This is a genomic window from Amycolatopsis sp. NPDC003676 (assembly GCF_053587275.1).
This window is the reverse complement of record NZ_JBSFNS010000066.1, coordinates 1-44,340: the sequence shown is the minus strand read 5'-3', so window position 1 is coordinate 44,340 and position 44,340 is coordinate 1. Positions and strand designations below refer to the sequence as shown.

At 68.4% G+C, this 44,340-nt stretch carries 45 protein-coding genes and 1 tRNA gene; 25 read left to right on the top strand and 21 right to left on the bottom strand.

All coding sequences use genetic code 11. The annotated features are described in order from the left end of the window. The 9 genes from ACWDNU_RS30090 to ACWDNU_RS30050 all read right to left on the bottom strand — a co-directional run. Positions 1–203, bottom strand: a 203-nt coding sequence (locus ACWDNU_RS30090) for a hypothetical protein (protein ID WP_449671380.1), incomplete at its 3' end; no start/stop codon positions are given. After that, positions 175–1,020, bottom strand: a complete 846-nt coding sequence (locus ACWDNU_RS30085; RefSeq protein WP_449671378.1) for a hypothetical protein — start codon at positions 1,018–1,020, stop codon at positions 175–177. The genes ACWDNU_RS30085 and ACWDNU_RS30090, both read right to left, overlap by 29 nt. Beyond that, a complete protein-coding gene (locus tag ACWDNU_RS30080) occupies positions 1,020–2,222 on the bottom strand; it encodes an RNA polymerase sigma factor (protein ID WP_449671377.1) in 1,203 nt (400 codons plus the stop codon). Before ACWDNU_RS30080 ends, ACWDNU_RS30085 begins: the two co-directional genes overlap by 1 nt. Beyond that, complete coding sequence (locus tag ACWDNU_RS30075; RefSeq protein WP_370940118.1) at positions 2,219–2,581, bottom strand: YciI family protein; 363 nt, start codon at positions 2,579–2,581, stop codon at positions 2,219–2,221. The genes ACWDNU_RS30080 and ACWDNU_RS30075 overlap by 4 nt, the downstream gene beginning before the upstream one ends. Before the next feature lie 138 nt (positions 2,582–2,719). Continuing rightward, entirely contained in the window at positions 2,720–3,541 is an 822-nt protein-coding gene (locus ACWDNU_RS30070) for a dioxygenase family protein (protein ID WP_449671376.1), read from the bottom strand. 50 nt (positions 3,542–3,591) lie between these two features. Then, a complete protein-coding gene (locus ACWDNU_RS30065) occupies positions 3,592–4,527 on the bottom strand; it encodes an AraC family transcriptional regulator (RefSeq protein WP_449671375.1) in 936 nt (311 codons plus the stop codon). Between the two features lie 74 nt (positions 4,528–4,601). Continuing rightward, the gene (locus ACWDNU_RS30060) at positions 4,602–5,138 is read right to left on the bottom strand and encodes a helix-turn-helix domain-containing protein (RefSeq protein ID WP_344268734.1); all 537 of its coding nucleotides are present in this window, start codon (positions 5,136–5,138) and stop codon (positions 4,602–4,604) included. 10 nt (positions 5,139–5,148) lie between these two features. Further along, positions 5,149–6,657, bottom strand: a complete 1,509-nt coding sequence (locus ACWDNU_RS30055; RefSeq protein WP_449671374.1) for a sodium:solute symporter family protein — start codon at positions 6,655–6,657, stop codon at positions 5,149–5,151. A 2-nt stretch (positions 6,658–6,659) separates the two neighbouring features. Further along, positions 6,660–6,878, bottom strand: coding sequence for a DUF3311 domain-containing protein (locus ACWDNU_RS30050; protein WP_449671373.1), 219 nt, complete (start codon positions 6,876–6,878; stop codon positions 6,660–6,662). A 149-nt stretch (positions 6,879–7,027) separates the two neighbouring features. Between ACWDNU_RS30050 and ACWDNU_RS30045 the strand changes: the two genes are divergently transcribed. Both ACWDNU_RS30045 and ACWDNU_RS30040 read left to right on the top strand, forming a co-directional pair. Beyond that, positions 7,028–8,299: an amidohydrolase family protein gene (locus tag ACWDNU_RS30045; RefSeq protein ID WP_449671372.1), complete on the top strand. Its 1,272-nt coding sequence runs from the start codon at positions 7,028–7,030 to the stop codon at positions 8,297–8,299. Positions 8,300–8,473: 174 nt separating this feature from the next. Continuing rightward, positions 8,474–9,616, top strand: coding sequence for a TetR/AcrR family transcriptional regulator (locus ACWDNU_RS30040; protein ID WP_449671371.1), 1,143 nt, complete (start codon positions 8,474–8,476; stop codon positions 9,614–9,616). Here ACWDNU_RS30040 and ACWDNU_RS30035 read toward each other — a convergent pair. Continuing rightward, on the bottom strand, positions 9,613–10,824 hold the full coding sequence (locus ACWDNU_RS30035) for an oxygenase MpaB family protein (RefSeq protein WP_449671370.1): 1,212 nt from the start codon (positions 10,822–10,824) through the stop codon (positions 9,613–9,615). The genes ACWDNU_RS30040 and ACWDNU_RS30035 overlap by 4 nt on opposite strands. Before the next feature lie 205 nt (positions 10,825–11,029). On the opposite strand from ACWDNU_RS30035, the gene ACWDNU_RS30030 reads away from it, so the two are divergent. From ACWDNU_RS30030 to ACWDNU_RS30015, 4 genes are read left to right on the top strand one after another with little or no spacing between them, the layout of a single operon-like run. Next, positions 11,030–11,356 (top strand): SAV_915 family protein, encoded by a 327-nt coding sequence (locus ACWDNU_RS30030; protein WP_449671369.1) that lies wholly within the window; start codon positions 11,030–11,032, stop codon positions 11,354–11,356. 22 nt (positions 11,357–11,378) lie between these two features. Next, positions 11,379–11,639 carry a hypothetical protein gene (locus ACWDNU_RS30025; protein WP_370940109.1) on the top strand — a complete coding sequence of 87 codons (261 nt, stop codon included), beginning with the start codon at positions 11,379–11,381 and terminating at the stop codon, positions 11,637–11,639. Continuing rightward, the gene (locus tag ACWDNU_RS30020; protein WP_449671368.1) at positions 11,639–12,739 is read left to right on the top strand and encodes a hypothetical protein; all 1,101 of its coding nucleotides are present in this window, start codon (positions 11,639–11,641) and stop codon (positions 12,737–12,739) included. The genes ACWDNU_RS30025 and ACWDNU_RS30020 overlap by 1 nt, the downstream gene beginning before the upstream one ends. Continuing rightward, entirely contained in the window at positions 12,717–13,553 is an 837-nt protein-coding gene (locus tag ACWDNU_RS30015) for a hypothetical protein (RefSeq protein WP_449671367.1), read from the top strand. The genes ACWDNU_RS30020 and ACWDNU_RS30015 overlap by 23 nt, the downstream gene beginning before the upstream one ends. A gap of 6 nt (positions 13,554–13,559) precedes the next feature. Here the strand turns inward: ACWDNU_RS30015 and ACWDNU_RS30010 are convergent, their stop codons facing one another. Then, entirely contained in the window at positions 13,560–14,000 is a 441-nt protein-coding gene (locus ACWDNU_RS30010) for an ArsI/CadI family heavy metal resistance metalloenzyme (RefSeq protein ID WP_449671366.1), read from the bottom strand. An 80-nt stretch (positions 14,001–14,080) separates the two neighbouring features. Here ACWDNU_RS30010 and ACWDNU_RS30005 point away from each other — a divergent pair, with 80 nt between their 5' ends. Genes ACWDNU_RS30005 through ACWDNU_RS29985 form a run of 5 tightly spaced genes read left to right on the top strand, consistent with a single transcriptional unit; the run spans position 14,081 to position 16,991 of the window. Further along, positions 14,081–14,443, top strand: coding sequence for an ArsR/SmtB family transcription factor (locus ACWDNU_RS30005; protein ID WP_449671365.1), 363 nt, complete (start codon positions 14,081–14,083; stop codon positions 14,441–14,443). Further along, entirely contained in the window at positions 14,440–15,510 is a 1,071-nt protein-coding gene (gene arsB / locus ACWDNU_RS30000; RefSeq protein WP_449671364.1) for an ACR3 family arsenite efflux transporter, read from the top strand. The genes ACWDNU_RS30005 and arsB overlap by 4 nt, the downstream gene beginning before the upstream one ends. After that, the gene (locus ACWDNU_RS29995) at positions 15,507–15,905 is read left to right on the top strand and encodes an arsenate reductase ArsC (RefSeq protein WP_449671363.1); all 399 of its coding nucleotides are present in this window, start codon (positions 15,507–15,509) and stop codon (positions 15,903–15,905) included. The genes arsB and ACWDNU_RS29995 overlap by 4 nt, the downstream gene beginning before the upstream one ends. A gap of 43 nt (positions 15,906–15,948) precedes the next feature. Further along, positions 15,949–16,281, top strand: coding sequence for an ArsR/SmtB family transcription factor (locus tag ACWDNU_RS29990; RefSeq protein WP_449671362.1), 333 nt, complete (start codon positions 15,949–15,951; stop codon positions 16,279–16,281). After that, positions 16,278–16,991, top strand: a complete 714-nt coding sequence (locus ACWDNU_RS29985; RefSeq protein WP_449671361.1) for a methyltransferase domain-containing protein — start codon at positions 16,278–16,280, stop codon at positions 16,989–16,991. The genes ACWDNU_RS29990 and ACWDNU_RS29985 overlap by 4 nt, the downstream gene beginning before the upstream one ends. A 5-nt stretch (positions 16,992–16,996) precedes the next feature. Here the strand turns inward: ACWDNU_RS29985 and ACWDNU_RS29980 are convergent, their stop codons facing one another. Next, a complete protein-coding gene (locus tag ACWDNU_RS29980; protein ID WP_449671360.1) occupies positions 16,997–17,887 on the bottom strand; it encodes a LysR family transcriptional regulator in 891 nt (296 codons plus the stop codon). A gap of 119 nt (positions 17,888–18,006) precedes the next feature. Between ACWDNU_RS29980 and ACWDNU_RS29975 the strand changes: the two genes are divergently transcribed. From ACWDNU_RS29975 to ACWDNU_RS29965, 3 genes are read left to right on the top strand one after another with little or no spacing between them, the layout of a single operon-like run. After that, on the top strand, positions 18,007–18,846 hold the full coding sequence (locus ACWDNU_RS29975; protein WP_449671359.1) for a polysaccharide deacetylase family protein: 840 nt from the start codon (positions 18,007–18,009) through the stop codon (positions 18,844–18,846). After that, complete coding sequence (locus ACWDNU_RS29970) at positions 18,843–19,802, top strand: NmrA/HSCARG family protein (RefSeq protein ID WP_449671358.1); 960 nt, start codon at positions 18,843–18,845, stop codon at positions 19,800–19,802. Before ACWDNU_RS29975 ends, ACWDNU_RS29970 begins: the two co-directional genes overlap by 4 nt. Then, on the top strand, positions 19,799–20,965 hold the full coding sequence (locus ACWDNU_RS29965; RefSeq protein ID WP_449671357.1) for a glycine C-acetyltransferase: 1,167 nt from the start codon (positions 19,799–19,801) through the stop codon (positions 20,963–20,965). Before ACWDNU_RS29970 ends, ACWDNU_RS29965 begins: the two co-directional genes overlap by 4 nt. Positions 20,966–21,027: 62 nt before the next feature. Here the strand turns inward: ACWDNU_RS29965 and ACWDNU_RS29960 are convergent, their stop codons facing one another. Beyond that, positions 21,028–22,860, bottom strand: coding sequence for a plasmid pRiA4b ORF-3 family protein (locus tag ACWDNU_RS29960; RefSeq protein WP_449671356.1), 1,833 nt, complete (start codon positions 22,858–22,860; stop codon positions 21,028–21,030). 157 nt (positions 22,861–23,017) lie between these two features. Beyond that, on the bottom strand, positions 23,018–24,442 hold the full coding sequence (gene glnA / locus ACWDNU_RS29955) for a type I glutamate--ammonia ligase (RefSeq protein WP_370940089.1): 1,425 nt from the start codon (positions 24,440–24,442) through the stop codon (positions 23,018–23,020). Positions 24,443–24,614: 172 nt separating this feature from the next. Here glnA and ACWDNU_RS29950 point away from each other — a divergent pair, with 172 nt between their 5' ends. Then, positions 24,615–25,103, top strand: a complete 489-nt coding sequence (locus ACWDNU_RS29950) for an RDD family protein (RefSeq protein ID WP_370940088.1) — start codon at positions 24,615–24,617, stop codon at positions 25,101–25,103. A gap of 69 nt (positions 25,104–25,172) precedes the next feature. Here ACWDNU_RS29950 and ACWDNU_RS29945 read toward each other — a convergent pair whose 3' ends face one another. After that, a complete protein-coding gene (locus tag ACWDNU_RS29945) occupies positions 25,173–25,901 on the bottom strand; it encodes a DUF4191 domain-containing protein (RefSeq protein WP_449671355.1) in 729 nt (242 codons plus the stop codon). A gap of 64 nt (positions 25,902–25,965) precedes the next feature. On the opposite strand from ACWDNU_RS29945, the gene ACWDNU_RS29940 reads away from it, so the two are divergent. The 5 genes from ACWDNU_RS29940 to ACWDNU_RS29920 all read left to right on the top strand — a co-directional run bounded on the left by ACWDNU_RS29940 (position 25,966) and on the right by ACWDNU_RS29920 (position 31,178). After that, a complete protein-coding gene (locus ACWDNU_RS29940; RefSeq protein WP_449671354.1) occupies positions 25,966–28,065 on the top strand; it encodes an ATP-dependent DNA helicase UvrD2 in 2,100 nt (699 codons plus the stop codon). 213 nt (positions 28,066–28,278) lie between these two features. Then, the gene (locus ACWDNU_RS29935; protein ID WP_354748397.1) at positions 28,279–28,557 is read left to right on the top strand and encodes a hypothetical protein; all 279 of its coding nucleotides are present in this window, start codon (positions 28,279–28,281) and stop codon (positions 28,555–28,557) included. Between the two features lie 152 nt (positions 28,558–28,709). Continuing rightward, positions 28,710–29,057 (top strand): WhiB family transcriptional regulator, encoded by a 348-nt coding sequence (locus ACWDNU_RS29930; RefSeq protein ID WP_067592977.1) that lies wholly within the window; start codon positions 28,710–28,712, stop codon positions 29,055–29,057. Between the two features lie 721 nt (positions 29,058–29,778). Further along, positions 29,779–30,999, top strand: coding sequence for a methyltransferase domain-containing protein (locus ACWDNU_RS29925; protein ID WP_449671353.1), 1,221 nt, complete (start codon positions 29,779–29,781; stop codon positions 30,997–30,999). Beyond that, complete coding sequence (locus ACWDNU_RS29920) at positions 30,996–31,178, top strand: hypothetical protein (protein WP_370940083.1); 183 nt, start codon at positions 30,996–30,998, stop codon at positions 31,176–31,178. Before ACWDNU_RS29925 ends, ACWDNU_RS29920 begins: the two co-directional genes overlap by 4 nt. Positions 31,179–31,437: 259 nt before the next feature. Here ACWDNU_RS29920 and ACWDNU_RS29915 read toward each other — a convergent pair whose 3' ends face one another. From ACWDNU_RS29915 to ACWDNU_RS29905, 3 genes are all read right to left on the bottom strand, one after another. After that, positions 31,438–32,220, bottom strand: coding sequence for a hypothetical protein (locus ACWDNU_RS29915; RefSeq protein ID WP_449671352.1), 783 nt, complete (start codon positions 32,218–32,220; stop codon positions 31,438–31,440). 246 nt (positions 32,221–32,466) lie between these two features. Then, the gene (locus tag ACWDNU_RS29910) at positions 32,467–33,768 is read right to left on the bottom strand and encodes an ABC1 kinase family protein (RefSeq protein WP_370940558.1); all 1,302 of its coding nucleotides are present in this window, start codon (positions 33,766–33,768) and stop codon (positions 32,467–32,469) included. A 103-nt stretch (positions 33,769–33,871) separates the two neighbouring features. Further along, positions 33,872–34,957 carry a ThiF family adenylyltransferase gene (locus ACWDNU_RS29905; protein WP_449671351.1) on the bottom strand — a complete coding sequence of 362 codons (1,086 nt, stop codon included), beginning with the start codon at positions 34,955–34,957 and terminating at the stop codon, positions 33,872–33,874. 216 nt (positions 34,958–35,173) lie between these two features. Here ACWDNU_RS29905 and ACWDNU_RS29900 point away from each other — a divergent pair, with 216 nt between their 5' ends. Next, positions 35,174–35,683, top strand: coding sequence for a M48 metallopeptidase family protein (locus ACWDNU_RS29900; RefSeq protein ID WP_370940557.1), 510 nt, complete (start codon positions 35,174–35,176; stop codon positions 35,681–35,683). Positions 35,684–36,282: 599 nt separating this feature from the next. Here the strand turns inward: ACWDNU_RS29900 and ACWDNU_RS29895 are convergent. Further along, positions 36,283–37,701 (bottom strand): zinc-dependent metalloprotease, encoded by a 1,419-nt coding sequence (locus ACWDNU_RS29895; protein ID WP_449671350.1) that lies wholly within the window; start codon positions 37,699–37,701, stop codon positions 36,283–36,285. Positions 37,702–37,892: 191 nt separating this feature from the next. Between ACWDNU_RS29895 and ACWDNU_RS29890 the strand changes: the two genes are divergently transcribed. After that, positions 37,893–38,912: a YlbL family protein gene (locus tag ACWDNU_RS29890; RefSeq protein ID WP_370940556.1), complete on the top strand. Its 1,020-nt coding sequence runs from the start codon at positions 37,893–37,895 to the stop codon at positions 38,910–38,912. 6 nt (positions 38,913–38,918) lie between these two features. Here ACWDNU_RS29890 and ACWDNU_RS29885 read toward each other — a convergent pair whose 3' ends face one another. Beyond that, positions 38,919–39,527 carry a TetR/AcrR family transcriptional regulator gene (locus tag ACWDNU_RS29885; protein ID WP_449671349.1) on the bottom strand — a complete coding sequence of 203 codons (609 nt, stop codon included), beginning with the start codon at positions 39,525–39,527 and terminating at the stop codon, positions 38,919–38,921. Positions 39,528–39,612: 85 nt separating this feature from the next. On the opposite strand from ACWDNU_RS29885, the gene ACWDNU_RS29880 reads away from it, so the two are divergent. Continuing rightward, positions 39,613–40,491 carry an oxygenase MpaB family protein gene (locus tag ACWDNU_RS29880; RefSeq protein ID WP_449671348.1) on the top strand — a complete coding sequence of 293 codons (879 nt, stop codon included), beginning with the start codon at positions 39,613–39,615 and terminating at the stop codon, positions 40,489–40,491. On the opposite strand, the gene ACWDNU_RS29875 is transcribed toward ACWDNU_RS29880, so the two are convergent. Then, positions 40,492–41,046, bottom strand: a complete 555-nt coding sequence (locus ACWDNU_RS29875) for a PPA1309 family protein (RefSeq protein WP_378303264.1) — start codon at positions 41,044–41,046, stop codon at positions 40,492–40,494. A 166-nt stretch (positions 41,047–41,212) separates the two neighbouring features. Between ACWDNU_RS29875 and ACWDNU_RS29870 the strand changes: the two genes are divergently transcribed. Together ACWDNU_RS29870 and ACWDNU_RS29865 are read left to right on the top strand one after the other, a co-directional pair. After that, positions 41,213–44,182, top strand: a complete 2,970-nt coding sequence (locus tag ACWDNU_RS29870) for a UPF0182 family protein (protein WP_449671379.1) — start codon at positions 41,213–41,215, stop codon at positions 44,180–44,182. Between the two features lie 67 nt (positions 44,183–44,249). Then, positions 44,250–44,323, top strand: a tRNA-Met gene (locus tag ACWDNU_RS29865). The last annotated feature ends 17 nt before the right edge of the window (positions 44,324–44,340 follow it).

The window sequence follows — 44,340 nt, the reverse complement described above, 5'->3', positions numbered from 1 at the left end:
TCGCCGAGCGAAGACTTGTACGCGATCTTCGCCGGGCGAGAGTCGGGCGCGACGCCCATATAAGCGTCAGCCGTGTACGGCGCGAGGTCCGCGATAGCGGGAAAACCGTGCTGCTGCGCCGGATCGTCGAGGAGTGCGCACTGCGCGGGGTGTCGGCGATCGTGCCGGTTCGCGTCAGGCGTCGAGTTTCTGGTGTCCCGCATCGTAACTGCGCAACGCAGCGCCGACGGCCGCGGCGACGGTGATCTCGTAGACCTCGTCCTCCTGGTATTTCGTGGCCAGCTCGGCGAAATCGCCATCGGTAAGCCGGTAGGACGCGTCACGGACCTTCGCCGCGAACGGCTGCAACGGCGCGGGCAAACCGTCTCCGGTCGCCGCTGCGCCGCGAAGCGCCTGATCGGTCACTGCAGGTGCGCTGAACACGGAATACCGCATGTTCTCCACCGGATCCTCGTGCGTCCCCGCCGGACCACCAGCGAGCAGGAAGCCCGGGAACCGGTACCCGAACCGGTGCAGCGCACGGGTTCCGCTCTCCAGCTGACCTTCGCGAAGCACGAAACCGAACGCGTTCGCGAGCCGGTTCACGACGTTCCACACCAGATTCACCCGCAAGGCCTCGCGAATCGCCCCCGGAGGAAGATCCGGCAGCACGATCTCGTCCGGCTTCAGCGTGACAGTCTCCAGAAACGCCCGAATGGTGCGCACTTCCGGGCGTGCCGCCTCAGGCCGCAAGGGATCGATCTCGCCGTGTCCGGCGATCCGGGTCAGCTCCTCGTGCGAGTCGACGCAGAACGGGCACTCGTGCAGCACCGCCGTTGACATCGCGAGAAACTCGCGTTCCCCGGCTGTCCAGTACGACGGGCCGCGCATCGCCGGAGCGGTGAGATCCAGCAACGGCCGGGTGAGAAAGCCGGGACGGTACAGCAGCATCTTCACGATGTCCGGCGGCTGCTTCGACGTGATCGACAGGAACATCTTGGCCCGCAGGCGATGCCCGTTGTCGAGAATGGACAGTCTCATCAGGACTCCAAGGTGGCTAAGCGGCCCGCGAGGAATCGCCGGTCGGCTGGGTTGGCGGCGAGTTCGTGCGCGCGCCGGTACGCGGCCGTCGCCTCGGTGGTACGGCCGAGACGACGGAGCAGATCGGCGCGCGCGGCGTGCAACAGGTGGTACTGGTCAAGGCCTTCGATACAGTCGATGAGCGCCAGCCCTTCCGACGGGCTCGTGGCCATGGCGACCGCGACGGCGTGGTTCAACGCGACCACCGGTGAAGGATTCGTTTCGGACAACCGGCGATACAGCCCAGCGATCGCCGCCCAGTCCGTGTCCGCCGCGGAACGAGCCTGAGCATGCTGGACGGCAATGGCGGCCTGCAGCTGATACGGCCCCACCATCTCGAAGCGCAGCGCGCGATCCAGCAGTCCGATCGCCTCGGCGATTTCCCCGTGGTCCCAACGGCTTCGATCCTGGTCTTCGAGCAGTACGACGTCGCCGTCCGGCGTATACCGGGCGGCGGCGCGCGAATCGTGCACGAGCAGCAGCGAAACCAGGCCGAGCGCTTCCGGTTCGTCCGGCATGAGCGTCGCGACCAGCTTCGCCAGCCGGATCGCTTCCTGGTGCAGCTCATGATCTCCGAAAACGGTGTAGCCTTGAGTGAAGATCAAGTACACCACCGCCAGAACCCCGGACAGCCGCTCGGACAGCAGATGATCGGGCGGGACCGCGAGGCTGATCCCGGCGTCGCGGATCTTGCGTTTGGCCCGCACCAGCCGCTGCGCCAGCGTCGCCTCGCTGACCAGGAACGTCCGCGCGATCTGCCCGGCGGTCAGCCCGGCCACCGCCTGCAGCGTCAACGCGACCCGCGCCTCCTCGGCGAGCGCGGGATGGCAGCAGGTGAAGACCAGGCTGAGCCGTTCGTCGCCGATCTCGAGCAGGCGTTTCCCGGTCGGCTCCGCACTCGTGGCCGGTTCCTCGAGTTGAGCGAGCTTCTCCAGGCCGCGGCGGGCACGCCGGAGCCGGTCGATCGCGCTGTTGCGGGCGGCGGTCAGCAGCCACGCCACGGGGTCGTCCGGCGGCGCGTCGCCCCACTTGCGCAGGGCGAGCGCGCACGCGTCCTGCAGCGCGTCCTCGGCGAGTTCGAAGTCGCCGAGGACGCGGACCAGCGCCGCGAGCATCCGGGCCCGGTGCTCGCGGTAGGTCTCCCGCAGCAACGCCGAGGTCATGCCTGGCGGGACAGCCCGGGCACGGCGGCGACCGGACGCACCTCGACGGTGCCGACCGCGGCCATCGGGCACAGCGCGGCCAGTTCGAGGGCCTCGTCGAGATCGCGGCAGTCGAGGACGTAAACGCCGCCGAGATGCTCGTGGGTCTCCAGGAACGGCCCGTCGGTGACGAGCGTCTTCCCCTCGCGGACGCTGACCGTGGTGGCGGTGTGCTCGCCCTGCAGCGGATGTTCGGAGACGAAGGCCCCGCGCCGGCGGCATTCGTCGGCGAACGCGTTCACCCTGGCCAGCGCGTCCGGGAAGGCCGGATCGCCGGGTTCGGGACGGTCGCAGTTGTAGATCACCAGCAGGTACCGCATGTGTCCTCCGAGAGCCGGTCCGACGTTGTCGTAATGGAAGACGAATGCGTCGACCGTAACTCGACAGGACGGGCCGGGCTTCCCGGAAAACGGAGAACGGCGGGCCCGGGGGAGCCCGCCGTTCTCTTCAGGAAGGGGTCAGCCCTTCTGCCACAACGCTGGCGCGTTGGGCGGTTCCCAGCCCTGCTGGGCGGTGTGGCCTTGCAGGCACACGTAGGTGACCCCGTTGTAGGTGACGCGCGTACCGGCGGGGTACGCCTTGCCAGTGGCCCAGGACGTCCCTCCCGGCTGCCCGGTCGGCGGTCCCGTGGTCGGTCCGCCGGTCGGCGTCTGCGCGACGTTCAGCACGAAGTCGAACGCCGCCTCCTTGGCGTTGTTCGGGGCGTCGCGGACCGTCATGAGCAGCCGCGGGTCGAAAATCGTGTCGGTGTTGTTCCGCGGCTCGCCGGGGAAGTACAGCTGCGTCGTCAGGATCGGCTCGTTGGGGGCCTGCACCTTGACGTGGATGTGCCGCGTCCGGCCGGGGTAGAGGCCGGGCACGATCGTCGTCAGCTTGAACTCGCCGAGGTCGTTCGTGTACTGGTGGCCGCGGAAGTTGTAGCCGACGTTGTCGTACGCGCCGTTGTCGTCCGCCTGCCAGAAGTCCAGCAGCGCGCGGGCGATCGGCTGGCAGGCCGTGCCGAAGACGTACCCGCTCACGGTCAGCCGCGTGCCCGGGGTGCTCCCGTCGACGAGCACGCTGCGCTCGGGCGAGCCCGGCGTGAAGTACGGGCCTTCGGTCTGGTCGATGGTCGGCTCGTCGCCGTCGTGGCAGTACGGGGTCGGCTCGACCTTCTGCCCGCCCGCGAAATTCGTGCGGGCGAGCGCGGGTCCGCCGACGAGCGCGACCGGCGCGGCGACTCCGGCGGCCAGCGCGGCCTTCAGCACTGTCTTGCGGCTGAACTTTCTTTCTTCGTCCATGCCTGCTCCTCGGTGGGGGCTCGGGATTCCCCTCGACGGTAGGGAGGAGATCAGCCCGCAGCGATGGACGGAGTCATGCAGTCGTGGTGAATCTTCGGGGCGGTGTCGCCGGTGCGGCGGAATCCGCCGGGGCTCAACCCGGTTTCGCGCCGAAAGAACCGACAAAAGTAGGCTGGATCGGCGAATCCGACGCGGCTCGCCACCTGCCGCACGGACAGATTCGTCCGCAGCAGGAACCGTTTCGCCTCCTGCGTCCGCGCTTCGCGCACCAATTCCGCCGCTGTCCGCCCGGTTGCCGCCTTGACGGCCTCGGTGAGGTAGCCGGGAGTGACGCCGAGCCGTTCGGCGTGCGCGCGCACCGACCACAGTCCCAGCTCGGATTTTTCCGCCTGCTGCGCGAATTCCGCCGCTACCGCGCGGGCGCGCGCGGGTGCGGGCGCGGGCGGAATGCCGGGAAGCCTTCCGGCGCGCACGATCAGCACGTGCAGCAGCGCGCGCAGCACGGATTCGCCGTCCTCGCCGCCGCGCCGGAATTCCTCCTCGAGTTCCGCGATCAGCCGCGCGGTGCGGTCGTGCTCGGTCCTGTCCAGCTGCAGCCACGGCCGTTCCCGCAGCCTGCGCAGGGTTTCCCGGTCGGCCGGATGGTCGAAGAGGAAGTCGTCGGTGAACAGCACGACCGATCCGGTGAGCTCGCTCGCCTCCCAATGGTGCACCTGGCCCGGCGTGACGACGCCGAGGTGCGGCGGGCTCAGTTCCCACCGCGTCAGGTCGACCACGTGCGCGCCGGTTCCTCCGGTGACGAGCACGATCTCGTAAAAGGTGTGCCGGTGCGGGAATTCCGCCCGCGACAACGGTCCCACCGCGTCGAAAGAGCCGACCGCGAACGGCACCGCGTCGGGCGCGGGCACCTCGAGCCGGTGCAGTGGAAGTTCACCGGTTTTGACCGGTCTGCAGCACATTCCCGGGGGCACCGTCGTCCCTCGCATCAGTCCGTCCTTTTCGCCGGTTTCGGAACGAAAAGTCTAGACCAATTCCCGGGCAGATACCTCCGACGGAAGTATCAGTAACTCGGTGGAGTGACACTGACGAGGAATCGGGCGGTGGTCCGGCCGTCGTTGCGGAAGCGGTGCGGGATGGCCGAATCGAAGTGGCAGCTGTCGCCGGTCTTGAGCACGTGCGTCTGCTCGCCGACCTGGACGGTCAGCCGTCCGGCGATCACCACCACGCATTCCTCGGACGGATGCGAACGCAGTTCGTCGGACGAGACGCCGCCGGGTTCGAGCACGCCTTCGAGCACTTCGAGCTTCGCGCCGCCCGGCGACGCGCGGGTGTAGGTGATCGCGTGGTGCGGCGAGGAGATCCGGTAGCGGTCGTCGTGCCGGATCACCGCGACGGTTTCCTCGTCCGGCTCCTGGAACAGGCTGAACAGCGGGATGTCGAGCACCTCGGCGATGCGCCGCATGGTTTCCAGGCTCGGGTCGGTCACGCCCCGCTCGACCTGGCTGATCAACCCGGTCGACACTCCCGCCTGGTCGGCAAGCTGGCGCACGGTCAGCCCGCGCAGGGTGCGGAACTCGCGGATCCTCGTCACGGTCACCCGATCATTATCATCGAATGGCGCTCCGGCGCAGGTCACCGGCCTCCGCGGGTCCCGCTGGGCGGTCCCCGGCCCCGACTTCGATCGCCGTTCGCGACGGCGGCCGGGTCACTAGGCTGACCGCCACCGTCACGATCAGGTTGACGACGAGCGCGGGCAAGCCGACGACGGTTCCGGGCGGCATCGTGTGCGCGACGAGCGACCCCAGCGCGGGCACGCCGACGATCAGCCCGCCGCACAACGCACCCGCCGCGAGTCCTGGTGCGGTGACCCGTCGCCACAGCATCGAGAGGAACAGCGCGGGCGCGAGTTGCCCGACGGCGCTGTACACGTTGGTCATGATGCTCAACAGTTTTTCGTTGCTGTGCGCCACAAGAAGTACGGAAAGCGCAGTGAAAACGAGAACGCCCACGCGCATCGCAGTCAGCGACGAGGCCCATTTCTTCGAGCGGGCCCCGAGCACATTGCGGGTGAACAGGCTGCTGGCCGCGAGCACAAGCACGGCGGTCGGCACGAGCGCGACGAGAATGCCCGCGCCGCCGAGCGGCCCGATGACCCATTCCGGATACTTCTCGCGCACGAAAATCAGCAGCGACGCGTTGGCCTGCTTGTCGGTCAGCTTCGGCAGCGCGAGCACCGCGGCGAGCGCGATCATCACGATCAGGACGTAGAACAGCGAATACAGCGGCTGGACCACCTGATTGCGGCGGATCGTCGCGACGTCTTTCGCGCTGTAGGACACCTGGAACATGTGCGGCAGCGCGAACGAGCCCAACGGCGTGAGCAGCAGGAAGCTCATCCACCACCAGGTGTTCGTCGCGGTCGATCCATGAAGGCCGGGCAGCGTCGCGCCGCTCGGATGCGCTTGCTTCATCGCGTCGAACACGCCCATTGGCCCGCTCGCCCCGGCCGCGTTCGCCGCGCCGATGGCGACCACGAGCAGGATCGCGATCAGCAGCACGTCCTTGACGATCGCGGTGAACGCGGCACTGCGCATCCCGCCGACCAGCACGAACCCCGCGACCAGCACGCCGCCGGCGATGACGTAGACCAGCGACGGGACCTCGCTGCCGAACAGACTCGCCAGGATCAGGCTCAGCCCGGTCAACTGGACCTGGGCGTACAGCAGCAGCGCGACGATGCCAAAAACGGCGACCAGTCCGCCGAACCAGCGGGCTTCGAAGCGGGTGGTGAAGTAGTCCGCCATGGTGACGAGACCGTGCTGCTTGCCAGCGCGCCAGATCTTGGGCACCACCCAATAGCCGACGGCGGCGGTCAGCACGACCGTGCCGAGCACGTAGAACCCGGGCGCGCCGTTGCTGAACACACCTTGCGAGGCACCGAGCAGGGCGAACGTGGTGAAGGTTTCGCCGACCAGCAGGAACCAGAAGAGCCAGGTGCCGAACCGGCGTCCGCCGACGGACCATTCCTGCAGATTCATCGCCCGTCCGCGCGCGGCGGCGACGGTGCCCCAGACGATCGAGCCGACCGCGATCAGGAGAGCGAGCGCCAGTGCCATCGCTACACCCGGTCCAGCTCGCCGCGGCGGCGGTCGATCGCGTAGACGAGACCGATCGCGCCGGAGCCGATCAGCACGCCCGCGGTCATCCACACCAGCAGGAACGGGATCGAGCCGAAGACGTAGTCGATCCGGTTCACCAGGGGAATCGCCGCGACGCACCACGCGAACGGGACGACGAGCAGAAGCCAGTGCCAGCGGCGTTTTCTTGATCGGGCCATTGATCGCTCCTCAGCTACCCACGTCGCTGTGTTCAGCCTGGATGAATGGCCATCAGTGTGAGCGATGACTTGTGTCGCGTCAATGACGACGATCGGGTGGACGCAAGAGAGGCTTGCGCAGTGGAGGTGCTGACTGTTCACTGTGGCTAATGGCAGCTCAACGCATCTCCGCGGAGGCAGGCATGATTTTCACCGCCGCACGACTGCTGACCGACGCGTCCGCCCCGCTGATCCACGACGCCGCCGTGGCCGTCTCGGACGGCGTAATCACCTATGCCGGACCAAGGAATTCCGCCCCTGCTGGCGACGCTGCCGATCTCGGCGACGTCACCCTGCTGCCCGGCTTGATCGACTGTCATGTCCACCTCTGCCAGGACCCAGGTTCCGGCGAAGTCACCCTGGAAATGTCCGCCGACGACGATGCGCTGAGCCGCCGGATGGTCGCCAACGCACAACGATTGCTGGACGCGGGCGTCACCACCGCGCGCGACCTGGGCGCACCCGGCACCCTGGGCACCCGCGTACGAGATTTCCTCGCTGCCACACCGGAAGCCACCCCGCGAATGCTCGCGGCGAACGCGCCGATCACTGTCACCGGCGGCCACGCCGCGTCCATGGGCGGCATCGCGGACGGCGTCGACCAGGTCCGCGCTTTGGTGAAACAACACTTCGATGACGGCGTCGACCTGATCAAAGTCATGACCACCGGCGGCTTCATGACGCCCGGAAGCCACCCGTCGGAAGCGCGCTACACCGTGGACGAGCTAGCCAACTTGGTGTCTGAAGCGCACTCTCGCGGGTTGCCGGTCACGACGCACGCTCTCGGCGTCGAAGGCATCGAACGAGCCGTACTCGCTGGTGTCGATTGCATCGAGCATTGCGGCTGGGTCACCCGTACTGGCACCGAATTCGATCCGCGGATCGCCAAGATGATCGTGGCGCGCGGCATCGCCGTCAGCCCGACCATGAACACCGCTTGCACCGCAGCGGATTACATGTGCCCGTGGGACGAACGCGACGCCGTCGTCGGCAACCTCCGCGCGCTGATTTCCTTGGGTGCCACCATTGTCGCTGGAACCGACGCCGGAATCCCGTTAGTCCACTTTGAACGCTACGCCGACTGCCTGGACACCTTCGCCGAAGCCGGAATGACTCCCCGGCAAGCAATCGCCAGCGCTACCTCGGTGGCCGCCCGCGTCTGCGGCTTGGCAGACGTAACCGGTCGCTTGGTACCCGGATTCCGCGCCGACCTCATCGCGGTGGACGGCGACCCAACCGAGTCTTTAGCGACCCTGCACCACCCCCGTTTCGTCATGGCTGACGGCCGCCGCCACGAAGTCCGCAGCACTGACCTGGGCACCGGTGACTCCGCGGCCAGGGACCGCATCCGCCGGAACCTCGAACAGGGCGCCGGGCGATGACCGGCACCGCCTGTGCGCTCAGCTCAGCCCGGCTCAGCTGCGGGAGCGGAGCCAGACCGCTGCCTCCGCTGGAACGACGTCGAGTGACCTCGCGCCCCGCGTGAAGACCCGCCCGTCTCGTGATTGACTGGCCAGCATGGCCGTACTTCCGCATCCGGGCGCTCGGGGTCCGCAGTGACCTCCGAACCGGCCGCGGCCACCCGTCCGCGCAATCGCAAGCAGCTCATCGTCGAAGCGGCGGGCCGGGCCTTCAGCGAACGCGGCTACCACGCGGCGTCCATGGAAGAGATCGCCGCCGCCGTCGGAATCACCGCGGCGGCGCTGTACCGGCACTTCCCGAACAAGTACGCCCTGTTCACCGAATGCGCCAACGTGATGGCAGACCGACTGGTCGCCGCCCTGGACGCAGTCCCCGCGGATGCCCCCGCAGACGACGTTCTCCGCCCGCTGGCCCGCGTCACGGTCGCCCACCGGGAGTCCGGCGGCCTGTACCGCTGGGAGGCCCGCTACCTCGACCGAGCGGACCGGCGCGTCCTGAGCGCCAAATTCGCCCACGTCGTCGCGCGCGTGACCGACGTGGTGCAGCCGTCGCCGGACGCGGACCTCCGCGCCGTAGCCGCACTCGGCGCGATCGGCTCGATCACGATGCACCACACGTCGATCGCCCACCACCGCGCCGAAAACCTGCTGACCGAATCCGCTCTGCGCCTGACCGCCGCAACGGCCGCCGTGCCCGCGCCGTCGGTCTCGCTGCCCACCCAGCCCGTCCCGCGAACCCGCCGCGCGCAAATCCTCGCCGCCGCCGTCCCGCTGTTCGAGCGCGACGGATTCGCCACCGTCACCAACGCCAGAATCGCCGAGGCCGTGGGGCTGGTTCCTTCTGCCCTCTACCGCCATTTCCCCAACAAAGCCGAAATCCTGGCCGCCGCCTGCCTGCAAGCCGCCGGACTCCTGTCGCAAGCCGTAGAGCAAAATCTCCGCGGCATCACCGGCGCGGAAGCCTTGCCCGTCCTGGCCGCGACCTACGTGGCCTACAGCTTCGAGCACACCGCCCTGACCAACGTCGCCGCCGCCGAACTAGGCGGTCTCCCGGCGGCGTTGCAACGCCCGCTGAACCTCGCCCAGCGCGAGCACATCGCCGTCTGGGAACAACAACTCCGCCTGGCCCGCCCGGATCTGGACGCACACCAAGCCCGCGTGCTGGTGCACGCGGGCTTCGGCGCGGTAGTCGAAACCGGACGGCGGCTGCGATGGGAGGACACCCCCGGCCACCGCGCCGCCGTCACCGGTTTTCTGCTGAGCGCGCTGGGACTCTAAGCACCCGGCCGATTCGCCGTGGGCAGCGTGATCGGTGTCTGTGTTGGCGACGTCCCGTTGTTGAGGTACAGCATCGAAATGCCGCGCACGAACTGATCGAAGAGATAGAAACTGCCCGGCATGATCTTGGACGCCCCCTCCCTGAACGCGACATACGCTGGCCACTCGATCCGGATCAGTGCTGCCTGCGCGTAATCGCGGGGGAGTCCGAGCCAATCGCCCATCTGGTCGTTGAGGAGATACCGCACGAGTTCATTGACGAACCCGGAATCGAGCCCGAGCGTCGGCTTTTCGATATACCCGAGCAACGTCTTCGCCAGACTGACCCCTTCGTCAGTCGGCCCGAGCACCGGCCACAACATCTGCTGCGCCTGCGCTTCCGCGTCCGCCCACGTCTGCGGGATGAACTGCTCCTGCACGCCAAGCAGATGCAGTGCGACCTGCCAAGCATGCAGATCCGCGTCCTGCTCGGCGGTCGACAACGCGATGTTCCACTTCAGCATGTTGCTGCGCGCGAACGTCGCCACCGAATGGAACGTCCGCAAAATGTCACCATTGCTGATCGGCTTAGGCTGATCCGCTCCGTCCTGGTACTTCGCCGACGTCGGCAGCAAATTCCGCACCACTGCATGCACTAGGCGAGTCTTGTTGGCCGTAACGACGAAATGCCCGTCCGGCGCCCAAGCCTTGGAATTATGCAGGTCGTACCCGAAGGTGAACGTCTTGGCCGCCCGCTGCTTCATATCCGCGCCGCCAGCCGACCAGTAGACCGCCCGCGCCTCCCGCGGAATGACGGTGCTCATGATCCCGCTGCCCAGCGTCTCCGAGACGAACAGATAACTGCTCAACCGGGTATAAAGCTTCTCCGACGCAGCAAGCTTGGCCGGATCCGCCCATGACGGCAGTTTGTTGACCTGCCGCAGATACGCGACCAGATAGTCCGGCATGCCAGCAGGCAACGGCGCGTTGTTGTCGATCCAGCCCTGCCAAGCCGTATTGACCGCCGGAATCTTGCCCTCTTTGAGCAACGCCGCGGCGACCGCGTCCGCTGTGTCGTCCCAGACCTGGAACGGATCGGCCCCCGTCCCGCTCCCGGCGATCGACCCCTTGCCCGACCACGCCCACGCAGTGCCGGTGGTGCCGGCCATGCCCGCGATGCCCAACGCCGCGCCGAGGGTCAGCACCTTCCTTCTGCTGAGATTCTCCATGTACTTGTCTGCCTCTCTGGTAGGCGTCGTTGCCATCCCATCACCGGCCAGGGGCTGCTCGCCGCCCCGTGTCGACAGTCTCGGAAGAAGTGATTTCTCATTAACATAACGGCGCCGGTCGGCTGGTGGCAAGAGGTGTCGCCGTTCCGGATCAACGCCCAGCGCGGTTTGCGGTGTGCACGCCGGTTTGTGACACTCGACGACTGTGAGTGATTCGGCAGCGCGGGAACCGGCTCCGATCCCGCCGGAGTTTCCGCCGGTGGTGTACGTGCCCTGCGCCGAGCACGTGGAGGAGATCGCGGACGCCCGGCCGGTGCTGCGGCGGACGAAAGAGGGCAAGGTCGCCCTCTTCGCGTACTCCGCGCTCGACCGGCTTTTCGAGGGGTGCGGAGCAGGGCAGCCATGGATTCTGCTCCCGGTGCGGGCCATGGAACCGTTGCGGGAGTCGCAGGGCTTCGACCTGGTGCTGCTCGACGTGTTCATCCCGCCGGAGCACCGCCTCGAGCACGCGGGAGGGAGCGAGTATCGGTAGGGGATACGAGCTCGGACCGGGGGTGCTCGACGGCATCCGGGGCCAGCTGAGCGACGCTCGCGGCCAGGTCGAAGGACTGTCCGGCTCCGTTCCGCAAGACGTCGACGCCGGGCTGCTGACCGGCCCGCTCGACGCGGCGCTCTCGAGTCTGGTCGAAAGCGCGGCGCAATTCTCGACGGCGCTCGGCGGAGTCGCCGACGATGTCGAGACCGGGAAGAAGGACTACGAACGCGCCGAGGCCGACGCGCAGGACCAGCTGCCGAAGCCGGGCGGGGGTGCCTGATGCCGATAGAGACCAAGGTGGACGGCGATCCCGGCAGCATGCGTGCCGCGGCGAATTGGCTGAGACAAGATCTTTCGCAAGCGATTCACCGCGCGAACGACCAGGTGTACGGCGCGCGGAACAGCGCCGCGAGCGGCCTTCGGGGCGAGGCGGCCGATCAATTGCGGCAGAAGCTGACGACAGGCGGCAGGCAGGCCGACGACTTCGCGGAAAGCGTTTCCTCGGTGGCACAGAAGGTGGATGCCGCTGCCGACGTCTTGCAGCAGGTGCAGACCGACCTGGGGCGAATCCGCTCGGACGCCGCCAGCGCCGGGTTGTCCGTGACGGGAACGGTCATCCAAGATCCCGGGCAGTCTGGCTCAGCCGGGGATCACCAGGCCAAGGCCGACGCGTACCAGAAGGCCAGCGCCGAGGCGGAGGACGCGCGCCGCCGGTGGAAACAGCAGGTCGAGCAGCGGTCTCAGGACTTTCAGAACACCAAGAACAAGACCATTTTCACGCTCGCCGGTTTCGGGGTCACGGGCGGGACGGAAGCGGCCAAGGTGCACCAGTCGATCCTCGAGAAGGATTCGACCGAGCTGCGCACTCGCGCCGCGCAATCCCTCAAGCATGCGGAAGCCATCGGCGGGGCCGATCCGAAGGGCTTCTACACGAACATCGACGCCGCAGCGGCGGACACCGCGGCTGCGGACAGCCAAGCCGCGCGAGCCGCGAAGTTCGGCAAGACGCTCACCCGGGTCGGCAACGTCGGCGGCGGCGCCTTGGCACTCGGCGGGATCGCCTACGACATCTCGCACGGCAAACCCGTGGCACAGGCGGTGACGTCCGGCGCGGCGGGGTTCGGCGCGTCGATCGCGACCGGGGCCGCGGTCGGCACCGTGATCGGCGGTCCGGTCGGCACCGCGGTGGGCGCGGTCGCGGGAACGGTGGTCGGCGCGTTCACCTCCGGCGCGGTGGATTCGGTGTTCAAGCACGGCGGGCACGTCGGATCGGCGATCGACGACGGGATCAAAGCGGTCGGGGACACCGGGAAAGCGGTGGGGTCGCTCGCATCGGACGCAGGCAGCGGGGTGAAACATGTCTGGGACTCGATCTTCTGATCACCTGACGGTTCCGGAGGCGTGGGCCGCCGGACCGGCCGGCCGGTACCGCAACGCACTGGCCATCCTGATGCTGCTGACGCTGGCGGCGGCGGCGATCAGCGTGTACCTGTACACCGGCGGAAGGTGGATGGCCGGAACCGGCGCGGCGTGGTTCACGGTGCTGCTGGCCGTTTTTGTCTACGTCGGCACGGACGCCCGGTTGCGCCAGAAGCCGACGGGATCGGCTGTGACCACAACGGTGACCGCGCAAGGACGGCCCGCGACTGAACTGAGCTATTCGGCGGTGCAGTTCTCGGGCTACCTGTTCATCCTGTCCTGGATCGCGTTCGGCCTGTTCCTGTTCGCTGTTCTCGCGCACGGTTCGGACGACCCGACGGTGCGGAACGCGACGATCCCGTTCGCGGTCGCGGGCGTGCTGATCCTGACTTTCCCGGCGGTCGTCGCCCTCGGCTGGTTCCGCCGAGGGCGGATTCTCCTGACCGCAGAAGGCATTTACCAGCGCGGGTGGACGTTCGAGTCGTTCCTGCCGTGGTCGGCGATCACGTCGATCCAGCCGTACTTCCTCGACGGGCCGGAGATCTGGGTCGCGGCCGGGAAAAACGAGCGACAGTGGCAGCGCAAGCAATTCACCCGCTGGTGGCGCCAAGACCGGCTGCCCGAGGACCCGGTGCTCCAAATCCCGGCCAAGAACCTCGGCGTCGACGCCACCTTCGCCTACCACCTGCTCGGCTACTACTACCTGCATCCAGCCAGCCGGACCGAACTCGGCAGCACGCTCGCCGTCGACCGGGCACGGCAGGCGAATTTCTGAGCTTGTTCAGGCACAACAGCCCTCGGGTTTGGCGGCATCGTCGGACGTGCAGCACGCGGTGTTGTCCGATCCGAACGTCTGCGAATCCGCCTTGACGGTGTAAACCTCCCACGGTTCCCGGCCCGGACCGTGCACCCACACCTTGTCCTGCACGGCGTAGCAGCAGGTGGTGTTGTCCTCGGGCAAAGTCTCCAAGCCTTCCCCAGTGAGGCGCTTGCTGGCCGCGTTGACGTCGTCCGTCGACTCGACCTCGACGCCGAGGTGGTCCAGGACGGTGTCCTGTCCGGGCTCGCCCTCCAGGAGCACGAGCTTGAGCGCGGGTTCGGCGACGGCGAAGTTGGCGTATCCCGGCCGGAGTTTGGCTGGCTCGGCACCGAACAGCTTCGAGTAGAAGTCGATCGAACCAGCAAGGTCTCCGACCCGCAGGGCGAGCTGAACTCGGGACATCTGTCCTCCTTGAATAGATGGTTGTCAAAACAGCAGGCGGCTAGATTGCTCTCTAGATAGAAGCCTGTCAAGATAGACAGATGTCGAAACAACTCGTGCTAGCGGCGATCAGCGCCTGCTGTTCCCCGTTGGCGCGCGAGCCGCTGACGGCTGACCAGGCCGTGGAGCTGTCGAAGCTGTTCAAGGCGATGTCCGACCCGGTGCGGCTGCGGCTGTTGTCGCTGATCGCGTCCCACGCCGGCGGGGAGGCGTGCGTGTGCGACTTGACCGACGCGTTCGACCTGACCGGCCCGACGATTTCCCACCACCTGAAGGTGCTGCGCGAATCCGGCCTGATCACCGGGGAGCGGCGCGGCACCTGGGTCTACTACCGGGTCCACCCCGAAGTGCTGGCCCGGCTCTCGGCCGTGCTGGTCCCGGGCGGCGCGGAGGCACTGGCGTGACGGCGGAAACGGGCGTCGTCGGCAAACTGTCCACTTTGGACCGGTTCCTGCCGGTGTGGATCGGCGTCGCGATGCTGGCGGGATTGCTGGCCGGCCGATGGATTCCCGGCCTTGGCGAGGTCCTGAACGCGGTGCGGGTCGACGGGATCTCCCTGCCGATCGCGCTCGGGCTGCTCGTGATGATGTACCCGGTGCTGGCGAAGGTCCGCTACGACCGGCTCGGCAGCGTGACCGGCGACCGGCGGCTGCTGTGGCCGTCGCTGGTGCTGAACTGGCTGATCGGCCCGGCACTGATGTTCGCGCTGGCCTGGCTGCTGCTGCCCGACCTGCCGGAATACCGGACCGGGCTGATCATCGTCGGCCTCGCCCGGTGCATCGCGATGGTGATCATCTGGAACGACCTGGCCTGCGGCGACCGGGAAGCCGCCGCCGTGCTGGTCGCGCTGAACTCGGTGTTCCAGGTCGTCATGTTCGGCGTCCTCGGCTGGTTCTACCTCGCCGTGCTGCCCGGGTGGCTAGGCCTGCCGCAAGCCGGGTTGAGTGTTTCCGCGTGGCAAATCGCCAAGAGCGTGCTGGTGTTCCTGGGCATCCCGCTGCTCGCCGGGTACCTGTCCCGCCGGTTGGGGGAGCGCGCGAAGGGCCGCACCTGGTACGAATCCCGGTTCCTGCCGAAGGTCGGCCCGGTCGCGCTGTACGGGCTGCTGTTCACCATCGTGGTCCTGTTCGCGTTGCAGGGCGACCAGATCACCAGTCGCCCGCTCGACGTCGCCCGGATCGCGGTGCCGCTGTTGGTCTACTTCGGACTCATGTGGGCCGGTTCCTACGCGGTCGGCAAGGCGGTCGGCCTGTCGTACGAACGGACCACGACGCTGGCATTCACCGCCGCGGGCAACAACTTCGAACTCGCCATCGCCGTCGCGATCGCCACTTTCGGCGCCACGAGCGGACAAGCGCTCGCCGGAGTCGTCGGGCCGCTCATCGAAGTCCCGGTCCTGGTCGCGCTGGTCTACGTGTCTCTCGCGCTTCGACGCCGCTTCACCGCCGTGCCCGTGGAGGTTTCGCCATGACCATCCCTGAAGTGCTCTTCGTCTGCGTCCACAACGCCGGACGCTCGCAAATGGCGGCCGGGCTGCTGCATCATCACGCGCGCGGCAGGGTTGCCGTCCGCTCTGCCGGATCCGCGCCCGCCGACACGGTCAATCCCGCCGTGGTCGCGGTGATGGCCGAACTCGGCATCGACCTGTCCCGCGAATTTCCCAAGCCCCTGACCACCGACGGCGTGCGCTCGGCCGACGTCGTAATCACCATGGGCTGCGGCGACGCTTGTCCCGTGTTCCCCGGCAAGCGTTACCTCGACTGGCAGTTCGACGACCCGGCGGGCCTTCCGGCCGAGCAGGTCCGCCCCATCCGGGACGAGATCGACCGGCGGGTCCGGGCCTTGCTCGCCGAACTGGTCAGCTGACCCCTTCATCGTCTATCGTCGATGGGCGATGAAGGAGGGTGTCGTGCTGGATCGTGCCGTCGCGGAGACCTACGCCGGATGGTTCCGCGCGCTCGCGGATCCGACGCGCGTCCAGATCCTGCACCTGATCGCTTCAGCGGGCCGTCCGCTGCCGGTCGGCGAGATCGTCGAGCAGGTGAGCGTGAGCCAATCGACGGTCTCGGCGCATTTGAAGATCCTGACCGAGGCCAGGTTCGTCCTGGTGCAACCGCACGGCACCGCTCGGTTGTACCAGGTCAACAGGCAGTGCTTGTCCTGCTTCCCCAGTGCGGCCGACGTCGTCATGGGCAAGGCGGCCGTCCCCTTCGCCGACATCGTTTGCGAGGTATCGAGATGACGTCAGACCAGGACGCGATCCGGGACCGCTATGCCAATGCCGCACGCCGAGCGTTGGCGGGCGAAGCCACCGGCCTGCTGTCTGGATCCGAACGACTCGGCGCGGTGCACTACGCGGAAGAAAACGTCCCCGAAACGGTGGCAGCCACTAGTCTGGGCTGCGGAAATCCGCTTGCAGTCGCCGATCTGCGGCCCGGCGAAACTGTCCTCGACCTCGGCTCCGGCGGCGGCCTGGACGTACTGCTTTCCGCCCGTCGCGTCGGGCCGGAAGGCCGCGCCATCGGTCTCGACATGACCGATGAAATGCTCACCCTCGCCCGACGGCACGCCGCACAGGCGGGGGTCGGGAACGTCGAGTTCGTCAAGGGCACGATCGAAGCCATTCCCTTGCCGGACAACACTGTGGACGTCGTGATCTCCAACTGCGTCATCGCCCTGTCGCCGGACAAACCGGCAGTTTTCGCGGGGATCGCGCGCGTTCTGCGTCCCGGAGGCCGTCTCGGGGTGACTGACCTTCTCGCCGGGGAAACCTTGACCGACGCGGAGCGAGCTGCCGCTGACGAAGAATGTCTCGGCGGGGCACTCACGGCCGACGACTACCGAGCCTTGCTTCACTCCGCGGGCCTCGTGAACGTCGACATCCGGCGTACCCACGAGGTCGGGAACAAGCTGTACTCGGCAATCATTCGGGCGGACAAGCCGTCAGGCTGACTCGCTCACTGCCGAAGCAGCGGCCCCACTCCCGGAACCCGGATGATCTCCTCCGCGAGAAAGTCCCGCAACAGCCGCACCCGGGCCAGCTCCGCCCGCTCCGGCACGACGAGCAGATTCACCGGCAACGGCGCACAGCTGTACCCAGGAAGCACCTCCCGCAACACCCCGTCCCGAAGAAGGTCGTCCACCAACCACCGCGGCACCGGCGAGATCCCGCGCCCAGCGACGAGCGCCTCCCGCGCAGCCAGCCCGTGATCGACGCGCAACCGAGGCTCAAAGGTCGCGACGTGCGCCGCCCCCTGCGCGTCGATGAGCGTCAACTCATGGCTCTTCGCGACGCTCGTCCGCCGAATCACGTCGTGCGTCGACAGATCCTCCGGCAACTCAGGCGTCCCGCGCCGCGCGAGATAGTCCGGCGACGCGACCAGAATCTGATGCGCCACCCCGAGCGGACGCAGCCGTAGTTCGCTGTCCGGCTGAGGTCCGATCTGGATCGCGACGTCCACGCCGTCGCGGATCAGGTCGGAGCGTTCGTCGGTGAGGACGAAGTCGACGCGGATGTCCGGATAGCGGTCCTGGAAGTCGAAGATCAGCCTGCTCAGATGCATGACCCCGAAGAACGCCGAACACGAGATCCGCACCTTCCCGGACGCACCCGGCTCGACCTCTTGGCGCGCCTGCTCGACCAGCCGGAGGATCTCCGTGGCGCGGCCGTAAAACCGGCTCCCCTCCTCGGTCAGCGAAATGCTCCTGGTGGTCCGGCTGAAGACGGATACCCCGAGCGCCTCCTCCAGGTCGCTCACGTGCCGCGTGACGGTGGACTGGCCGACGCCGAGATCCCGTGCGACAGCGGAGAAGCTGCCGCTTTCGGCGACCCGGACGAACGTGCGCATGCGATCGAGCGTGACTTCTGGCTTATGCATCGGGTGAATAAATCCTCTCCGCCGACGAGGCTAAATGAATCGCCCTCCCGCGGCTACCGTGACGATATTCCGAGGGAAAGAGGCGAAAAATGCCCATGGGACCTGTGCTGGCTTGGCCGGACGGCAAGAAGGTCGCGGTGAAGATCTGCGTCGCGCTCGAGTCGTGGTCTGACGGCCATTGGCCGGTCTACGCGCCGATGGCCGCCGCGTGGCCGTTGTCCGATGTGGAGTGCCGGCACAGCATGTCGTGGGCCGAATACGGGGCGACGACGGGAGTGTGGCGGCTGCTCGAAATCCTGGACCGGCACGACCTGCCAGCCACCTTCGGCGTCAGCGGCCTGCTCGCGGAACAGCATCCCGAACCCGTGCTCGCCGCACACGCCGCCGGACACGAGATCGCGGCGCATTCCTACGCCCAGGACATCATCCCCGGCCAGCTCAGTGCCGACGCCGAAGCGGAAAACATCAGGCGCTGCACCGACATCCTGCGCCAGCTCACCGGCTCCCGGCCGACCGGCTGGCTCAGCCCGCGCGCCACCGAATCCCGCGACACGCCCGCCCTCCTCGCCGCGTCCGGCTACCTCTGGTCCGGCGACCGCAGCGACCGCGACCTGCCCTACGTCGCCGCCACCTCCGCGGGCCCCCTTGCCTACCTCATGCACAGCGACTTCACCGACGTCCGCGGCGTAATGGCAGGCCCGCGCGCATTCCGGGACCTCCACGTCGACTTCCTCGACTACCTCCTCCGCCAGCCCACGCCAGGCATCCTCAACCTGACCGTCCACGCACACGTCGGCGGACGCCCGTTGTTCGCCGACCAGTTCGACCAGCTGCTCCAGCAGATCGCCCTCCTCCGGGACGACCTCTGGATCGCCACCCACCACCAGCTGGCCGAGCACGTGCTCGACACCGAGAAGGCCGCGTCATGACCCGCACCCTCATCATCGGCGGCACCGGAGCCATGGGCAGCCGAGTCGTCGCGCGTCTCCTCGCCGACACCGACAACGAGATCACCGTCCTCACCCGCGACCCAGACTCACCCCGCGCGACCGCCTTAGCCCACGACCGCGTGCGCCTGGTCCGCGGCGACGCAGGTGACCCACGAAGCATCGAGTCCGCCCTGAACGGCGTGTCCCAAGTCTTCTGCAACACCGACTTCTTCTCCACCAAAAGCCCGCTAGCCGAGTTCACGCAAGGCACGAACATCCTCGAAGCAGCCAGGCAACACGGCGTCGAGCGATTCGTGTGGTCGTCGTTGGACAGCGCCGCGACCCTGACCAACGGACGCGTTTTCGTGCCGCACTACGAAGCCAAGGCAGCGGTCGCCGCACACATCCAACTCCACCGCTCCGAAGAAATGATGCGTCGAGAACCGGACGGCTGGTACACCGGGCACGTCTCGATCCTCGTGACTTCGCCGTACTTCGAGAACCTGCAATCCCGGCTCTCACCCTCCGCCGAGGACGCGGTGTTCACCCTCCCGCTAGGCACCGGCCGATACCCCATGATCGCCCTGGCCGACATCGCCTGGTTCGCAGCGCACATGCTGGAACATTGGCAATCCTGGGGCGCGCGCGACCTGTCCGTCTCCGCGGACAGCCTGACCGGCACCGAAATCGCCGAGACTTTCGCGCGGGTAACCGGAACCCCCGCCCGCTACCAAGACCTGCCCCTCGACGAACTCCGCACGAGCATCCCCGACGTCGGCCCCGACTACGCCGGAATGTTCGGCTTCTTCCAGCAACACGACGTCGCCGCCCATGACCGCGACCTAGCCCTGCTGCGCCGCCTCCACCCCGGCCTGATGACCTTCGAAGACTGGCTGCGCCACACCGGCTGGGACGGCAGCCGCCGCGAGGTCCAGCAATTCCGGCCCCGCGCATGACCTACACGTCCGTCCGGCCCGACCTGCGCACCGCGCTAGCCGAACTCCGAAGCGCAGGCCTATACAAGACCGAACATCACCTCACCTCGCCACAATCAGTACGGCCTGTCATCGACGGACGGGCTGTCCTGAACTTCTGCGCCAACAACTACCTAGGCCTGGCCGACCACCCCGCAGTAGTCGATGCGGCCAAACAAGCCCTGGAAACCCACGGCTTCGGAATGGCAAGCGTCCGCTTCATCTGCGGCACCCAGCCCGAACACGCCGCCCTTGAGAATCGCTTGTCAGCTTTGCTGGGCACCGACGCGACGATCCTGTACTCCTCCTGCTTCGACGCAAACGGCGGCGTATTCGCCACATTGCTAGACGAGCGAGACGCGGTTCTCTCCCACACCCTCAACCACGCCTCAATCATCGACGGCATCCGCCTTTCGAAAGCGCGCCGCCACCGCTACCGCACCCTGCATGACCTAGAAACCCAACTGTCCATCCCCGCCCGCCGCCGCCTCATCGTGACCGACGGCGTCTTCTCCATGGACGGCTCCATTGCCCCCTTGCGAGAAATCTGCGACCTAGCCGACCGCTATGACGCCCTGGTCATGGTCGACGACTCACACGCCGTCGGAATCCTCGGCCCGACCGGTGCCGGAACCCCCGAGTTGCTTGGCGTGCAGGACCGAGTCGACATCGTCACCGGCACACTGGGCAAAGCCCTCGGCGGTGCTTCCGGCGGCTACGTCAGCGCTCACGCCGAGATCGTGGAGTTGCTGCGACAGCGTTCCCGCCCGTACCTGTTCTCGAACGCCCTCCCGCCCGCCATCGTCGCGGGCGCTCTCGCCGCTCTCGACCTCGCAACCGATCCTGCTCGCCGCGAGGCCCTCCACCGCAACACCGCCACCTTCCGTGCCCGCATGGAACGGTCGGGTTTCGACCTCCTACCCGGAGAACACCCCATCGTGCCGGTCATGTTCGGAGATGCTCGGGAAGCCGTCCGGGTCGCCGAACGAATGCGGGAATCCGGCGTGTACGTGACCGCGTTCAGCTATCCGGTGGTGCCATGGGGAGAGGCCCGCATCCGGGTGCAGATCTCGTCGGAGCATTCTCGCGAGGACCTGGACCGCTGCGTCGCCGCCTTCGTCGCGGCACACGGCGCAAACAGCTGAGGAACGCGCCGAGATACTGCCTCTCCGACAGCCGTTCGTGCCCGGGGCGGGGACGAACCAGGTCAGCGCACGATGCGCAGGCGGGGCCCGGTGAGCTGGTCGAGCCGGCGATTGGCGTCCTCGGCGGAAAACGCGTGCGGGTCGAAGCCGCCGGGCGAAGCCAAGCCGAGCCATCCGAGCATGCCCTCGTGCTCGTCGTCGCCCGGATCGGCCAGAATCGCCTTCAGCTCCTGGTAGCCGTACGGGCCGCCGCAGTCCTCCGGTGGGCACGCTCCTTCACCGACAGTGCAGATCGGACCGGTCGTTCCGGCTTCGGCAGGCAGGATTTCTTCCAGCGTGAGCTCGTGTTCCCAGCCGTCGCCGAAGTCGTAGGCGTAGCCCAGCCGGTCGCCGACCTCGGCCAGCAGCTGGGACAGGCGCACCGCCCGCTCGTCGGCGTGGCCGAGGTCCGGGTCGGGAATTCCGTACTGGGCGCCACCCGCGGAGAAGGCGTGCAGATGGCAGTTCTCCCAGCCCATCGCGATCTGGATCACCTCGTGCACCTGGCCGAGGTCGAGATCGGCGGGCACCTCCAGGCGTCGCCACACCGGCGGTTTCGTCACGTCGCGCAGGGCGAGCTTGATCCGGTAGCGAGTGTCGGGGCGCGCCGCGGCGGGCGGGACGGGCGCGTCCGGTGCGGGCGGTGGACCGCCGGGCAATCCGGCCATCGGCAGGAGCTTGACCAGCCGGTCGGCCGCCGGATGACCAGTGCCGGCCAGCAGCGGCAGGATCTCGGCCTGCTCGGCGCCTGCCTGGTCGTGGAGCAGGCCGGACAGCGCTTGCGGGGGCAGATCGGGAGCCAGCGTGACCTGCAGGACGGCGAGTGCGTCCACGGCGGTCCATGCCAGGTCGGTCTCGGCCGGCTCCGTGCCGTCCTGCTCGGCCAGCCAGATCCGCGCGTAGGAGCCGAACCCTTCATTGCCCGCCCACTCCCGCCAAGCGGCGGCCGCGTCCGGGCCGCATTCGCGAGCCAGCGCCAGTGCGGCGAGCCGCCGTTGCCCCGAGGCGGATTCGCCGGCCGAGATCAGTTCGGCCGCGGCCTCGGCCGGCGCGCGGGCGGACAGCCAGGGCCGGGCCATCAGTGCGGCGATCCGGTCGGGCAGCGCCACCACCGCATCCACCAGCGCGGCGGCATCGGCTCCGGCCGCCGGCGCGTTTCGCCGGAACAGGAAATCGGTGAGCCAGCGCCCCAGCGGGGTCAGCTCGGCGGTGTCGCCGTGCAGGGCGGCGATACCGAACTCGGCGAGGGCTTCGACGATCTCGCCGCCGGCTTCCGTCGTGCCCGCCAGGTCATCGAGGAGGCCGGTGGCCAACGAGCAGGACGGGCAAGCGCAGCCCGGCGTGCCGGCAGCGAGGCCCCTCGCGATGTCCTCGCTCAGGTCGTCCAGCGAGATCGCGCCGCCCCGCTCGTACAGGACGGCCAACCCGTCCAGGAGCTCCGCATCGGGATCGCCCGCCTCACCGGCCAGCCCGAAACACTCCAGCGTGCACCGGGTCCAGATCGCCAGTACCTCGTCCGCGGTCCCCTCGGCCCAGGTCTCCAGCGCGGTGCCCGCGGCCGCCCGGCCACGCTCCACCTCGACGAATCCGGCCGCCGCCGCGGTGAACCACGCCAGCATCAGCTGATCGATGTCCAGCGCGCTGCGGGGCTTGCGGGTAGTCAGTTCGATCCCAAGCAGGTCGCAGGCCTCGACGGCGGCGGCAGGCTTGAGCACTCCCCGAGCGGTCAGCGGCCGACCAGGTCCGACCCATTCGGACAGCTTCGCCGCCTCGGCGAGCGCCGGACAGCTCCGCGCGGCCGAGGCGAGTTCCTTGGGCGAGAAAACCGGCTCTCGTTCCTCAGCGCGGGATGGCATAAAAGCACCTTAGGGCCGTCGGTCACCGGGGGAACGGCGGGCCGGACTTCTCCACGGCGCGCCGTGGAGACAGGGAAACACAAACGGCCGGTCCCGCACGGATGGCGGAACCGGCCGCTTGTCGCTGCCGTTTTACCAGGTCAAACCCGGTGTTGGATCACACGTCGTAGTACAGCGAGAACTCGTACGGGTGCGGACGAAGCCGCAGCGGGTCAATCTCGTTCTCGCGCTTGTACTGGACCCACGTCTCGATCACGTCGGGCGTGAAGACGCCGCCCTCGAGCAGGTAGTCGTGGTCCTGCTCCAGCGTGTCCAGCACGGTGCCCAGGTCGCCCGGGACCAGCTTGACGTTCTTGGCCTCCTCGGGCGGCAGCTCGTAGAGGTCCTTGTCGATCGGCTCCGGCGGCTCGATCTTGTTCTTGATGCCGTCGAGCCCGGCCATCATCATCGCCGAGAACGCGAGGTACGGGTTGCCCGACGAGTCCGGGCAGCGGAACTCGGCGCGCTTGGCCTTCGCGTTGTTGCCGGTGATCGGGATGCGGACACAGGCGGAACGGTTGCGCTGCGAGTACACGAGCGAAACCGGGGCCTCGAAGCCCGGCACCAGGCGGTGGTACGAATTCACCGTCGGGTTGGTGAAGGCCAGCAGGCTCGGCGCGTGCTTGAGCAGGCCGCCGATGTAGTGCCGCGCCGTGTCGGACAGGCCCGCGTAGCCGGACTCGTCGTGGAACAGCGGCTGGCCGTCCTTCCACAGCGACTGGTGGCAGTGCATGCCCGAGCCGTTGTCGCCGGCGAGCGGCTTCGGCATGAACGTCGCGGTCTTGCCCGCGGCGAACACGGTGTTCTTCACGATGTACTTGAACAGCTGCAGGTCGTCGGCAGCGTGCAGCAGCGTGTTGAACTTGTAGTTGATCTCCGTCTGGCCGGCGGTGCCCACCTCGTGGTGCGCGCGCTCGATCTCGAAGCCGGAGTTCGTCAGCGTGCGGACGATGTCGTCGCGCAGGTCGGCGAAGTGGTCGACCGGCGGGACGGGGAAGTAGCCGCCCTTGAACTTCGTCTTGTAGCCCTGGTTGCCGCCCTCGGTGTCGGCACCGGTGTTCCACCAGCCCTCGACCGAGTCGATCTCGTGGAACGACAGGTGCTCGGCGTCCTCGAAGCGGACCGAGTCGAAGATGTAGAACTCCGCCTCCGGACCGAAGAAGACGTTGTCGGCGACGCCGTACTCCGCGATGTACTGCTCGGCCTTGCGCGCGATGTTGCGCGGGTCGCGGCTGTAGGCCTCGCGGGTGAACGGGTCGTGCACGAAGAAGTTCAGCGAGAGCGTCTTCGCCTTGCGGAACGGGTCGATCCGGGCCGTCTCGGGGTCCGGCAGCAGCAGCATGTCGGACTCGTGGATCGACTGGAAGCCGCGCACCGAGGAGCCGTCGAAGGCGAGGCCCTCTTCGTACGCCTCCAGGTCGAACGCCTTGGCCGGCACCGTGAAGTGCTGCATGACGCCCGGCAGGTCGCAGAACCTGACGTCGATCGACTCGACCTTCTCGTCGGCGATGAGGCGCTGAATGTCGTCTGGAGTAGTGGGCACCCTCGGTGACTCCTTCTCGTTCGTTACCGGCGGCTGTACTCTCTTCGGCTCACGCTAAGAGGGCGGTGTTGCCCGACCGTCACCCGAATGTTTCGCCGGTGTTAACGGGTGGCCGCCACTGCCCAGTCGACCAGGCCGGATGTGGTCCGCGCCACCGGCATACCCTGGACGGGTGGCGAGATGGACGGGTGAATGGCTGCCGGGCACCGGCGACGGCTCCACCGCGGCGGGCCCGCGCGAGGCCCCGAAGTGGCGCGGCGAGTCGATGGGCCTGCCCGAATCCGGCGTGGGCGCGGTGGCCGGCGGCGGCCCGCGCTTCCTCGCGCTGGTCGTCGACCTGGTGCTCGCGTCCCTGATCACGGCCCTGTTCGTGCGCTACGACCTGCAGAACGCCGCCGCGATGCAGACGTTCAACCTCTGGGCCGGCGCGGTCTGGGCGGTCATCACGGTCATCCCGGTCACGTTCTTCGGCTTCACCCCGGGCATGGCGGTCCTGGGCATCCGGGTGGCCCGCCTCGACGGCGCGACGATGGTCGGCGCGTGGCGCGCGCTCGTGCGGATGGTGCTCACCGCGCTGCTGCTCCCGCCGCTGGTGCGCAACGCCGACGGCCGCAACTGGCTCGACCGCGCGACCAACACCGTCGTCATCCGGATGCGCTGACCGCGAAACGCGCGAAATGAAAGAACCCCCGGCCACCTGGACCGGGGGTTCTCTCGTCAGTGCGCAGCGTCAGCGACGGCGGATGGTGCGCTGCACGTTCCGCATCTTCGCGCCCGCGGGCATCGGTCCCTTCGGCATCGCCGCACCGCGCGAGCCGAGGGCGGCCAGCTTCGCTTCGAGGGCGTCGATCTGGGCCGGCTTGAGGTTGCGCGGCAGCTTCGTCAGGTGCGACTGCAGCTTCTTGAGCGGGACCTGCTTGTCCTCGTGCCCGATCGTCACGTCGTAGATCGGGGTGTCGCCGACCAGCCGGGACACGCGCTTCTTCTCCTGCGCGAGCAGGCCGCGGACCCGGTGCGGGGCGCCCTCCGCCACGAGGATCACGCCGGGGTGGCCGAGCACGCGGTGGACGGCGTCGAGCTGGGTCGTCGCGGCGACGGTCGGCGTGACCTTCCACTTCCCGCGCAGGTTCTCCAGCGCCCAGGCGGCCGCGCCGGGCTGGCCGTCGGCCTTCCCGTAGACCGTGCGCTGCACGCGCCTGCCGAAGATGATCACGGCGAGCAGGATGCCGAGCACGATGCCCAGCGGCAGCAGCGTCCACTGGATGTCGAAGATGAACCCGATGCCGAACAGCACACCGGCGACCACCACGATCGAACCGACCATCCAGGGGATGAGCATCGGGTCTTCGCGGCGCTGCATCTTGAACGCCTCGAACAGCTGCCCGCGCCGGGCCTTGCTCGCAGCGCGCTTTTCCCGCTTGGCCTGCTTGGCCGCTTCCTTGTCCTGCTTGCCCGCCATATGACCAGGATACGGCCGCGTGCCCGGCCGGGAATCCGTCGGCCCCCTCTGCGAGGATCGCGGGGTGGCCATCGCATCGTCTCCCCAGAGCCGGCAGAGCCGCCAAGGCCTGCTCGACGGGCTTGATCCCGAGCAGCGCGCCGCCGCGGCGGCCCCCCGCGGTCCCGTGTGCGTCCTCGCCGGCGCGGGCACCGGCAAGACCCGGACGATCACGCACCGCATCGCCCACCTCGTGCAATCGGGCCACGTCTCGCCCGGGCAGGTACTGGCGGTCACCTTCACGACGCGCGCCGCGGGGGAGATGCGCACCCGGCTGCGCGGCCTCGGGGTCGACGCGGCGCAGGCGCTGACGTTCCACGCCGCCGCCCGCCGCCAGCTCCGCTACTTCTGGCCGCGGGTCGTCGGCGACCGGCCGTGGGACCTGATCGACAACAAGTTCCGGCTCGTCGCCCAGGCCGCCCAGCGCGTCCGGCTGAGCACCGAGACCGAGGTGCTGCGGGACCTGGCGAGCGAGATCGAGTGGAGCAAGGCGTCGCTCGTGTCGCCGGACGACTACCCCTCGGTCGCCGCGCGGGCGCAGCGCGACACCCCCGCGCCGGTCGCGCAGGTCGCCGAGGTCTATCGCTGGTACGAGGAGCTGAAGACGAACGCGCAGGTCCTCGACTTCGACGACCTGCTCCTGCAGACCACCGCGGTGCTGGAGAAGCACGAGGCGGTCGCGGCCGAGTTCCGCGACCGCTACCGCTGTTTCGTGGTCGACGAGTACCAAGACGTCACGCCGTTGCAGCAGCGGCTGCTCGACGCGTGGCTCGGCGGCCGCGACGACCTCACCGTCGTCGGCGACGCCAACCAGACCATCTACTCCTTCGGCGGTGCCTCGCCGAAGTCGCTGCTGGAGTTCACGCGGCGGTTCCCGGAAGCGACCGTCGTGCGCCTTGAACGCGACTACCGGTCCACGCCGCAGGTCGTCGCGCTGGCGAACCGCGTGATCGGCGCCGCGCGCGGACGTCCGGCCGGTTCGCGGCTGAAGCTCATCGGACAGCGGCCGGAGGGCCCGGAGCCGCGGTTCGCCGAGTACGAAGACGAGGCCGCCGAGGCCAGCGCGGTCGCCCGCCGGGTCCGCGAACTGCTCGACGCGGACGTGTCGGCGAGCGAAATCGCGGTGCTGTTCCGGGTCAACGCGCAGTCGGAGGCCTACGAACAGGCGCTCACCGAAGCCGGGATCCCGTACCTGGTCCGCGGCGGCGAGCGGTTCTTCCAGCGCACCGAGGTGCGGCAGGCGATGGCGGCGCTGCGCACGGCGTCGATGGAACCGACCTCGCTGGAGCTGGTCACCGCGGTGCGCTCGGTGCTGGCGCGGGTCGGGCTCACCGAGCAGCCGCCGTCCGGGGGAGCGGCGAAGGAGCGGTGGGACGCGCTGCTCGCGCTGGTGGAGCTGGCCGAGGAGCTGGCGGCGTCGGTCGAGGACGCGGACCTGCCGCGCTTCGTCGCGGAGCTCGAACAGCGCGCGGCGGCACAGCACCCGCCGACAGTCGAAGGCGTCACGCTCGCGTCACTGCACGCGGCGAAGGGGCTCGAGTGGGACGCGGTGTTCCTCGTCGGCCTGTCCGAGGGCACCATGCCGATCTTGCACGCGGACGGCGACGACGCCGCGATCGAAGAGGAACGGCGGCTGTTCTACGTCGGCGTGACGCGGGCCCGGGAGCACCTGTCGCTTTCCTGGTCGCTCTCGCGCGGTCAGGGCCGCGGACGCAACCGGCGGCGGTCGCGATTCCTGTACGGGCTGATCCCGGAGGACCACCCGGCGGCGCGGATCGCGCGTTCGCAGCAGGTGTCGAAGCCCGGGTCGAACGTCGCGCGCTGCCGGCTGTGCGGCGGTCCGCTGGTGCAGACCATGGAGGTCAAGCTGGGGCGGTGCGGGAAATGCCCGTCCACAGTGGATGAGGATTTGCTGGAGAAGCTGAAGACGTGGCGCGGGGAGCGTTCGCGGGAGTTGAAGGTCCCGGCGTTCGTCGTGTTCACTGACGCGACGCTGATGGCGATCGCCGAGCAACGGCCGACCGACGACGGCGCGCTGGTGTCGATCTCCGGGATCGGCGCGACGAAGCTCGAGCGGTTCGGCGCGGAAGTGCTCGACGTGGTCCGTTCGTCGATGCGATCTTGACCGCGTCTTCGCGGTGATCGATGCGGCGAACCTGCTGCTAGGGGGCGATCTTCGTCTCTTCGGCAGAGATTTGGGAAAATAAGTTGCCCCGGCTGTGCCGGGGCGCATAGCCTGCGTAGGCACCCGGGCGAGAAGAAGGCCCGGTCTGGGGAAGAACACGACGGCTGCCGCTCCACGCGGCGCAGTCCGACAGAGAAAGGCGGTGCCGGTGAAATGATCAGCAATCTGATGCACACGATCCCTGGCACTGGTCTGCCTGTCTGCACGACCGTCGCCGCCCCGCGCCAGGGCACCGGTGTGTCCACGTTCGCGCACATCGACGGAACGCGTCGTCACATTGACGGATTGCGTCGCATCGAGCGCAACGGGGCCCCGGCCGGCATCACTCTCGCGACCGCCGCCGTTGTTGCCGCGTACCCGCAGGTTGATGTCGATCTGCCGACCATCAAGCAGTTCCGTGTTCCGTTGTCGATACGGGAGCGAAGTTCCTGACCTGACGTCAGGACTCAAGGCTCACGAAGGCCGCGGAACCGGTAACCGGATCCGCGGCCTTCGTGTTTTTTTGGCTGCACAACAGAAGGAACAAGTTGTCCAGTTCGATCGCCCACCGCCACACCACCACCGAATCGCAAAGGAGCACGGACATGTCTTCCGCCATCGCCCTCGCCGAGGGCCCCTTAGCCGAAGGGTTCGACATCGGCGACCTGCTCGACGGGGTCGCTGAGCCCGAACTCCCCTGCCGCTCGCGCGACGCGGACCTCTGGTTCGCCGAATCGCCCGCGGAACTCGAGCGGGCCAAGGCGTTCTGCGCCGGCTGCCCGGTCCGCGAGGCCTGCCTCGCGGGTGCACTCGCCCGGCGTGAGCCGTGGGGTGTCTGGGGAGGGGAGATCTTCGAGCGCGGTGCGGTGATCGCGCGCAAGCGGCCCCGTGGCCGTCCGCGCAAGAACGCAGCCCTCGAACCCGCCGCCGCAGCCCGGAGCGCCGCCGCATGACCGTCGACCTCATCACCACGCGCGATTTCGAGGCCCGCACCGGAAAACCGGTCCAGGTGCAGCCGAAACCCAAGCAGAACAAGTCTCAGGAGACCACGAAGATGTTGCTTCACGAAGAACTGTCCCGAGCGCGAATACGCGACCTCATAACCGAACATGAAGCTCAACGCCCATGGCGCCGAGCGCGCGCCGCGCGCCGCTGGTCGCGAGTAGCCCGCTGGGCGACCAGCCGAGCGGAGCGATTCCAACCACCCAGCTAGACCCCCGGCCCGGTCGGTGAGGTGGGTCGGGCTTCGCCTGACCTGCCTCACCGTCTGGGAGTTGTCCGGAAGCCGATGCCCGCCGGTCAGGATTGCCTCCAGTCCTGACCTGCGAGCATCGGCCACCCGGGCTGTGAACCCACCTCCGAGTCGATTCCGCGCTGCCCGGCTCACCTCGGGCGGCGCGGATCCGATCCGGTTCCGTCGCCCGATCCTGCGGTTGCGAACCAGGCCGTCGGATGTCCGTCGGCCTGATTCGCCTTGCCCCACCGGCTCGGCTGCGAGCCACCGGCATCGATTTCGGGCACGGGGAGACGGGCGATCGCGCAGGACGCTCTGCCCAGGGGAGGACAGGCGTCCACGCGACCAGTCCCTGATCACTTTCGCGGGAATGAGCCTGGAAGGCCTGTCGGGGGACCTTCCAGGCTCGTTCTCGTCCGGGACGGGTGTTCAATGAGCCCGTGTCCGGACATACGCACGACCACATCGACTGGGCTGACCGGCTGGTCCTCCTCCGCGCAGCCGACACCCTCGACGCCCCCGCGCAGGCCGCCATCGCAGCCCGCCTAGTCGCGAAACTCCCCGCCAACCCCACGGTGATCGACCTGGGCTGCGGCGCAGGCGGGATGAGCACCCACTTCGCCCAAGCCCTGGCCACCCAGCAGGGCGGCACAATCATCCTGGTCGACGCGACTCCCGAACTCCTCCACGAGGCCGAACGCGCCGTCCGCGCCGCCGCCGATGCAGCGCAGAGCAACCGCCACGCCGCTGCAGCTGGAGGATCGGGCAGCCGCAGCACGGCCAGCAAGGGCTCGGACGACCGCACCACCACCGACGGGGACGCGGAAGGCCTCGCACCGGCGGGAGGCACGGCATCGGCAGTCGAGGTTCGTGCAGGGGCCGCCGACATGGCCGCAGCGGACCTGGCGGTAGCCGGAGGTGTCGCGCCGACAGCCGAGGTTCGTGCGGTGGCTGCCGACGTGGCCGCAGCGGACCTCGCGGAGGCTGGAGGTGTCGCGTCGGCAGTCGAGGTTCGTGCGGTGGCTGCTGACATGGCCGCAGCGGACCTCGCAGAGGCCGGAGTATCCGCGCCGACCGTCGAGGTTCGGGCGATCGTCGCCGATCTCGCCGACAGTGCCTTGCCCGACTTGCTTCCCGCCGCGGATCTTGTGTGGGCGTCGCGCGTGGTGCATCACCTTCCGGACCAGCAGGCCGCGATTGGCACGTTGGCGGCGGTCGCGCGGGCTGGCGGCGTGGTCGCCCTCGCTGAAGGTGGGTTGTCTTTTTCTTGCCTCCCTTGGGATCTAGGAGTCGGACGGCCCGGGTTAGAGGACCGGTTGCAGGCCGCGCAGGCGGAGTGGTTCGTCGGGATGCGCGAGGGCATCGACGGTGCCGTGCCGATGCCCTACGGCTGGACAGTCGCGCTCGAACGGGCCGGGCTTGCCGACGTCAGCTCGTTCAGCGCGTTGGTGGACCACCCCGCGCCTGGTCCGGACGGTCTCGCTGACTATGTGCACCACCACCTTTCCCGTCTCGCGACGCACGGTGCCGACCATCTCGCGGAGGAAGACCGCGCGACGCTGGCTTCTTTGCTCGATCCGGACAGCTCCCATTACCTCGGCAAACGCCGCGACCTCTTCCTGCTCGGCGCGCGCACCGTGCACCACGGACGTCGACCATGACCGCGCCCGGCCCGACGTGCTCCCGGTGCGGCCGAGCACGTGCTGCCGAAACTGACCCGCTCGCGGCCCTGGCCTGGGTCAGCACCAAGGAAAACGGCGAACAGCGCTGGCTCTGCCCGGACTGCGCGCGCAATCACGTCCGTGACATCGAGGGCAAGCTGCCGGACGAATACTGGTGACCGGATCGCGGACAGCCAGATTCGGGCGGTCAACGGCGGTCTGTTGAGCGAATATCGGTGCCCTGGACGGGGCGAGCCAGTTTTTCGGTAGGTCGACGGAAGCCTGTCCGCCGGATACTGGTGCCCTCGGTTGGAAGTAGCTGGTTTTCGGTAGGCCGACGGCAGGGTGTTCGGCGAATATCGGCGACTCAGGTTGCGTGCGCATCAATTCCGGCATGTCGAGCGCCGAGAGCCGTCACGTCTGTGCGTCAGATTTGGGTCATGCGGCATTTCCCGTCTTGTAGACAGCGCGCACTTTCGGGCGGGGTGTGCGCGCCGCATGGCGGTAGGCGTTGAGAAGCTCGGTGCTCATCTCCTCAGGTGAATCCCGAAGCTGGCGTGGGGTGCACCGAAACAACACGGTGCCCGTCGCGGCTAGGGCTAGGTGGCTGAAGTCTTCGGGGCCGGCTGCGGTGCGGTAGCGCCAGGCGAGACCGATTTCGTCCCACCAAGCATCTGCGGTGCCGAGTCGTCTGCCGCGGCGATCGCAGACCGCGACGTTCCATTGTGGGGTCGGCAGCGGTGTTCGCTGGAGGACCCGGAGTGCTTGTCCGTGCGCGAAGGTTTCTTGGTCGTCGAGGCTGCGCAGGACCGTGCGCACGGCTGCTGAGCCCCGCTGGTTTCCGTTGTCCAGTTCGCGCGTCAGTTCGGCGCGGTCTGCCAGGCCCCAGTACAGCGGCAACGAGACCAATCTTGCGATCTCGTCCGGATCGTTTTCCCGCCGGGCGAGGTCGAGAGCGGCGCGGGCGGCGCTTGCGTAGGGCAGGCCGTCGATCAGGCCCGCTTCGGGCATCCGCGCGGTGCGGTACGTGATGACGCTCGGCTCGTTGGCCGGCCTTCGGTTGTGCGGCACCAAAAGATGGATCTCCGGAGTCCGCGGATGGCTGATTCCGTGTGCGCACAACGCATCTGTGCCGGTGATGACGGTTCCTGGACCGTACCGGGCAACGGCCGCGTGCAGGAGTTCTTCCCGGCTCGGAGGTTTGTCGTGCACGAGGTACACGCCGGAGTACACCTGTCGCCACGGACCGCCCGGGCCGGAAAGCTGTGCGGCTCTTCGATCCGAAATCCCCGCGACGCGCAAGTGTCGGCGGTGGAGAACTCCGTGCGAGACAAGGTCACCGAAAGCGAGGGAGTCTGTGCTTGTCGTAGTCGTCATACCTCGAGAATGACGGCTTGATCAACTCCGCGAAACCACCCTGCGCAATCTGTGGACAACTCGGCGTTGTCGCCCCGGCTTGTGGACAACTCAGGCGGCGAACCCCGGCTGCCACCGTTCCACGATGCCGCGAGCCGGGATCTCGGCGTCGAGCTGGCAGAGAATGCCCGTCGATCCTGCCGTGACCCGGTGGATCATCAGGTACTCCGGTGGCAGGTTCAGCGAGCGGCCGACGTGGAAGTCGTTGCCGCGGGAATCTCCGACGCGTCCCGCTTGCCGTTGCATCCAGCGTCGCGTGAAGTGGAACGTCGGCTCGGCCAGCGGCTCGGTGAACGGTGCGAGATAGGCCAGCACCTCGTCCGCTTCCAGGGATGAATCCGCGCGCACGAAACGGTTTTCGCGCAGCAGCCGCATCAGTTCGTCGGAGTGGCCGTCCAAGGCGAGTCGCGTGATTTCGCCCAGGTGCCGCGGAATTCCGTGCGGCAGCTTCGCGACGCCGCCGAAGTCGATCACGCACAGCCTGCCGTCGCCGGTCAGCATGAAGTTGCCGGGGTGCGGGTCAGAGTGCAGGAGATTCGCCCGCGCCGGAGACGAGTAGTGGAATTCCGCGAGAAGCCGTCCGGCGAGGTTGCGGGTGGCCGGATCGCCGTCCGAGATGATCTTGGCCAGCGGGGTGCCGGTGGCCCACTCGCTGACCACCACCTTCGGCGCGCTCGCCACGACGCGCGGGATCAGGAATTCGGGGTCGCCCTCGAACGCCTTCGCGAACGCGCGCTGGTTGTCGGCTTCGGCGAGGTAGTCGAGCTCCTCGTCCATCCGCTCGGCCAGCTCCGTGAGCAGCGGTTTCACGTCGGTGCCGGGCACGAATGCCTGGAACAGCCTGCTGAAGCGCTGCAACTGGCGCAGGTCGCTGCGCAGCGCCTCGTCCGCGCCCGGGTACTGGACCTTGACCGCCACCTCGCGACCGTCGTGCCAGGTCGCGCGGTGCACCTGGCCGATGCTCGCCGCGGCGGCCGGTTCGTCGTCGAAGTGCGAGAACCGTCCGACCCAGGACCGGCCCAGCTGCTCGGCGAGCACGCGATGGGTCTGCCGGGCAGGCATCGGCGGCGCGGCCGACTGCAGCTTCGTGAGCGCTTCCCGATACGGCTGCGCCATGTCGTCCGGCACCGCGGCCTCGAAGACGCTCAGCGCCTGCCCGAACTTCATCGCGCCGCCCTTGAGCGTGCCCAGCACCTCGAACAGCTGCTCAGCGGCCTTGGCCGAGAGCGTCGCGCTCACCTGCTCAGCGCTCTGCCCGGCCAGCCGCTTGCCCCAGCCGCCCACGGCTCGTCCGGCGATGCCGAGCGGAAGGCTCGCCAGCTTCGCGGTACGGGCGGCACCGCGACGCGGCATGGCGGAATCGCGGTCTCCGGTTCGGTCGCGAAAGTCGGTCACCCTGCGATTCTGCCTTGATGAGCACGACGCCCGCAGCCTGCTGACGGCACCCAGGTGTGGCCTACGTCTCTTGCAGCATCTCCTCGGAAGCCTCCTCCGCCGGTAAGGGGCCTTCCTCGACGGGCACGGGCGCTCCGCAACCGCAATCCGGATGTGGCTCCCAGTCCTTGCGGTGCAACTTTCCGTCGAAGTTGTCGATCTCCAGCGTGGCGTTCCAGGCAGGCGGTGGGGTTTCGCTCGGCGAGAGCAGCCGCATCGCCTGCGCGACGGCAAGCGAGGCGCAGGCGTGCACGGCACCCAGATCAGCCCGTGGAATCCGGCCGACCAGCTGCGTCGCGATCCTTGGCCACGACAGATCAGCGTCGGTCCGGTGCAGGTCACAGCAGCGGAGGCAGGCGCTGCGGCCAGGCACCACGAGCGGACCGACGATGCCCGTGCCCTCCCACACCCGGACCGGCAGGTGCGAGGTGGCCGAGTCGACCAGTTCGGCCACCTCTTCCGGCGGCGGGACGAGCGTGTCGGTGAGCAGCACGAGGTCGGGGAGGCGGCGCTGATTCCGGGCGGTGGTGACGTCGGGCGCGACCCGGGCGACGACGGTCCGGATCGCGCGTTGCCTGGGCTGACCCAGCTCAGCCGGCGTGAACCCGGAGCCGAGGTCGGCTTCGTTGACCCTGCCGGACGCGCGGATGTCGAGGTGCCCGACTCCGGACGCCGCGAGCAGCGCGGCGACCGCCACGGCGATCCGTCCGCTGCCGTGGACCGCGATGAGGCTTTGCCAGCGCCGGTCCATGAGCGCTGGCTGGTAGTGCCGGGCTCGCAGCGACCACAGACCGGTCTCGACTCGTTTCGCGCTCTTCTTCGCCGCTTCGGTGACCAAACCGAGCGCGGCGAGCTGTTTCAGCAGCAGATGGAACTGGTCCCGGTGTTCGCCTACAGCGAGCAGGATGTCCTCGAGCCCGCGCCGCCCGTCGAGCCTGCGGACGCTGTCGACGATCGGAGCGGGCAGGCCGTTGGCGATGATGCCGTGGCGAGGGTCGAGGCCGAACTGGATCTCGTTGCCGTCGCGTTCGAGCACGTGGATGCCCGGAAGCAACGTGGGATACGCCGGGAGGAGCACGTCCGGCGGCGGAACACTGGACAGGGTCATGCGGCCAGCTTGGCAGTTCCGGAACGCCACTCGCGGGTGAGAAGCCGAGTTGTCCACAGGGAAATCTACTTGTGGACAACTCAGGGCTGTGACCTTTCGGCGCTCCAAGTTGTCGGTGCTGAGCCTTACCGTTGTCGAGTGGTCGAAGCACGGATGCCCTCACTGAGAGGCAGGGGCGAGAAGGCCCCGTCGGACACTTCTCAACACAAGGTCGAGGTGCGGCGCAGCCAGCGCAGGCACCGGACGGTCACCGCGTACTGGAACGAGGACACCCTGGTGGTCCTCATCCCGGCCCGGATGACCCAAGAGGAAGAGACGCACTGGGTCGCGGAGATGGAGCGCAGGCTGCTGCGCTCGGGAGGACGGAAGGCGGCGCCGCCCAAGGCGTCGGACGCGGCGTTGCTGGCGCGCTGCGCCCTGCTCGGGGCGAAGTACCTGGACGGGAAAGCGCTGCCGGCCAGCGTGCGGTGGGTGCCGCCGATGCGCACCAGGTGGGCGTCGTGCACGCCGGTGGACGCGACCATCCGGGTGAGCGACCGGCTCCAGCGGGTGCCGCAGTGGGTGCTGGATTACGTGCTGATCCACGAGCTGGCGCACCTGAAGGAGCCGGGGCACGACGCGGCGTTCTGGAAGCTGGTCAACCGGTATCCGAAGACGGAACGGGCGATCGGATATCTGGAGGGGCTTTCGGCGGCGGCCGGGTGGGGGATTTCGGAGGAGGACTGAGCGGGCGGCCAGGTGCGGCTGCGTGGGCCGTTGGAGAGCCGGTGGCGGCTGGGGCTTGTGCTCTGGCGGGTGGCTGGGCTTTGAGGGTTGGCGGGTGGTTGGCCGCGGTCGCGAGGCTCCGGAGGGGGCCAGAGGCAGCACGGCTGGGTGCTGCCGGGTGAGGCTGGTGCGGGGCATTGGAGAGCGCGGGGCATTGGAGGGTGCGGGGGAAATGAGGCCGGATTGAGGCCAAGGCTCGGCTGAGCGAACTCGGCAGGGGCATTGGTGGGAATGGCGCGGGCGGAGCCGGTGCCGCTGGGGCTTCGGGAGGAAGGCGCGCGGAGTGGCCAGTGCTGCAGGGGCTTTGGGAGGAATGGCGAGGCGGAGGGGCCGGTGCGGCTGGTGAGGCGTTAGGAGGACGGGCGTCGATGGCTGGTCACGGCTAGCCGGGCGGAAAGCCACGCCGGATCGCCCGTGGGAGGAAGCGGCGAGGCGAGCGGGGTTGAGCGTTGCGTGCGGAGCGGACTGCTGGCCGTACAAACGCCGCGCGGACCGTCTCAACCAGGTGAGACGGTCCGCGCGGCGGGGTTTGAACGGCAGCGTAGCCAGGGCAGGCGGCCTCAGGAAGGCGAGTTCCCCTCGTCCTTCGGGGTCTCGTCGCCCTTGTCATCGGAGCCGGAGGCGGCACCGGAGTCGCCACCCTCGTCGGCTGACTTGGCCTCGCGGGCCTCGCGCTCCGCCTTCTCCGTGCGCTCCAGCTCAGCGATCGGGTCCAGGTCCGACGCGAGAGCGGGCGGTTCGGCCATGCGGTCGGCGAAGTCCAGGGGCTCGTCCAGGTCCTCAGCAGTCGGCATGAGGTCCGGGTGCGACCACAGGCCATCGCGCTTTTCGAGGCCGTGACGGTCTCCCACGAGCTTCCACAGGGACGACGCGGCGCGCATGCGGCGCGGGCGCAGTTCGAGGCCCACCAGGGTCGCGAAGGTCTGCTCGGCGGGGCCGCCGGTCGCGCGGCGGCGGCGCAGCGTTTCGCGCAGGGCTTCGGCTCCGGGAAGACGGTCGCCGATGGCCTCCGCGACCACCACGTCTACCCAGCCTTCCACCAGCGCCAGCAGGGTTTCCAGGCGCTTCAAAGCGGCCTGCTGCTCGGGGGTGGTCTGGGGCTCAAGGAGACCGGACGACATCGCCTCTTCGATGCTCGCCGGGTTTGCCGGGTCGATGCTTCCGGCCAGGGATTCCAGCGCGGAGGTGTCGACGGTGATCCCGCGGGCGAACTCCTCGACCGTCGCCAGCAGGCGCTGCCGCAGCCACGGCACGTGGGCGAACAGGCGCTGGTGCGCGGCCTCGCGCGCGGCCAGGAAGACCAGCACCTCGCTGGCGGGCAGCTCCAGGCCCTCCGTGAACTTCTCGATGTTCGCCGGGAGCAGCGCCGACGTCGTGGCCTCGCCGAGCGGCAGGCCTACCTCGGTCGACGTGAGGACTTCCTGTGCGAGCTGGGCGAGGGCGTTGCCGAGCTGCGACCCGAAGGCCATGCCGCCCATCTGGCCCATCATCGAAAGCAGCGGACCGGCCGCCTGCTTGGCTTCCTCGGGCAGCGCCTGCATCCACGCGCCGGACACCTGCTGCGCCACCGGGTCGCAGAGCCGCTGCCAGGTCGGCAGCGTCTTCTCGACCCAGGTGCGCGCCGACCACGACACGGTGGTGGTCGCGCCCGCGGGGAGGATCGTCGCCGCGTCGAGCCACAGTTCCGCCAGGTGCGCGGCGTCGCGCACGGCGGTGGCGGAGTCGCCGCCGTCAGACGTGAAGCCGATCTTGGCGTCGTCCCGTCCGCTCAGGTTCTGGAGTGCGATCTGCTTCGCCAGGTCGTAGTTGACCGGCCCGCTCGACGAGCCCGCCTGGCTCAGCATCTGGCCCAGCTGGCTCAGCATCTGCCCGAGCTGGTTGAACGCCTCGGCTCCGCCGGGCTGGCCCGGGTTCGAGGGGTCGTTGTCGCCTCGCTTGTCGGGATCGGGCGGTCCGAAGCCGAACGGGGGATTGCTCATAGCTCCACCGTACGCGGGTACGACCCGGCTCAGCGCGTCAACCGTGGCCTTCACCGGGAAGCGAACACAGTCACCGTACGCTGTCGCTCGTGACAAAACCGGACGAGGACACCGCGAACCAGTCCCGCCGCGCCGAGCCGTCGCGCGCGCCGGCCCGCAGCGACCGGCGGTTGACCCGCCGCGGATGGACGATGCTGGTCAGCGGCGTGCTGTTCCTGGTGTTCGTCGTGGCCGGGTTCCTGGTCCAGGTGCCGTATGTCGCGATCAGCCCCGGGCCCACCTACGACACCCTCGGCCGTGACGCCGCGGGCAACCCGGTGATCCAGGTCAAGGGACAGCAGACCTACGGGACCAGCGGCGAACTGCGGATGACCACCGTCTCGCTCAACGACGGCATCAACCTCTTCACCGCGCTCGGCCTCTGGGCCAGCGGCCGCTACGCGCTCGCGCCGCGCGAGGAGTACTACAAGCCCGGCGAGACCAACGAGCAGGTCAAGCAGGAGAACATCCAGCAGCTGCAGAACTCGCAGAGCAACGCCCAGGTCGCCGCGCTGCGCCACCTCGGCTACCCGGTGCAGGTCGTCGCGAAGCAGATCGTGTCCGGCAGTCCGGCCGACCACATCCTCGCCCCCGGCGACAAGCTCATCGCGGTCAACGGCAAGCAGGTCCGCGAGGCCGCCGAAGTCGCCGCCTCGATCGTCAACACCAAGCCGGGCGATTCCGTCCAGGTCACCTTCCAGCACCTCGGCCAGCCGGAACGCACCGTTCCGGTCACGCTCGCCCAGCGCGAGGACCGCACCCAGGGCTTCCTCGGGCTGACCGCCGTCGACCGCGCGGTCGCGCCGTTCTCCGTGGACATCTCGCTGCAGGACGTCGGCGGCCCGTCGGCGGGCCTGATGTTCACCCTCGCGATCATCGACCGGCTCACCCCGCCCGGGAAACCGGGCAGCGACCTCGCGGGCGGCAGGCACATCGCGGGCACCGGCGAGATCAGCGAGACCGGCCAGGTCGGGCCGATCGGCGGGATCTCGTTCAAGGTCGTCGGCGCGAAGGAAGCGGGCGCGACCGACTTCCTCGTCCCCGAGCACAACTGCGCCGAGGCCAAATCGGCCGCGCCGGAAGGGCTCAACCTCATCAAGGTGTCGACGCTGGACGACGCGCTCAAGCAGCTCGACAACCTGAAGGCCGGCCGCCCGACCGCGCACTGCTGAGCCCGGTCAGCCGAACTCGCCGGTAACGGCCAGTCCGACCCTGCGCAGGACGTCCACGATGCCCGCCGTGCCGCCGGGGGACCCGTCGGCGAGCCATCGGCGCAGCACTTCGGTGGTCCCCGCGACCACGAGCACGAAGGCCGATCGGGAGTCCGGATCGTCCTCGCGGCCGGGAAGAAGGATGCCGACGAGCAGGTCGGCGAACTCGGCGTAGGCCTCGCTCCGGCGTTGCTCCAAAGCTGGATGGTGGTTCGCTTCCACCCACAACCGGCTCACCCGCGGATCAGTGGCGATGGCCTCCACTGTGGCGGTGACCAGCCGCGTCATCCGCTCTTCCGCGGTTGAGGGGCTGTCCGGCAGAGCTGTCTCCAGCGCGGAGCGGACGGTGTCGAAAACCCCCGCCAGCACTGCTTCCAGAAGCGTTTCCCGGTCCGCGAAGCTCTCGTAGAAGTAGCGCTTGGACAGGCCCGCGTGCTTGCAGACGAGGTCAACCGTCGTATCGGCGACACCGACCTCGCCGACCACGTCGAGACCTGCTTCCAAGAGCTGGCCTCGGCGTTGCCTGCGGCGGTCTTCGGCACTGACGCCGCGGTACGGGCGAACTACTTCGGGCACCGGGCAATCTTGACACATGCGCGTTCCTAGTTGATAGTCGGCAGAATCAGGAACGCTGGTGTTCCTACTTTGTCCGGAGGTGCGTATGAACGGACTCGCCGGCGGGCGCAGCCTCGCCGCTGCCATCGCGGCCCTCGACCCAGTCCGGGACAACGAGGCCATCACGCACCTCAGCCTCGGCGTTCGCTACGGCGACGCGATGTTCGTGCACGGGGCCTACACCGTCGCGTTCGCTCGCCAGGTCGCCTCGCCGTCGATCGCGCGGATCGTCTACCGCACCGGCACCGGCGACATGATGCGGAACGTCCGGCGCCGCAACGACCACACGCTCGTCTTCTTCGGCGAGATGATCCGGCACGGGCACAGCAGCGAAGCAGGTCGCCGGGTGATCGACCGGATGGAGGAGATCCACGCCCGGTTCGGGATCACCGGCGAGGACAAGCTGTTCACGCTCGGGTCGCTGATCTTCGAGCCGGTCCGGATCCTCGGCGAGCTGGGACTGTCGGTGTTCACCGAGACTGAGGACCAGGCGCACTACTGCTTCTGGCGCGGCGTCGGCGAGCGCATGGGCCTGGAAATTCCGCCCAGCCGAAGAGAATTCCTGGATTGGATCCACGGCTACGAGCAACGGCTCGGCTTCACCGACGGCGGCCGGAAACTCGTGGACCAGCTGTTCCTCGACTGGCGCCGCTGGTTTCCCGGACCCGCGCGCCGACTCGCCGTGCCGAGCCTGCTGCTCCTCATGGGCAGGCAGCTGCGCGAGGTCCATCGGCTGCCCGAGCCGCCCGCCGCGGTGCGACGGGCGGGGCCGAGCCTGGTGTCGGCCTACCTCGGTCTCCAAGGGGCACGGCCGCACCGCGTGGATCGATCCTGGTCGGATCACTTCGCCGACCCGCACGCGGGCGCGGCCGACATCGCCCGGTACGGCCACCAGCCGCCGGAGCGGCGGGTGGCCGTCAGCTGATCAGGGCTGCAGGGTCGTCTTCAGCGCGTCCACGAGATTCGGCGCGAGGTCCGGGCTTTCCACCAGTTCGTCGACCGCGTTCTCGTCCTCGTCGCCCGGCTGGACGCCGCGCAGCCGCATCACGCAAGCCGCGTCGCCTTCGCGCAGGACGGCGGCCACGAGCCGCGCCTCGGTGCGGCGCGGGTGGTCCGCGGCGGCGCGGCGGAGGCTTTCGGCGTCCGCCTCGGCGATTCCTTCGAGTTCCGCCTCGACGTCCGGCGGCAGCACGATGATCTCCTGCGCCAGCGCGCATCCGACCACGATCTCCGGCCACGCGATCCGGCCGAGCGATTCGGCGAGATCGCCGTCCGGCAGCGCCTCCTGGGCCACCGGGGTCAGCGGGTTCGCCCGGTCGAGCTGACCGGCCAGCTCGGGCTGTTCGTCCAGCAGCGCGGCGGTCGGCACCAGCGCGAACAACTGCGGCGGCTGGTTCCAGCCAGCGGCGGCGACGAACTCTTCGACTTCCCGGGCCAGCCCGGCGACAGGGTGGGCGGCAGACGGCTCACTCGGTGGCATGGCCACCATCGTGTCAGGCGTCCTCGCGACGCGCCGCGCGTGCCCGGTTTGGGTGGTCCCGGGAACTCACGGCACCGTCCGTAGAGTTAGAGGTCACGGGGACACAGCTGTCCCCGGCGAACGTGTTCACGAAGACAGGAGCATTGCCGTGGCGACTCGGCCCCCGGTGAGCCTGAAGCTGTCCCGGCGCAGCCGGATCCTTCTCATCATCGCCGCGGTGATCGTGCTGGCCCTGCTGGCCGGCGTCCGGTTGCTCGACACCTACGTGGACTGGCTGTGGTTCGGCGAACTGCAGGCGCGTTCGGTGTTCACCACGCAGCTGGTCACCCGCATCGTGCTCTTCCTCGCGGTAGGGCTGCTGGTCGGCGGGGCGCTGGCGGTCAGCCTGCTGATCGCCTACCGGACCAGGCCGGTGTTCGTGCCGGTGTCCGGCCGCGACGATCCGCTGTCGCGCTACCGCTCGGTGATCGTCAGCCGGATCCGGCTGTTCGGCATCGGCATCCCGGTGCTCACCGGCGTCATCTCCGGCGCGTCGGCGACCGGGGACTGGCAGACGATCCAGCTGTTCCTCAACGGCACCTCGTTCGGCCAGACGGATCCCGAGTTCAAAATCGACCTCGGTTTCTACGCCTTCACCCTGCCGTTCGTGAACTGGCTGCTCGGCTGGCTGTTCGTCACCGTCGTCGTCTCGTTCTTCGGCGCGCTGATCGCGCACTACATCTTCGGCGGCATCCGGCTCGCCGGCCGCGGCGGCCAGCTGGCCGGCCCGACCCGCGCGCAGCTCGCCATCACGGTCGGGCTTTTCGTGCTGCTGAAGGCGGTCGAGTACTTCTTCGACCGGTACAACCTGCTGCTGTCCGACCGGAACATGCCGCTGTTCAACGGAGCCACCTACACCGACCTCAACGCGGTGCTCCCGGCGAAGCTGATCCTGCTGTGCATTTCGGTGATCTGCGCGATCGCGTTCTTCGCGGGCGCGTTCCTGCGGAATCTGCAGCTGCCGGCGATTTCGCTGGTCCTGCTGATCCTCTCCGGCGTGCTGGTCGGCGTCGCCTGGCCGGCGATTCTCGACCAGTTCTCGGTCAAGCCGAACGCCAACGAGAAGGAAGCGCCGTCGATCCAGCGCAACATGGACGCGACGCGCGCGGCGTACGGCCTCACCAACGTGAAATACGAGCAGTACCCGGGCAAGACCGAAACCACCGCGGACGCGGTGAAGAGCGACACCGGCACGGTCTCCAACATCCGGCTGCTCGACCCGAACATCCTCAGCGACACCTTCACCCAGCGCGTCGGCCGCGAGAACTTCTACGGCTTCCCGTCCAAGCTGGACATCGACCGCTACACCATCGGCGGCACCACGCAGGACTACATCGTGGCCGCCAAGGAAATGAAGACCGACGGGCTCACCGGGAACCAGAACAACTGGATCAACAAGCACATGGTCTACACGCACGGCAACGGTTTCGTCGCCGCGCCCGCGAACACGATCGACCGTGCGGTGAAGGATTCGAACTCCGACGGCGGTTACCCGATCGCCACCACGAGCGACACCACGAACCCCACCGGCGCGGGCTCGGTGAACGGCCAGCCGGGCATCAAGGTCGACCAGCCGCGGATCTACTACGGCGAGCTCACCAACCAGTCCGACTACGCGATCGTCGGCGGCACGCCGGGCAAGGCTCCCGGCGAATACGACACCGACGCCCAGCGCGGCTACCTCTACCAGGGCAAGGGCGGCGTCTCGCTCGACAACTGGTTCAACCGGCTGATGTTCGCCGCCGAATACCGCGAACCGAAGATCCTCTTCTCCGACGCCATCGGCGACGGCTCGAAGATCATGTACAACCGCGAACCACGCGACCGCGTCGCCAAGGTCGCCCCGTGGCTCACCCTCGACGGCGACCCGTACCCCGCGGTGGTCAACGGCCGCATCCAGTGGATCGTCGACGGCTACACCACGCTCGACAACTACCCGTACGCCCAGCAAACCCAGCTCGGCGAAGCGACCAACGACTCGCTCAACGGCGTCACCAAACAGGCGAACAACTCGATCAACTACATCCGCAACTCGGTGAAGGCGACCGTCGACGCGTTCGACGGCAGCGTCAACCTGTACTCGATCGACGACAACGAACCCGTCCTCAAGGCGTGGGAGAACGTCTTCCCCGGCGTCGTGAAGCCCAGTTCGGAGATTTCGCCGGAGCTGCGTTCGCACTTCCGCTACCCCGAGGACCTGTTCAAGATCCAGCGCGAACTGCTCGCCCGCTACCACGTGGACAGCCCGCAGGAGTTCTACGCGCAGCAGGCGTTCTGGAGCGTCCCGCAGGACCCGACCGAGGACGGCAGTTCCACCACGGCCGGCGCGAACGTCGCCAACCAGCCCGGGTACTACGTCCTCGCCAACGCCGCGGGCGAAGGCAGGCCAACCTTCCAGCTGACCAGTGCGCTCACCGGTCTGCAACGGCAATATCTTTCCGCCTGGATGTCCATCTCGTCCGATCCGCAGGACTACGGCACCATCCGCGTCCTGCGACTGCCACCGGCCAGCGGAGCGAACCAGGTCGACGGACCCGTCCAGGTGCAAAACCGGTTCCAGAGCGACCCGCGCGTCGCGCAAGACCGGACACTGCTGAACAACCCCAACGTCATTCCCATCTACGGCAACCTGATCACGCTGCCGGTCGCCGACGGATTCCTCTACGTCGAACCCGTCTACATCCGCCAGCGCAACCAGCTCAGCTACCCGCAGCTGGCCCGCGTGCTCGTCTCCTACGGAGCCAAGATCGGCTTCGCGTCCACCCTCAACGAAGCCCTCGACCAGGTCTTCGGCAAGGGCACCGGCGCGGCGGCCACCACGCCCAAGGAAGGCGACCCCGGCACCACCACGACCCCGCCGACGTCCAGCACCGCCCAGCCGCCGCCCAGCACCGGCGGCAGCAACCCGGCCATGGACAAAGCCGTCGCCGACATCCAAGCCGCGCTCGCCAAACTCAAGGCAGCACAGCAATCCGGCAACTTCACCGACCAAGGCGCGGCACTCGCGGCGCTCGACGCCGCCACCAAGGAATACAACTCCGCCAAACCCACCACGCCGCCCGCCTCCAGCGGGCCGCCGTCCCAGCCCGGCGGGTGACGTCGGTTACGTAATAGGCACCTGCTTTGCGCCCGCTCGAAACCAGGGCGTAAGGTAGGTCCTACGACGCGGGGTGGAGCAGCTCGGTAGCTCGCTGGGCTCATAACCCAGAGGTCGCAGGTTCAAATCCTGTCCCCGCTACAGAGGTGAGAGGCCTG

Coding starts and splice junctions, on each gene's coding strand:
- ACWDNU_RS29960 (WP_449671356.1), bottom strand. CDS start 22,860: ATGCCATCCCGCGCTGAGGAACGAGAGCCGGTTTTCTCGCCCAAGGAA.
- ACWDNU_RS30065 (WP_449671375.1), bottom strand. CDS start 4,527: ATGCGAGGGACGACGGTGCCCCCGGGAATGTGCTGCAGACCGGTCAAA.
- ACWDNU_RS29975 (WP_449671359.1), top strand. CDS start 18,007: ATGCCCATGGGACCTGTGCTGGCTTGGCCGGACGGCAAGAAGGTCGCG.
- ACWDNU_RS30055 (WP_449671374.1), bottom strand. CDS start 6,657: ATGGCACTGGCGCTCGCTCTCCTGATCGCGGTCGGCTCGATCGTCTGG.
- ACWDNU_RS29980 (WP_449671360.1), bottom strand. CDS start 17,887: ATGCGCACGTTCGTCCGGGTCGCCGAAAGCGGCAGCTTCTCCGCTGTC.
- ACWDNU_RS30050 (WP_449671373.1), bottom strand. CDS start 6,878: ATGGCCCGATCAAGAAAACGCCGCTGGCACTGGCTTCTGCTCGTCGTC.
- ACWDNU_RS29965 (WP_449671357.1), top strand. CDS start 19,799: ATGACCTACACGTCCGTCCGGCCCGACCTGCGCACCGCGCTAGCCGAA.
- ACWDNU_RS29985 (WP_449671361.1), top strand. CDS start 16,278: ATGACGTCAGACCAGGACGCGATCCGGGACCGCTATGCCAATGCCGCA.
- ACWDNU_RS30010 (WP_449671366.1), bottom strand. CDS start 14,000: ATGTCCCGAGTTCAGCTCGCCCTGCGGGTCGGAGACCTTGCTGGTTCG.
- ACWDNU_RS29930 (WP_067592977.1), top strand. CDS start 28,710: ATGTCTTCCGCCATCGCCCTCGCCGAGGGCCCCTTAGCCGAAGGGTTC.
- ACWDNU_RS29880 (WP_449671348.1), top strand. CDS start 39,613: ATGAACGGACTCGCCGGCGGGCGCAGCCTCGCCGCTGCCATCGCGGCC.
- ACWDNU_RS30045 (WP_449671372.1), top strand. CDS start 7,028: ATGGCAGCTCAACGCATCTCCGCGGAGGCAGGCATGATTTTCACCGCC.
- ACWDNU_RS30015 (WP_449671367.1), top strand. CDS start 12,717: ATGTCTGGGACTCGATCTTCTGATCACCTGACGGTTCCGGAGGCGTGG.
- ACWDNU_RS29970 (WP_449671358.1), top strand. CDS start 18,843: ATGACCCGCACCCTCATCATCGGCGGCACCGGAGCCATGGGCAGCCGA.
- ACWDNU_RS30020 (WP_449671368.1), top strand. CDS start 11,639: ATGCCGATAGAGACCAAGGTGGACGGCGATCCCGGCAGCATGCGTGCC.
- ACWDNU_RS29920 (WP_370940083.1), top strand. CDS start 30,996: ATGACCGCGCCCGGCCCGACGTGCTCCCGGTGCGGCCGAGCACGTGCT.
- ACWDNU_RS30035 (WP_449671370.1), bottom strand. CDS start 10,824: ATGGAGAATCTCAGCAGAAGGAAGGTGCTGACCCTCGGCGCGGCGTTG.
- ACWDNU_RS29935 (WP_354748397.1), top strand. CDS start 28,279: ATGATCAGCAATCTGATGCACACGATCCCTGGCACTGGTCTGCCTGTC.
- ACWDNU_RS30085 (WP_449671378.1), bottom strand. CDS start 1,020: ATGAGACTGTCCATTCTCGACAACGGGCATCGCCTGCGGGCCAAGATG.
- ACWDNU_RS30080 (WP_449671377.1), bottom strand. CDS start 2,222: ATGACCTCGGCGTTGCTGCGGGAGACCTACCGCGAGCACCGGGCCCGG.
- ACWDNU_RS29890 (WP_370940556.1), top strand. CDS start 37,893: ATGCTGGTCAGCGGCGTGCTGTTCCTGGTGTTCGTCGTGGCCGGGTTC.
- ACWDNU_RS30075 (WP_370940118.1), bottom strand. CDS start 2,581: ATGCGGTACCTGCTGGTGATCTACAACTGCGACCGTCCCGAACCCGGC.
- ACWDNU_RS29945 (WP_449671355.1), bottom strand. CDS start 25,901: ATGGCGGGCAAGCAGGACAAGGAAGCGGCCAAGCAGGCCAAGCGGGAA.
- ACWDNU_RS29905 (WP_449671351.1), bottom strand. CDS start 34,957: ATGACCCTGTCCAGTGTTCCGCCGCCGGACGTGCTCCTCCCGGCGTAT.
- ACWDNU_RS29875 (WP_378303264.1), bottom strand. CDS start 41,046: ATGCCACCGAGTGAGCCGTCTGCCGCCCACCCTGTCGCCGGGCTGGCC.
- ACWDNU_RS30005 (WP_449671365.1), top strand. CDS start 14,081: ATGTCGAAACAACTCGTGCTAGCGGCGATCAGCGCCTGCTGTTCCCCG.
- ACWDNU_RS29895 (WP_449671350.1), bottom strand. CDS start 37,701: ATGAGCAATCCCCCGTTCGGCTTCGGACCGCCCGATCCCGACAAGCGA.
- ACWDNU_RS29995 (WP_449671363.1), top strand. CDS start 15,507: ATGACCATCCCTGAAGTGCTCTTCGTCTGCGTCCACAACGCCGGACGC.
- ACWDNU_RS30070 (WP_449671376.1), bottom strand. CDS start 3,541: ATGGACGAAGAAAGAAAGTTCAGCCGCAAGACAGTGCTGAAGGCCGCG.
- ACWDNU_RS29910 (WP_370940558.1), bottom strand. CDS start 33,768: ATGCCGCGTCGCGGTGCCGCCCGTACCGCGAAGCTGGCGAGCCTTCCG.